General features: G+C 73.2%; 60 protein-coding genes and 1 pseudogene (1 of these 61 running past the window's edge). 39 read left to right on the top strand and 22 right to left on the bottom strand.

What is annotated here, in order from left to right; genetic code table 11:
- The 4 genes in view from ABZ193_RS18415 to ABZ193_RS18400 are tightly spaced (at most 23 nt apart) and all read right to left on the bottom strand, a layout consistent with a single transcriptional unit that may run on beyond the window.
- On the bottom strand, positions 1–78 hold the start of the coding sequence (locus ABZ193_RS18415) for a hypothetical protein (protein ID WP_354710747.1). 366 nt of this gene lie to the left of the window's left edge; the window shows 78 of its 444 coding nt (coding positions 1–78); it begins with the start codon at positions 76–78; its stop codon lies beyond the left edge, outside the window.
- 15 nt (positions 79–93) lie between these two features.
- Positions 94–1,278: an FAD-dependent monooxygenase gene (locus ABZ193_RS18410; protein ID WP_237334735.1), complete on the bottom strand. Its 1,185-nt coding sequence runs from the start codon at positions 1,276–1,278 to the stop codon at positions 94–96.
- Positions 1,278–2,636: an MFS transporter gene (locus ABZ193_RS18405; protein ID WP_354710746.1), complete on the bottom strand. Its 1,359-nt coding sequence runs from the start codon at positions 2,634–2,636 to the stop codon at positions 1,278–1,280. The genes ABZ193_RS18410 and ABZ193_RS18405 overlap by 1 nt, the downstream gene beginning before the upstream one ends.
- Before the next feature lie 23 nt (positions 2,637–2,659).
- The gene (locus tag ABZ193_RS18400; protein WP_237334737.1) at positions 2,660–4,141 is read right to left on the bottom strand and encodes an aldehyde dehydrogenase family protein; all 1,482 of its coding nucleotides are present in this window, start codon (positions 4,139–4,141) and stop codon (positions 2,660–2,662) included.
- A 119-nt stretch (positions 4,142–4,260) separates the two neighbouring features.
- Between ABZ193_RS18400 and ABZ193_RS18395 the strand changes: the two genes are divergently transcribed.
- From ABZ193_RS18395 to ABZ193_RS18385, 3 genes are all read left to right on the top strand, one after another.
- Positions 4,261–5,964, top strand: a complete 1,704-nt coding sequence (locus ABZ193_RS18395; RefSeq protein ID WP_354710745.1) for a helix-turn-helix domain-containing protein — start codon at positions 4,261–4,263, stop codon at positions 5,962–5,964.
- 88 nt (positions 5,965–6,052) lie between these two features.
- On the top strand, positions 6,053–6,619 hold the full coding sequence (locus ABZ193_RS18390; RefSeq protein WP_354710744.1) for a class F sortase: 567 nt from the start codon (positions 6,053–6,055) through the stop codon (positions 6,617–6,619).
- 18 nt (positions 6,620–6,637) lie between these two features.
- The gene (locus ABZ193_RS18385; protein WP_354710743.1) at positions 6,638–7,153 is read left to right on the top strand and encodes a hypothetical protein; all 516 of its coding nucleotides are present in this window, start codon (positions 6,638–6,640) and stop codon (positions 7,151–7,153) included.
- 34 nt (positions 7,154–7,187) lie between these two features.
- Here ABZ193_RS18385 and ABZ193_RS18380 read toward each other — a convergent pair whose 3' ends face one another.
- Positions 7,188–8,402, bottom strand: coding sequence for an amidohydrolase family protein (locus tag ABZ193_RS18380; protein WP_354710742.1), 1,215 nt, complete (start codon positions 8,400–8,402; stop codon positions 7,188–7,190).
- A complete protein-coding gene (locus ABZ193_RS18375; RefSeq protein WP_354710741.1) occupies positions 8,399–9,892 on the bottom strand; it encodes a peptide MFS transporter in 1,494 nt (497 codons plus the stop codon). The genes ABZ193_RS18380 and ABZ193_RS18375 overlap by 4 nt, the downstream gene beginning before the upstream one ends.
- 175 nt (positions 9,893–10,067) lie before the next feature.
- On the opposite strand from ABZ193_RS18375, the gene ABZ193_RS18370 reads away from it, so the two are divergent.
- From ABZ193_RS18370 to ABZ193_RS18350, 5 genes are all read left to right on the top strand, one after another.
- Positions 10,068–10,994 (top strand): Lrp/AsnC family transcriptional regulator, encoded by a 927-nt coding sequence (locus ABZ193_RS18370; RefSeq protein ID WP_354710740.1) that lies wholly within the window; start codon positions 10,068–10,070, stop codon positions 10,992–10,994.
- 56 nt (positions 10,995–11,050) lie between these two features.
- On the top strand, positions 11,051–11,368 hold the full coding sequence (locus tag ABZ193_RS18365) for a hypothetical protein (RefSeq protein WP_354710739.1): 318 nt from the start codon (positions 11,051–11,053) through the stop codon (positions 11,366–11,368).
- Positions 11,369–11,374: 6 nt separating this feature from the next.
- Positions 11,375–11,641, top strand: coding sequence for a hypothetical protein (locus tag ABZ193_RS18360; protein WP_354710738.1), 267 nt, complete (start codon positions 11,375–11,377; stop codon positions 11,639–11,641).
- A 10-nt stretch (positions 11,642–11,651) separates the two neighbouring features.
- Positions 11,652–11,888 carry a hypothetical protein gene (locus tag ABZ193_RS18355; protein ID WP_354710737.1) on the top strand — a complete coding sequence of 79 codons (237 nt, stop codon included), beginning with the start codon at positions 11,652–11,654 and terminating at the stop codon, positions 11,886–11,888.
- Positions 11,889–12,037: 149 nt separating this feature from the next.
- Positions 12,038–14,362 carry a galactose oxidase-like domain-containing protein gene (locus ABZ193_RS18350; RefSeq protein ID WP_354710736.1) on the top strand — a complete coding sequence of 775 codons (2,325 nt, stop codon included), beginning with the start codon at positions 12,038–12,040 and terminating at the stop codon, positions 14,360–14,362.
- A gap of 34 nt (positions 14,363–14,396) precedes the next feature.
- Here ABZ193_RS18350 and glpD read toward each other — a convergent pair whose 3' ends face one another.
- From glpD to ABZ193_RS18335, 3 genes are all read right to left on the bottom strand, one after another.
- On the bottom strand, positions 14,397–16,082 hold the full coding sequence (gene glpD, locus ABZ193_RS18345; protein ID WP_020422812.1) for a glycerol-3-phosphate dehydrogenase: 1,686 nt from the start codon (positions 16,080–16,082) through the stop codon (positions 14,397–14,399).
- Between the two features lie 98 nt (positions 16,083–16,180).
- Entirely contained in the window at positions 16,181–17,692 is a 1,512-nt protein-coding gene (gene glpK / locus ABZ193_RS18340) for a glycerol kinase GlpK (RefSeq protein WP_020422811.1), read from the bottom strand.
- Positions 17,693–17,710: 18 nt separating this feature from the next.
- Positions 17,711–18,526, bottom strand: a complete 816-nt coding sequence (locus ABZ193_RS18335) for an MIP/aquaporin family protein (RefSeq protein WP_020422810.1) — start codon at positions 18,524–18,526, stop codon at positions 17,711–17,713.
- A gap of 155 nt (positions 18,527–18,681) precedes the next feature.
- On the opposite strand from ABZ193_RS18335, the gene ABZ193_RS18330 reads away from it, so the two are divergent.
- On the top strand, positions 18,682–19,443 hold the full coding sequence (locus tag ABZ193_RS18330) for an IclR family transcriptional regulator (RefSeq protein WP_354710735.1): 762 nt from the start codon (positions 18,682–18,684) through the stop codon (positions 19,441–19,443).
- 30 nt (positions 19,444–19,473) lie between these two features.
- Positions 19,474–21,345 carry a glycerol kinase GlpK gene (glpK, locus tag ABZ193_RS18325; protein ID WP_354710774.1) on the top strand — a complete coding sequence of 624 codons (1,872 nt, stop codon included), beginning with the start codon at positions 19,474–19,476 and terminating at the stop codon, positions 21,343–21,345.
- 345 nt (positions 21,346–21,690) lie between these two features.
- On the opposite strand, the gene ABZ193_RS18320 is transcribed toward glpK (ABZ193_RS18325), so the two are convergent.
- Together ABZ193_RS18320 and ABZ193_RS18315 are read right to left on the bottom strand one after the other, a co-directional pair.
- Positions 21,691–22,293 (bottom strand): isochorismatase family protein, encoded by a 603-nt coding sequence (locus ABZ193_RS18320; RefSeq protein ID WP_354710734.1) that lies wholly within the window; start codon positions 22,291–22,293, stop codon positions 21,691–21,693.
- A gap of 66 nt (positions 22,294–22,359) precedes the next feature.
- The gene (locus ABZ193_RS18315; RefSeq protein WP_354710733.1) at positions 22,360–23,343 is read right to left on the bottom strand and encodes a GlxA family transcriptional regulator; all 984 of its coding nucleotides are present in this window, start codon (positions 23,341–23,343) and stop codon (positions 22,360–22,362) included.
- Positions 23,344–23,465: 122 nt separating this feature from the next.
- Between ABZ193_RS18315 and sigJ the strand changes: the two genes are divergently transcribed.
- Together sigJ and ABZ193_RS18305 are read left to right on the top strand one after the other, a co-directional pair.
- Positions 23,466–24,347 (top strand): RNA polymerase sigma factor SigJ, encoded by an 882-nt coding sequence (gene sigJ / locus ABZ193_RS18310; protein WP_354710732.1) that lies wholly within the window; start codon positions 23,466–23,468, stop codon positions 24,345–24,347.
- Positions 24,348–24,395: 48 nt separating this feature from the next.
- Complete coding sequence (locus ABZ193_RS18305) at positions 24,396–24,740, top strand: MmcQ/YjbR family DNA-binding protein (RefSeq protein ID WP_020422805.1); 345 nt, start codon at positions 24,396–24,398, stop codon at positions 24,738–24,740.
- Between the two features lie 241 nt (positions 24,741–24,981).
- On the opposite strand, the gene ABZ193_RS18300 is transcribed toward ABZ193_RS18305, so the two are convergent.
- Positions 24,982–25,989, bottom strand: coding sequence for an Lrp/AsnC ligand binding domain-containing protein (locus ABZ193_RS18300; protein WP_354710731.1), 1,008 nt, complete (start codon positions 25,987–25,989; stop codon positions 24,982–24,984).
- 113 nt (positions 25,990–26,102) lie between these two features.
- Between ABZ193_RS18300 and ABZ193_RS18295 the strand changes: the two genes are divergently transcribed.
- The 7 genes from ABZ193_RS18295 (at position 26,103) to ABZ193_RS18265 (ending at position 31,671) form a co-directional block, all read left to right on the top strand.
- The gene (locus ABZ193_RS18295; protein ID WP_354710730.1) at positions 26,103–27,302 is read left to right on the top strand and encodes a M20 family metallopeptidase; all 1,200 of its coding nucleotides are present in this window, start codon (positions 26,103–26,105) and stop codon (positions 27,300–27,302) included.
- The gene (locus ABZ193_RS18290; protein ID WP_354710729.1) at positions 27,299–28,582 is read left to right on the top strand and encodes an MFS transporter; all 1,284 of its coding nucleotides are present in this window, start codon (positions 27,299–27,301) and stop codon (positions 28,580–28,582) included. Before ABZ193_RS18295 ends, ABZ193_RS18290 begins: the two co-directional genes overlap by 4 nt.
- Positions 28,583–28,585: 3 nt before the next feature.
- Positions 28,586–29,374, top strand: coding sequence for a cyclase family protein (locus ABZ193_RS18285; protein WP_354710728.1), 789 nt, complete (start codon positions 28,586–28,588; stop codon positions 29,372–29,374).
- 3 nt (positions 29,375–29,377) lie between these two features.
- The gene (locus tag ABZ193_RS18280; RefSeq protein WP_354710727.1) at positions 29,378–29,914 is read left to right on the top strand and encodes a sugar O-acetyltransferase; all 537 of its coding nucleotides are present in this window, start codon (positions 29,378–29,380) and stop codon (positions 29,912–29,914) included.
- A 76-nt stretch (positions 29,915–29,990) separates the two neighbouring features.
- The gene (locus ABZ193_RS18275; protein ID WP_354710726.1) at positions 29,991–30,347 is read left to right on the top strand and encodes a hypothetical protein; all 357 of its coding nucleotides are present in this window, start codon (positions 29,991–29,993) and stop codon (positions 30,345–30,347) included.
- 159 nt (positions 30,348–30,506) lie between these two features.
- The gene (locus ABZ193_RS18270; protein WP_354710725.1) at positions 30,507–31,004 is read left to right on the top strand and encodes a sigma-70 family RNA polymerase sigma factor; all 498 of its coding nucleotides are present in this window, start codon (positions 30,507–30,509) and stop codon (positions 31,002–31,004) included.
- Complete coding sequence (locus ABZ193_RS18265; RefSeq protein ID WP_354710724.1) at positions 30,997–31,671, top strand: sigma-70 family RNA polymerase sigma factor; 675 nt, start codon at positions 30,997–30,999, stop codon at positions 31,669–31,671. Before ABZ193_RS18270 ends, ABZ193_RS18265 begins: the two co-directional genes overlap by 8 nt.
- Here the strand turns inward: ABZ193_RS18265 and ABZ193_RS18260 are convergent.
- Positions 31,668–32,597, bottom strand: a complete 930-nt coding sequence (locus ABZ193_RS18260; protein ID WP_354710723.1) for a LysR family transcriptional regulator — start codon at positions 32,595–32,597, stop codon at positions 31,668–31,670. The two genes, ABZ193_RS18265 and ABZ193_RS18260, sit on opposite strands and share 4 nt — an antisense overlap.
- A gap of 83 nt (positions 32,598–32,680) precedes the next feature.
- On the opposite strand from ABZ193_RS18260, the gene ABZ193_RS18255 reads away from it, so the two are divergent.
- The 3 genes from ABZ193_RS18255 (at position 32,681) to ABZ193_RS18245 (ending at position 34,930) form a co-directional block, all read left to right on the top strand.
- The gene (locus tag ABZ193_RS18255; protein ID WP_354710722.1) at positions 32,681–33,472 is read left to right on the top strand and encodes a metalloregulator ArsR/SmtB family transcription factor; all 792 of its coding nucleotides are present in this window, start codon (positions 32,681–32,683) and stop codon (positions 33,470–33,472) included.
- Positions 33,473–33,575: 103 nt separating this feature from the next.
- Positions 33,576–33,782, top strand: a complete 207-nt coding sequence (locus tag ABZ193_RS18250) for a hypothetical protein (RefSeq protein WP_235716301.1) — start codon at positions 33,576–33,578, stop codon at positions 33,780–33,782.
- A gap of 92 nt (positions 33,783–33,874) precedes the next feature.
- Positions 33,875–34,930 (top strand): sulfite oxidase, encoded by a 1,056-nt coding sequence (locus ABZ193_RS18245; protein ID WP_354710721.1) that lies wholly within the window; start codon positions 33,875–33,877, stop codon positions 34,928–34,930.
- Between the two features lie 364 nt (positions 34,931–35,294).
- Here ABZ193_RS18245 and ABZ193_RS18240 read toward each other — a convergent pair whose 3' ends face one another.
- Positions 35,295–35,753, bottom strand: coding sequence for an XRE family transcriptional regulator (locus ABZ193_RS18240; protein ID WP_193354352.1), 459 nt, complete (start codon positions 35,751–35,753; stop codon positions 35,295–35,297).
- Positions 35,754–36,118: 365 nt separating this feature from the next.
- Here ABZ193_RS18240 and ABZ193_RS18235 point away from each other — a divergent pair, with 365 nt between their 5' ends.
- The 12 genes from ABZ193_RS18235 to ABZ193_RS18180 all read left to right on the top strand — a co-directional run bounded on the left by ABZ193_RS18235 (position 36,119) and on the right by ABZ193_RS18180 (position 42,301).
- Positions 36,119–36,700, top strand: a complete 582-nt coding sequence (locus ABZ193_RS18235; protein ID WP_354710719.1) for a hypothetical protein — start codon at positions 36,119–36,121, stop codon at positions 36,698–36,700.
- Positions 36,701–36,705: 5 nt separating this feature from the next.
- Positions 36,706–37,728: an SRPBCC family protein gene (locus tag ABZ193_RS18230; protein WP_354710718.1), complete on the top strand. Its 1,023-nt coding sequence runs from the start codon at positions 36,706–36,708 to the stop codon at positions 37,726–37,728.
- Positions 37,725–38,120: a gas vesicle protein GvpJ gene (gene gvpJ, locus ABZ193_RS18225; protein WP_020418066.1), complete on the top strand. Its 396-nt coding sequence runs from the start codon at positions 37,725–37,727 to the stop codon at positions 38,118–38,120. The genes ABZ193_RS18230 and gvpJ overlap by 4 nt, the downstream gene beginning before the upstream one ends.
- Positions 38,117–38,881, top strand: a complete 765-nt coding sequence (locus ABZ193_RS18220; RefSeq protein ID WP_020418065.1) for a GvpL/GvpF family gas vesicle protein — start codon at positions 38,117–38,119, stop codon at positions 38,879–38,881. Before gvpJ ends, ABZ193_RS18220 begins: the two co-directional genes overlap by 4 nt.
- Before the next feature lie 3 nt (positions 38,882–38,884).
- A complete protein-coding gene (locus tag ABZ193_RS18215; protein ID WP_020418064.1) occupies positions 38,885–39,130 on the top strand; it encodes a gas vesicle protein GvpG in 246 nt (81 codons plus the stop codon).
- A gap of 7 nt (positions 39,131–39,137) precedes the next feature.
- Positions 39,138–39,440 (top strand): gas vesicle protein, encoded by a 303-nt coding sequence (locus ABZ193_RS18210; protein ID WP_039791447.1) that lies wholly within the window; start codon positions 39,138–39,140, stop codon positions 39,438–39,440.
- Between the two features lies 1 nt (position 39,441).
- On the top strand, positions 39,442–39,807 hold the full coding sequence (locus ABZ193_RS18205; protein ID WP_020418062.1) for a gas vesicle protein: 366 nt from the start codon (positions 39,442–39,444) through the stop codon (positions 39,805–39,807).
- Positions 39,791–40,567: a GvpL/GvpF family gas vesicle protein gene (locus ABZ193_RS18200; RefSeq protein WP_020418061.1), complete on the top strand. Its 777-nt coding sequence runs from the start codon at positions 39,791–39,793 to the stop codon at positions 40,565–40,567. The genes ABZ193_RS18205 and ABZ193_RS18200 overlap by 17 nt, the downstream gene beginning before the upstream one ends.
- Complete coding sequence (locus ABZ193_RS18195) at positions 40,564–40,755, top strand: gas vesicle protein (RefSeq protein ID WP_020418060.1); 192 nt, start codon at positions 40,564–40,566, stop codon at positions 40,753–40,755. The genes ABZ193_RS18200 and ABZ193_RS18195 overlap by 4 nt, the downstream gene beginning before the upstream one ends.
- Positions 40,748–41,038 carry a gas vesicle protein K gene (locus ABZ193_RS18190; RefSeq protein WP_020418059.1) on the top strand — a complete coding sequence of 97 codons (291 nt, stop codon included), beginning with the start codon at positions 40,748–40,750 and terminating at the stop codon, positions 41,036–41,038. The genes ABZ193_RS18195 and ABZ193_RS18190 overlap by 8 nt, the downstream gene beginning before the upstream one ends.
- 65 nt (positions 41,039–41,103) lie before the next feature.
- Positions 41,104–41,385 (top strand): transglycosylase, encoded by a 282-nt coding sequence (locus ABZ193_RS18185; protein WP_027935867.1) that lies wholly within the window; start codon positions 41,104–41,106, stop codon positions 41,383–41,385.
- Positions 41,386–41,467: 82 nt separating this feature from the next.
- Positions 41,468–42,301, top strand: a complete 834-nt coding sequence (locus ABZ193_RS18180) for a hypothetical protein (RefSeq protein ID WP_020418058.1) — start codon at positions 41,468–41,470, stop codon at positions 42,299–42,301.
- A gap of 55 nt (positions 42,302–42,356) precedes the next feature.
- On the opposite strand, the gene ABZ193_RS18175 is transcribed toward ABZ193_RS18180, so the two are convergent.
- From ABZ193_RS18175 to ABZ193_RS18165, 3 genes and pseudogenes are all read right to left on the bottom strand, one after another.
- Positions 42,357–43,157 (bottom strand): tannase/feruloyl esterase family alpha/beta hydrolase, encoded by an 801-nt coding sequence (locus tag ABZ193_RS18175; protein ID WP_237334766.1) that lies wholly within the window; start codon positions 43,155–43,157, stop codon positions 42,357–42,359.
- Positions 43,158–43,224: 67 nt separating this feature from the next.
- Positions 43,225–43,941: pseudogene (locus ABZ193_RS18170) on the bottom strand (tannase/feruloyl esterase family alpha/beta hydrolase); the annotation flags it as partial.
- Between the two features lie 603 nt (positions 43,942–44,544).
- Entirely contained in the window at positions 44,545–45,219 is a 675-nt protein-coding gene (locus ABZ193_RS18165) for a response regulator transcription factor (RefSeq protein WP_237334768.1), read from the bottom strand.
- 186 nt (positions 45,220–45,405) lie between these two features.
- Here ABZ193_RS18165 and ABZ193_RS18160 point away from each other — a divergent pair, with 186 nt between their 5' ends.
- The gene (locus tag ABZ193_RS18160; RefSeq protein ID WP_020418054.1) at positions 45,406–46,230 is read left to right on the top strand and encodes a class I SAM-dependent methyltransferase; all 825 of its coding nucleotides are present in this window, start codon (positions 45,406–45,408) and stop codon (positions 46,228–46,230) included.
- A 3-nt stretch (positions 46,231–46,233) separates the two neighbouring features.
- Here ABZ193_RS18160 and ABZ193_RS18155 read toward each other — a convergent pair whose 3' ends face one another.
- A complete protein-coding gene (locus ABZ193_RS18155) occupies positions 46,234–46,764 on the bottom strand; it encodes a TetR/AcrR family transcriptional regulator (RefSeq protein WP_020418053.1) in 531 nt (176 codons plus the stop codon).
- Positions 46,765–46,853: 89 nt separating this feature from the next.
- On the opposite strand from ABZ193_RS18155, the gene ABZ193_RS18150 reads away from it, so the two are divergent.
- Positions 46,854–48,374 carry an MFS transporter gene (locus ABZ193_RS18150; RefSeq protein WP_354710715.1) on the top strand — a complete coding sequence of 507 codons (1,521 nt, stop codon included), beginning with the start codon at positions 46,854–46,856 and terminating at the stop codon, positions 48,372–48,374.
- Here the strand turns inward: ABZ193_RS18150 and ABZ193_RS18145 are convergent.
- Complete coding sequence (locus ABZ193_RS18145; RefSeq protein WP_354710714.1) at positions 48,313–49,623, bottom strand: hypothetical protein; 1,311 nt, start codon at positions 49,621–49,623, stop codon at positions 48,313–48,315. The genes ABZ193_RS18150 and ABZ193_RS18145 overlap by 62 nt on opposite strands.
- A 39-nt stretch (positions 49,624–49,662) precedes the next feature.
- Positions 49,663–50,382: an SDR family oxidoreductase gene (locus tag ABZ193_RS18140; RefSeq protein ID WP_354710713.1), complete on the bottom strand. Its 720-nt coding sequence runs from the start codon at positions 50,380–50,382 to the stop codon at positions 49,663–49,665.
- A 55-nt stretch (positions 50,383–50,437) separates the two neighbouring features.
- Between ABZ193_RS18140 and ABZ193_RS18135 the strand changes: the two genes are divergently transcribed.
- On the top strand, positions 50,438–50,980 hold the full coding sequence (locus ABZ193_RS18135) for a MarR family winged helix-turn-helix transcriptional regulator (protein WP_354710712.1): 543 nt from the start codon (positions 50,438–50,440) through the stop codon (positions 50,978–50,980).
- Here ABZ193_RS18135 and ABZ193_RS18130 read toward each other — a convergent pair.
- Positions 50,928–52,337, bottom strand: coding sequence for an MFS transporter (locus ABZ193_RS18130; RefSeq protein WP_354710710.1), 1,410 nt, complete (start codon positions 52,335–52,337; stop codon positions 50,928–50,930). The genes ABZ193_RS18135 and ABZ193_RS18130 overlap by 53 nt on opposite strands.
- 93 nt (positions 52,338–52,430) lie before the next feature.
- Between ABZ193_RS18130 and ABZ193_RS18125 the strand changes: the two genes are divergently transcribed.
- Positions 52,431–53,087: a helix-turn-helix domain-containing protein gene (locus ABZ193_RS18125; protein ID WP_354710709.1), complete on the top strand. Its 657-nt coding sequence runs from the start codon at positions 52,431–52,433 to the stop codon at positions 53,085–53,087.
- Positions 53,088–53,100: 13 nt separating this feature from the next.
- Here the strand turns inward: ABZ193_RS18125 and ABZ193_RS18120 are convergent, their stop codons facing one another.
- Complete coding sequence (locus ABZ193_RS18120; protein WP_020418046.1) at positions 53,101–53,439, bottom strand: hypothetical protein; 339 nt, start codon at positions 53,437–53,439, stop codon at positions 53,101–53,103.
- 369 nt (positions 53,440–53,808) lie between these two features.
- On the opposite strand from ABZ193_RS18120, the gene ABZ193_RS18115 reads away from it, so the two are divergent.
- Positions 53,809–55,109: DEAD/DEAH box helicase (locus tag ABZ193_RS18115; protein ID WP_354710708.1), on the top strand; the 1,301-nt coding region annotated here is incomplete at its 3' end.

Genomic DNA, 55,109 nt, shown 5'->3' with positions numbered 1-55,109 from the left:
CGGGCTCCAGCCGTCGAAACCGCTCGCGACGAGGGTGCCCGCCAGCGGCAGGTCGGACAGGAAACTGGTGTCGGACATGGTCTTCTCCTCGTTTCAGTGGCCGGGCCCGTAGAGGCCGAATCGCAGGTCCGGGTCCCCGGGTGTCCAGGTGTTGTGGAACTGGGAGCGCGCGCCCATCGCCTTGACGCGGTCGAGCAGCCGGGCGCTCAGCTCCAGCTGTGCCGGCTCCCACTTGCGCAGGGCGGCGGGGACGTCGCCGTCGGCGTCGGTCAGCGCGCCGGCCAGCGCCCAGGCGTCGGCGGCGGCCTTCGCGGTGCCGGCGGCGGCGTGCGGGCGGGCGGCGGCCGCGGCGTCGCCGATCAACGCGATCCGGCCCTGCGCCATCCGCGAGGCGCGCACGTCCGACACGACCTGGATGTAGGGCTGCGCGGTGCGGGTGACCACCTCGGCGGCGGCGGGCGCGAGCAGTTCCGCGGCCGTTTCCCGCATCTCGTCGACGTAGCGGTCCTGAACCTGTCCCGGGTGGATGGACACGGTGCCGGTGAAACCGCGCTTGTCGATGAGCATCTCCGCCAGCTCACTGCCGGCCGGCACGTTGCGGTACCAGACGTAGTTCATCAGCCGCTCCGACGGGCCGGTCTCGCCGGGGATCGGGTACACCGTGATGTGCGAGTGCGGGACCACGCTGTAGGAGATCGCGTTGCCGAGCAGTTCCCGCGTCCCCGGGGTGAGTTCGTGTTCGGGCACAGTGCCGCGCCAGCCGACGTAGCCGGAGTACTCCAGCTGCGCGCCGGGGTCGAGCAGGGACCGGCCGATCGAGGTGATGCCGTCGGCGAACACGACCAGATCGGCCTCGGCGCGGTGCCCGGACACGAACCGGACGGTCACGCGGTCCTCGTCCTGCGCGACACCGCAGGCGAACTGGCCGAGGTGGTAGTGCTCGCTGCCGAAGTCGGCGAGCAGCGCCCGGTAGAAGGTGCCCCAGGACGTGTAGGTCCAGCGGCGGCGGGCGCGGTGCACGACACCGTTGCCGCGGTCGAGGTACTGCACGTACTCGGTCGCGGTGGACAGCGCTTCCGGGTTCTGCGCGCTGCGCTCGGCGAACCAGCGCACGGTGTCCGGCTGCAGCACGATCCCGCCGCCCCGGCCGTCCAGCGGCGTCGGGGTGCGCTCGTACACCTCGACCTCGAACCCGAGGTCGCGCAGCAGCAGCGCGGTGGTGAGCCCGCCGATCGACCCGCCGATCACGGCGGCGCGGGCGCCTGCGTAGGCACTCATCAGTGGATCTCCTCCGAAGCGGGAACCGGGCCGGGCTGGACCGGATCGGCGGGCAGGGGCGCGCCGCGGGTCTCCGGCGCGAAGAACAGCCCGATGGCGCCGAGCATCCCGACCGCGACGACGCACGTGGTCGCCAGGCCGAGGTCGCCGCCGAACCAGGACGCGGCCACCACACCGGCCACCAGCGGCCCGGCCGCGGTGAGGTAGCGCCCGATGCCGTTGTAGAGCGCCATCCCGGTGGCGCGGACGCTCGGCGGGAACAGCTCCGGGCCGTAGACGAGGATCCCGGACAGCGCGCCGTAGAGGCCGAAGCCCGCGACCGGGATGACGGCGAGGAACACGCCCCAGCCGGGCGAGAACGGGAACAGGAACCCGACACTGACCGCCGAGACCGCGAAACTGGTCGCGAACGCCTTCCGGCGGCCGATCGCGTCGGCCAGGAAACCCCAGGTGGCGTAGCCGAGCACGCCGCCGGCGTTGAACAGCATCGAGGCCAGCGCGACGCGTTCGTTGGCCACCGCCGGCGCCAGCTGGGCCGCGGTCGCCGCCTGGCGAATCACCTGCGGGTACCAGGTGGACACGCTCCAGAAGGCGACCAGCGACCCGGTGGCCAGCGCGGTGCCGACCAGGGTGTGCTTGAGCAGCGGCCGGGACAGCAGGCGGCGCAGCACGAACCGGTCCTGCTCGGTGCGGTGGCCGCGGGCGCGGCGCTCCCGGCGGGCGGCGATGGAGCCCTTGATCTCCGGCGGCTCCGGCACGTGACGGCGGATGAAGTACACCAGCAGCGCGGGCAGCACGGCGATGCCCATCATCAGCCGCCAGCCGTGGCCGCCGAGCACCGCGTAGGCCAGCGAGGCGAGGAAGAAGCCGAACGCGTAGCCGGACATCATCACGCCGCAGGCCCGCGCCCGGTAGCGGTTGCGCCAGACCTCGGCGACGAGCGCGGCGCCGACCGGCGCCTCCACCCCGGACCCGAGGTCGGCGATGAACCGCAGGACGCCCAGCTGCCACCAGGTGTCGGCGAACGCGGCCAGCGCGGTGAACACCGCGTAGGTCACGATGCCCGCGGACAGCACGCGGACGCGGCCGAAGTAGTCGGCGAGGATGCCGAACAGGATCCCGCCGGTGCCCCAGCCGAACAGGAACAACGCGACGGTGATGCCGCCGTAGAGCCCGATGCTGCCGGTGGCCGGCGCGATCCCGCTGTGCGGCAGCAGTTCGGTCATCGCCGGGCCGAGGATCAGGGAGTACAGGCTGCCCGCGAACCCGTCGAGGGCCCAGCCCATCGTCGTGCCCAGCAGGACCAGCCACTGGGTGCGGGTGATCTCGGTGCGCCACGCCGGCGCGGATTCGGTCATGGAACGGCTCCTTTGCCGTGGGGTCAGTTGAGGCGGCCGGGGCTGTCGGCGCCGTACCAGTCGACGTCGTCGGCGGCGGTGCGGGCGACGACGGTCTTGATCCAGGTGAAGTCGTCGAAGGACTCGGATCCGGCGTCCCGCCCGGTGCCGGATTCCTTGATGCCGCCCCAGGGCAGCGACGGTTCGAGGCGGTGGTGGTCGTTGATCCAGACCATGCCCGCCGCGATCCGGTCCGCGACGCGGTGGCCGCGGGCCAGGTCGCGGGTCCAGACCCCGGCGCCGAGGCCGAAGCGGTTGTCGTTGGCCTTGGCGATCGCGTCGGCTTCGTCGTCGAACGGGACGACGACGGCGACCGGGCCGAAGATCTCCTCCCGCGCGACCCGCATCTCGCTGGTGGCGTCGGCGAGCACGGTGGGCCGCAGGAAGAACCCGCCGTCGAGCGGCGCGGGCAGGTCGGGCGCCCCGCCGCCCGCGGCGAGCCGGGCGCCTTCGGCGATCCCGGCGCCGATCAGGTTCAGCACCTTGTCCCGCTGCGCGGCGCTGACCAGCGGGCCGAGCTGGGTGCGCGGGTCGGACGGGTCGCCGATCCGGATCGCGTCCGCGCGGCGGGCCAGCGCGGCCACAAACCGCTCGTAGTTCCCGCGCTGCACCAGGAACCGGGAACCGGCCACACAGGACTGCCCGGCCGCGACGAAGGCGGCGAACGCCGCGCCCTCCGCGGCCGCCTCGGGGTCGATGTCGTCGAACACGACGATCGGGGTCTTGCCGCCCAGTTCGGCGGTGACGCGGGCGAACCGCTTCGCGGTGGCGACCGCGGCGGCCCGGCCGGCCTCGGTGCCGCCGGTGAGGGTGATCTTGGCGATGTCCGGGTGGCCGGTGAGGCGCTCGCCGACCTCCCGGCCGCCGGTCACCACGTTCACCACGCCGTCCGGGACACCGGCCTCGCGCACCAGATCGGCCAGCGCCACAGTGGACAGTGGCGTGATCTCGGAGGGCTTGACCACGACCGTGTTCCCCGTCGCCAGCGCGGCGGACAGGCTGCGGGCGAGGATGAGCAGCGGGTGGTTGAAGGGCGTGATGATGCCGCACACGCCGAGCGGCGCGCGCCGCTGGTAGGTCAGGTACGGGCCGTCGGAGGGCAGCACGGCGTCGCGCTGGGCGGCCAGCAGCCCGGCGTTGTAGCGGAACCACTCCGGCACCCGGGACAGCTGCGCGCGGGTCTCGGTCACCGGGCGGCCGTTGTTGCGGGTCTCCAGCCGGTACAGCGACTCGGCGGCGCCTTCGACGACGTCCGCGACGCGCAGCAGCAGCCGTCCGCGCTCGGTGCGGGTCAGCGACGGCCACGGCCCGCCGAGGAACGCCGCCCGGGCGCGGGCGACGGCGGCGTCGACCTCGTCGAGGGTGCTGTCCGGCACCGTGTCGAGCAACCGGCCGGTGGCCGGATCGAGGATCGGCCGCGCGTGTCCGGTCTCGGCGGTGGTGGGGGAGGTGGTCGTCGTCGACATCCCGGGCCCTTTCGGTCGTGGGTGGAGCGCTTCCCGAGTCTGATCGACGGCACCGCGCCGGGCGATGTCTGCGGCGACACAGAGTTGACTTGTGGAGTGTTCCCGCTGACACTTCCGGGGTGGATGAGGTTTCCGAGCTGCGCGAGTGGCTGGGCGCGATCGGCGCCCTGACCGCGGCGGTGAACGCCGGTCAGGGGCTGCGGGAGGTGCTCGACCTGGTCGCGGCGACCGCGCGGGAGCTGCTCGGGCTCGACTTCTGCGGTGTCCTGGTGCCGGACGCCGCGCGCGCGAACCTGGTGATCGCCGGGTGGAGCGGGCTGACCGAGGCCTACGTCGCCCGCGTCAACTCCGACCGGCCGGTGCGCATCGAGGCCACCGCCGACGTCGGGGCGCCGTCCAGCCAGGCGTTCCTGTCCGGCCGTCCGTGCGCGGTCTCGGACATCTCACGGGAGCCGGACTTCGTCTGGGGCGGTGTCGCCCGCGAGCAGGGTTACCTGTCGATGCTGTCGGTCCCGCTCGTGACGGCCTCCGGCGTGATCGGCACGCTCAACAGCTACCGCTCCACCGTGCACGAGTTCGGCGCCGAAGAGGTCGGCCGGCTCCAGCTGCTCGCCGAGCACGCCGCCATCGCGATCACCTCGGCGCGGGTGCTGGACGACCTGCGCCGCCAGCACGACCTGGTGACGCGGTCGGAGCGGATCCACGAACGGCTGCTGCGCGTCGCGGTGCAGGCGGGCGGGGTCGCCGGGATCGCGGCCGCGCTGCACGACCTGCTGGGCAGGCCGGTGCTCGTCCGCGACTCGCGGGGCGAGGAGCTCGCCGCCGCGGGCGGCCCGGTGGAGGCCGGTGACGCCGGGCCGTGGTCACCGCGTGCGGAGCTGGTGCGGGAGAGCGGTGCGCACGTCGTGGCCGACGTCGTGCTCACCGGCGAGGTCGCCGCCCGGGTGTGGCTGCCCGGCGGTCCGCTCGCGCCGCTGGACCGCCGGGCGCTGGAGCACGCGTCGGTGGTGCTGTCGCTGGAACTGCTGCGGCAGCGGACCGCGCTGGAGGTGGAGCAGAACCTGCGGGGCGAGCTGCTCGCCGACCTGCTGGCCGGGGCGGACCCGTCGGCCCCGTCGGTGCGGGACCGCGCCGGGCTGCTGGGCCACGACCTGACGCGCCCGCACCGCGCGCTCGTCGCCCAGGTGGTGGCGGGCGGGAAACCGGCGCCGCCGGGCGCGACCCAGCGGGCGATGGCCGAGGCGACCCGGCTCGCCGCCGGTGTCCGGCCGCGCCCGCTGGTGGCGCTGTACCGCGGGGACGTGGTGGCCTTGTGGCCCGACGGCGAGTCCGTCGACGGCTTTCGCCGGGCGCTGCTCACCGCGCGCGGGGTCGACGACGCCACCGTCGCGGTGTCCGCGCCTGCCGTCAACCACGCCGAGGCCTACCGGGTCGCCCGCGGAGCACTCGCCGTCGCCGCCCACGCCGGGCAGTCGGGCGCCACGATCACACTGGACCGGCTCGGCGTGGCCGGGTTGCTGCTCCAGCTCGGCGACCCGGCCCCGCTGTGCGAGTACGCCGACCGCACTCTGGGCGGGCTGGTCGCCTACGACCGCGACCACGGCACCGCCCTGCTGGAGACGCTGCGGGTGCACCTCGCCGCCGGGCTGGACCGGCAGGCCACCGCCGCGGCGCTCACCGTGCACCCCAACACCGTCAGCCAGCGTCTGCGCCGCATCGAGGCGCTGAGCGGTCTGGACCTGCGCTCGGCGCGCGACGTCGTGGACGCGCAGTCCGCGCTGGTGGTGCTCGACGTGGCGAACGGGACGCACGCCGAGGCGTGATCGGAAGTCCGAGGTGGACGGAAGTCCCCCGGACATCACGGTTCGGTTTCGGCGGCAACCGGATCGGCGCGGCGAGCGAGTTAGCGGCATGGTCGCCGTGCGGTTCCTGCTCGCCTTCACCCTGCTCCTGCTGGGCGGGTGCGCCACGCGGCCCGCGCCCGTGCAGCCGGTGCCGGTGCAGCCCGCACCGGAGCCGGAGGTCGTGGCGCCGGTGGAACCGGAAGCGCTCGACGTCCCGCGGATCGGCGCGCGCTCGACGCTCGTCCCGCTGGGCCTCAACGCCGACGAGACCATCGAGGTGCCGCCGGTGACCCAGCCGATGCAGGCCGGGTGGTACCGGCTCGGGCCGTCGCCGGGGGAGCCGGGGCCCGCGGTGGTCCTCGGGCACGTGGACGGTGGCGGCAGGCCGGGGATCTTCCACCGCCTCAAGGAACTCGTGCCGGGGGACGAGGTGGTGGTGTCGCGAAAGGACGGTTCCACCGTCACGTTCGCGGTGACCCGCGTTGAGCAGATCGACAAGGACGAGTTCCCCACCGAAGCGGTCTACGGCGACACCGCCGGGCCCGAGCTGCGGCTGATCACCTGCGGCGGCAGCTTCGACCGGGCCGCGCGCAGCTACCGCGACAACATCATCGTCTACGCCGCACTGCGGTGACGATTCTGGGAGGAAACCATGCAGCACAAGAAGATTCTCGGCGGCGCCGGGCTGCTCGCCTTCGCGGCCGGGGTGCTCGCCGCGCCGGCCGCCAGCGCCACCGCGCCGCCGCCGAAGCTCGGCGTGTCCCCGTCCTCGGTGTCCCCGGGGGAGACGCTCGAGTTCAGCGCGTACTGCGCGGGCTACCCCAGCACGGTGACCTCGCCCGGGCTCGCCGCCCCGGTGACGCTCACCCGTGTCCTGGACGGCTACACCGGCACCGGGAAGGCCGCGGCGAAACCCGGCAGCTACCAGGCCACCTTCACCTGCTCCGGCAGCGGCGGCCCTGCAGGCAACGGCACGGCGACCGCGACGTTCACGATCACCGGCCCGGCAGTGCCGACAGCGACGACGACCACCAAGCCGCGGCCGGGCACGTCGACGCGGCCACCCGCGCCGCCGAAGACCACGACGAAGGCCCCGTCGAAGGCGCCGCAGGTCAAGGTGCTGCCCAAGGGCGCCCCGGAGACCGGCGACGGCACCTACGCCGGGTAAAGGCGTCCGGACCGGGGCAGATCAACTGCCCCGGTCAGTCCGGCACGTCCCGGTCGGCCACGTGCACGGCACGGCCGTCCTGGTACACGGCGAGGATCCGCTTGCCCAGATCGCGCACGTCGAGCGGGTCCCCGTCCACGATGACCAGGTCCGCGCGCTTGCCCGGGGCGATCGAGCCGAGCGTGGACTCCAGCCCCATCAGCTCGGCGGCGGACAGCGTCGCGGCGTGCAGGGCTTCGGCCGGGGACAGGCCGTGCTCGACGAGCAGCTCCAGCTCCAGCAGGTTCTCGCCGTGCGGGTAGAGCGGCGCGTCGGTGCCCATCGCGATCCGCACGCCCGCGTCGACGGCGCGCCGCACGCTGTCGCCGGAGCTCTGGCGGATCTTCTCGGCGATGTGGTCCGGGTACGGCACACCCGCCTCGACGGCCTGCCGCAGCCCGACGCCCGCGCTGAGCGTCGGCACCAGCCACGTGCGCCGCGCGGCCATCATCTCCAGCGTCTCGTCGTCCAGGAAGTGACCGTGCTCGATCGAGCGGACCCCGTTGCGCACCGCCGCTTTCGCGCCCTCGCCGTGCGCGTGCGCCATGACGTGCAGGCCCGCCGCCGACGCCTCAGTCACCATCATGGCGATCTCGTCGTCGCGGAAGTGCGGGATCCGCGGCCCGGCGCCGCTGGACACCACGCCGCCGCTGGTCGCGACCTTGATGACGTCCGCGCCGGCACGCACGAGTTCGCGGATCTTGCGCCGGATCTCCTCCGGGCCGTCCACGATCACCGGCGGGCGGCCCGGGTGCGGCGGCAGCAGGTCCACCACGCACGTCGAGGGCCACCACGGGTCGCCGTGCCCGCCGGTCTGGCTCAGCATGTTCAGCGAGATCTGCATGCGCGGCCCCGGGATCAGGCCGCGTTCCTGCGCCACGCGCATCCCGAGGTCGGCGCCCGCCGCGTCGCGGACCGTGGTCACCCCGGCCGCGAGCGTCCTGACCATGTTCCGCGCGCCCTCGTAGAACTGCAGCGAGAACGGCTCCTGCGCGGCGGCGAACAGGTCCGCGCCGGTCATGGTGAGGTGGACGTGGCAGTCGATCAGCCCGGGCAGCACGCCGCGGCCTGCGCAATCGACCTCCTCGTCGCCGTCGAGGCCGATGCCGACGTCGGTGATCCAGCCGTTCTCGACCGCCACGTCTGCGGGACCGGCGGTGCGGGAGGCGGCGTCGAACACCGTGCCGCCGCGGAAGATGGTGCGGGTCATCGCTGCCCCTCCCGTGTGAGTTCCACTGTGGACAAGCCGCGTTCGGACTGCCGCCGGATGAGCGGCGCGAGCGCGAACAGCACCAGGGCGAGCACCACCGCGCCCATCCCGAGCAGGCCGAAGTAGGCGGCCGCCGACCCGGCGTCGTAGAACTTCACCAGCTGCGCCCCGATGCCTTGCCCGGCGGCGTTCGACGACAACCACAGGCCCATCGTCTGGGTGGCGAACGCGGCGGGCGCCAGCCGGGTCGTCGCGGACAACCCGATGGGGGACAGGCACATCTCGCCGATCGTGACCACGGCGAGGCTGCCGATCAGCCACAGCGGGCTGGTCTGGCCGGGACTCGTCGCGGGCAGCACGAGCATCAGGTAGGACAGCCCGGCGATCGCCAGGCCCGCCGCGAACTTGTGCGCGGTGCCGGGGGAGCGGGCGGACCGGTCGAGCCGCAGCCACATCAACGCGAACAGCGGCGTCAGGACGATCAGCACGAGCGATCCGACGGACTGGAACCACGACGCCGGGATGGTGAACCCGAACGCCCCCAGGTCGGTGCTCTCGTCGGCGTACTGCGCGATAACGGTCGCGCCCTGTTCCTGGATGCACCAAAACGCAACCGCGGAGACGAACATCGGGATGTAGCCGCGCACCCGCGCCCGCTCCGCCGCGGTGGTGCGCTTGCTGCGCAGCATGACCGTGAAGTAGCCGACCGGCAGCGCGATCGCGAGCACGCTGATCAGGTCGACGACCCCGCCCGGGCCGAGCGCGCCGGTGCCGATCGTCGCGGCGAGCACGGCGACGAGCACCGCGACCCCGGCCGCCACCGCGACCACACGCGAGCGGGGCACCTCGCCCAGCCGCAACGGGTTCTTCGGCGCGCTGCTGAGCGGGCTGAGGTGGCGTTGGCTGCGCACGTAGACCACAAGTCCGAGCGCCATGCCGATCGCCGCCAGACCGAATCCGAGGTGGTAGTCGTACCGTTCGCCGACGGTGCCCACGACCAGCGGCGCGGCGACCGCCCCGACGCTGATCCCCATGTAGTAGATGCTGAACCCCGAGTCGCGCCGCGGATCGTCGCGGGCGTAGAGGTCGCCGACCGACGAGGAGATCGTCGGTTTCAGCAGCCCGGTGCCGCTCGCGATGAAGATCATCGACGCGAACAGCGCGCCGGCCCCGGCGGGGATCGCGAGGCAGATGTGGCCGCACATGATCAGGACCCCGCCGGTGAGCGTCGCCCGCCGGTCCCCGAGCAGCCGGTCGCTGATCCAGCCGCCCAGGATCGCCGCCATGTACGTCGCCGAGCCGTAGACCGCGATCAGCGACTTCGCGCTGCCCGGGTCGATGCCGAGACCGCCGTCCAGGATCCGGTCGGTCATGTAGTACAGCAGCAGCGCGCGCATGCCGTAGTAGGAGAACCGTTCCCACGCCTCGGCGAAGAACAGCCCGACCAGCCCGCGCGGCTGGCCGAAGAACACCCGATCCGTACTCCCCACGCCCACCGCACCTCCGAGCCGACCGTGTCAGTGGGCGCAGACGTTACATCCGCGCGGGCCGGTGATCAATGCATGATTCGACTGTCGTGAGCGTTGACTGTCGCCGTTGCGACTTTCGATGGGCGATTTGCGTGAACAGATCGTCGGGGTGGCTGGTATGCGTTAGGTTGTCCCCGTGCACGGGAACCTGGACGAGATCGACGAGCGGCTCGTCCGCGCCCTGCACGAGGACGGCCGAGCCTCTTACGAGACGCTGGCCCGCCTGGTCGGGCTGGCCCGGTCCACCACGAAGGCCCGCGTGCAGCGCCTGCTCGGCGAGGGCGGGCTCCGGCTGGTCGGTACGATCCACCCGGCGGTGTTCGGGCTGCACCAGCTCGGCCACGTGACCATCGAGACCGACGGCCCCGCGGGCCCGGTCGCGCGGCAGGTCGCCGAACTCGGCGAGGTCTCCTTCGTCACCACCACCGCGGGCCGGTTCGCCGTCACCGCCGAGCTGCGCACGGCAGACCTGGAGTCCTTCGCCCGCGGCCTGGCGCGCGTGCAGGCCGTGCCCGGGGTGCGCGCGCTGCAGACCATGACCTACCTGCGCATCTGGAAGGACCCCTACTTCCCGCCCGGGCCGCTGGAGAGCCCCGGCCCGCTCGCGCACATCGAGCTCGACGCTCACGACCACGCGTTGCTGGCGCACCTGCGTGCCGACGGCCGGGCTTCCTTCGCCGAGCTGGCGAGCGTCACCGGCCTCTCCGCGGGCGCGGCGCGCGCCCGGGTGCTGCGGCTGCTGGAGACCGGGGTGGTCCACGTCGGCGCGCTGGTGCGGCTGACGCCGCTGAGCCGGGTCCACACGATGGGGTTCGCGCTGGACGTCAACGGTGACACCGAACCCGTGGCGCGCAAGATCGCCGCGCTCGACGAGATCGACTGCCTGGCCACCGGGATCGGCTGGTGCAGCGGAATCGGCACCATCCGGGCCGGCTCACTCGACGACGTGCTCGCCACGCTGGAGCGCGTGCGCGGCCTGCCGGGCGTGCGAACGGTCGAGGCGTGGACGCACCTGCGGGCCATCAAGGAGGAGAACGACCGGGCGCTTCCGCTGGCCGAATAGGTCTGGACCGGGAAATCGGTCGTGGCGCGGGGCTTGGCGGCCGTAGGGTGCGGGGCGTGCACACGATGATCGCCGAGGGCGTGGTGCTCGAGGTCGAGCTGGGCGGCGACGCTCCCGGATCGGTCGAGAACGCGGACGCGTGGGTCACGCTGGCCGATGGCACGAGGTGGACCGCGACCTTCCTGACGTACGCGGAGATCGGGCGGATCATGGGGCGGCACCGCCGGTCCGGTGAGTACCTGAGCGGCGGATACTTCACCTGCCCGGCGGATCTGGTGGTGCTGGCCGAACCGGGCGTGCGGGCGATGCTCGACGCGGTCGTGGACCTGGTGGCCACCGGCGGCCACGAGTCCGTGCTGCACCGGATTCCCTGAGGAGGGATGGCGTTGGCTCAGGCGCCGGACGGGACGGGCAGCACGCTCCGTTTCCGCGTGGCGGGCGAGGGCGGCGGGCAGGTGTGCTTCGAACCGGCGGGGATGTGCTACGACCTGGCCGACGGCGAACACGTGTGCGCACTGCTCGACGAGACACAGGTCCGCGCCCTCGAAGTGACGTACTGGCCCGGCGGGATCTCGGTGTGGGTGCGCGGCAGCTTCACGACATCGGACCACCAGGGCAACGAGCTGCACCACCTGTGGGGCGGGTGAGCCGGACACCGTGATCGAAATCCGCAACTTCCTCCGCCGCAAGGACGGCACCTTCGAACCACTCCTCGCGAGCTCGGATCCGCCGGAGGACCCCCTCTACGTCGAGGGCGCCATGGAGCTGGTGATCGACGGCGTCGAGCATGGGCTTGGCGCAGGCGGATCTCTCGGCGCTCAGGTCCTCCATCAGTTCCGTCCCCTACGGACGTCCGCCGCACCTCGTAGCCATGGCACGCGCTCGGCCTGTTGAGCGCGCTGCTGCCGGAGAACGCCGAGGACTACCGGCACGATCTGTCCCAGCTGCCTCCCGAGAGGTCCACATCAGACCGGGGCACGTACCCGGGGTAAGAGGCGTTCGGCCCTAGCCGGGGTGGTCGTGGACCGGGTGGGATCGGGCCGGTGCAGACCGATTTCACCGCCGTGCCGGACTGGTTTTCCTGGGAGAACAGCGGCGCGTCGATCGCCACCGCGGGCGGGGACCTCGTGCTCCTGATGGTCGACAACCCGCCCGGCCAGAACACCGCCTTCTACCGCCTCGGGCGGGGGCTCGACGACACCGGCGCCCTGACCGGCGGGTGGACCGCCTGGCAGCCGGTTCCCGACTGGTTCTCCTGGGAGAACGACGCCGCCGGGGTCGCCGTGGCCGACGTGAACGGCGACGGCGAACCCGACCTGATCGTCTACCTGGTCGACGCGCCGGAGGGCCCGAACCAGGCGTTCTACCGCGTCGGCTGGTCGCTCGACCGGGACACCGGCGCGGTCACCGGCGGCTGGACGCCCTGGCAGCCGGTGCCGGACTGGTTCGCCTGGCTCAACGCGGGCGGGGACATCACCGTGGCCCGCACCGCCGCCGGCCTGCAGCTCGTCGTGCTCATGGTCGACGCGCCCGAGGGCGCCAACGCCGGCTTCTACCGCAGCGGCACCCTGAACCCGGACGGCGTGGTGACGGACTGGCGACCGTGGCGAGCCGTGCCCGACTGGGGGTTCTGGGACAACCAGGGCGCGGCCGTCGCGGTCGCGGACCTGGACGGGGACGGCAACGACGAGCTGATCGTCCTGACCGTCGACAACCCGGCAGGCCAGAACCGCGCCCTGTGCACGATCGGCTGGCGGCTCGACGACGACGTGCGGCCCGCGGACGGCTGGGGACCGTGGATTCCCGTGCCGGACTGGGGGTTCTGGGAGAACCAGGGCTGCGGCCTCGCCGTCGCCGGGTTCGGCGGCGAACCGCACTTCGTCGTGCTGGCCGTGGACGACCCGGCCGGGCAGAACGCCGCGCTGCACCGGTTGCTGCACCCGCTCACCGACCTGCACATGGCGCCCGACATGGGGGTGTGGCGCCTGCTGGAACGCGACTCCGGCACCCTCGCCGTGCACGCCGCGCTGCTGCGCACCGGGGACGTGCTGTTCTTCGCCGGGTCGAGCAACGACCCCGAGCGGCACCACGCGCACCTCTACGGCACCACGGTCTGGCACTACCCCGGCGAGGAGGTCGAGCAGCCGCACACGCCCGTCGACCTGTTCTGCGTCGGCCACGCGTTCCTGCCCGACGGACGGCTCCTCGCCGCCGGCGGCACCGGGCAGTACGACCCGTTCCTCGGCCTGCGGCAGTCGATCGCGTTCGACCCCGACACCCTCACCTGGACGGCGCAACCGGACATGGCGGGCGGCCGGTGGTACCCGTCCCTGCTCGCGCTGGGGGACGGGCGGGTCCTCGCCGTCGCCGGGCTCGACGAGACCGGCATGCTCAACACCGTCCCCGAGGTCTACACCGAAGGCGCGGGCTGGACCACCCGGCCCGGGTCGGCGCACTGGCCCATGTACGGGCACCTGTTCCTGCTCGCCGACGGCCGCGTGTTCTACAGCGGCGGCCAGTACGGCAGCAACAACGGGGTGCGGCCGGGCGTGTGGGACCTCGCTGCCAACGCGGTGACCGACGTCCCGGGCCTGCCCGACGCGGGGCTGCGCAACCAGTCCGCGAGTGTGCTGCTGCCGCCGGCGCAGGACCAGCGGGTGATGATCGCCGGCGGCGGGCCGTGGGACATGCACGACCACTCCGGTGCGACCGCGTCGGCCGCGATCGCGGACCTGTCCGCCGCAGAGCCCCGCTACACGCCCGCGGCGGACCTGCACATGGCGCGGATGCACCTGTGCGCGACGCTGCTGCCGGACCGGACCGTGCTGGTCAACGGCGGTTCGATGACGGAGGAGCACGCGGACGCGGCGGCGCTGGAGGCCGAGATCTTCGACCCGGTGAGCGGGACGTGGACGATGGCCGCGGAGAGCCGGGTGCCGCGGCTGTACCACTCGGTGGCGCTGCTGGTGCCGGACGGCAAGGTCGTGACCGCGGGCTCCAACCCGGCGCGCAAGACCGAGGAGATGCGCATCGAGGTGTTCTGGCCGCCGTACCTGTTCGCTGGCCCGCGCCCGCTGGTCGTCGTGACCACGCCCGAGGTGCACTACGGCGGCACGCTGGAGGCCGACGTCCCGGACGCGGCGGACATCGCGAGCGCGTCGCTGATCCGCCCCGGCGCCACGACCCACTCCAGCGAGCTGGAACAGCGGCTGGTGGACCTGCCGGTGACCGTGGCCGGGACGGACCGGCTCCGGATGCGGCTGCCCGGCTCGCCGGAACTGGCGCCGCCGGGCTGGTACCTGCTGACGGTGGTGAACCACGCGGGTGTTCCGTCACCCGCGGTGTGGGTGCGGCTGAGCCCCGGGTGATCCCACCCCTCACGGAGATCACCCGGGGCGGGTCTCAGCCCAGTGCCGGCACCGCCAGGCGGCGTTCGTTCGCCGTCGCGTCGTCGGGCGCTTCCTGCGCGGTGCGTTCCGCCTCGACGCGCGCCCGGTAGTGCGCCACCTCGCGGTCGCGCCGGTCGGCGGTCCAGCCCAGCTCCGGGGCGATCAGGTCGGCCACCGCCGGGGCCGCCGCCAGCCCGCGGTCCCGCTGCTCGATCGAGATCCGCGTCCGCCGCGTGAGCACGTCCTCCAGGTGCAGCGCGCCTTCGTGCGTCACCGCGTACACCGCCTCGGCCTTCAGGTAGTCCGGCGCGCCCGGGATCTCCTCGCCCAGCTCCGGCCGCTCAGCGACCAGCGCGAGGACCTCCTCGACCGCCGTGCCGTACCGGCCCAGCAGGTGCTCGATCCGCGCCACCGGCAGACCCGCCCGCCGCGCGAGCGCGTACCGGCCCTCCCAGACCTCCGCGTACCCGCGCGCGCCCACGATCGGCAGCTTGTCCGTCCACGACGGCGGCGCCGGGCGGTCCACATCGGACATCGCCGCGTCGACGGCGTCGGCGGCCATCACCCGGTACGTCGTGTACTTCCCACCGGCCACGACCACCAGGCCCGGCACCGGGTGCGCCACCGCGTGCTCCCGCGACAGCTTCGTGGTCGCGGTCGCCTTCGCCGCCAGCAGCGGCCGCAGCCCGGCGTACACGCCCTCGATGTCGTCGTGCGTCAACGGCTTGCGCAGCACCGCGTTCACGTGGTCGAGCACGTAGTCCACGTCCGCGCGGCTGGCCGCCGGGTGCTCGCGGTCCAGGTCCCACTCGGTGTCCGTGGTGCCGACGATCCAGTGCGGGCCCCACGGGATCACGAACAGCACGCTCTTCTCGGTGCGCAGGATCAGCCCGGTGTCCAGGTCGATCTTCTCCCGCGGCACCACCAGGTGGATGCCCTTCGACGCGCGCACCGTGAACGGCTTCTCGATGCCGGCGGCCTCGGCGATGTCGTCGCTCCACACCCCGGTCGCGGCGATCACCACGCGCGCCCGCACGGTGATCTCCGCGCCGCTCTCCCGGTCGGTGACCCGCGCGCCCACGACCCGCTCGCCTTCACGGACCAGCGAGGTCACGCGCGTCCTGGTGACCACCGCCGCGCCCTGGTCGGCGGCCGTGCGCGCGATCATCATGGTGTGCCGGGCGTCGTCGACCTGCGCGTCGTAGTACTGGATCGCGCCGATCAGCGCGTCGTCGGCCAGGCCGGGCGCCACCTCGAACGCGCGCCGCCGGCTCAGGTGCCGGTGCCGCGGCAGCGCCCGCGCCCCGCCGAGCGTGTCGTACAACGTCACCCCGGCTCCGATGTAGCCGCGCTCCCAGACCCGGTGCTGGAGCGGCACCAGGAACTTCACCGGCCGCACCAGGTGCGGGGCCAGGGTGCGCAGCAGCAGCCCGCGTTCCCGCAGCGCTTCCCGCACCAGCTTGAAGTCCAGCTGCTCCAGGTAACGCAGCCCGCCGTGGATCAGCTTGCTCGACCGGCTGGACGTGCCCGCGGCCAGGTCGCGGGCCTCGACCAGGGCGACCGACAGCCCGCGCGAGGCCGCGTCCAGCGCGGCGCCCGCGCCGGTCACGCCGCCACCGACGACGAGCACGTCGAACTCTTCGTTCGCCAGCCGCCGCAGCGCGTCGCCGCGGTAGGCGGGGGACAGGGGTTGGGACACGGCTCTCTCCTCTTTTCCAAGCGTGGTGCCGGACCGGCGAGCCGCGTGTGGCGGCGCCTTGGGCGGGCGCCGCCACGCAGGCCGCTCCGGCACGGGATTCACTCGACGTCGACCCAGTCGAGGGTGCGGCCGACGGCCTTCTGCCAGCCGGCGTACCCCTCGGCGCGCTGGGCGTCGTTCCACGACGGCTCCCAGCGCCGGTCCTCGTTCCAGTTCTGTTCCAGCTCGTCGGTCGACTGCCAGAAACCGGCGGCCAGCCCGGCCGCGTAGGCGGCCCCGAGCGCGGTGGTCTCGGCGACGACCGGCCGGGACACCGGCACGCCGAGGATGTCCGCCTGCAGCTGCATGCACAGCTCGTTCGCGGTGACGCCGCCGTCGACGCGCAGCACGTCGAGCGTGACGCCGGAGTCGTTCTGCATGGCCTCCACGACGTCGCGCGTCTGGTAGCAGATCGATTCCAGGGTGGCGCGCGCCAGGTGGGCGTTGGTGGTGGCGCGGGTCAGGCCGACGATCGCGCCGCGGGCGTCGGACCGCCAGTACGGCGCGAACAGCCCGGAGAACGCCGGGACGAAGTAGATCCCGCCGTTGTCCTCGACCTGCCGGGCCAGCGTCTCGCTCTGCGAGGCGCCGCTGATGATGCCGAGCTGGTCACGCAGCCACTGCACGGCCGACCCGGTGACCGCGATGGAGCCTTCCAGCGCGTACACCGGCTTGTCGTCGCCGAACTGGTAGCACAGCGTGGTGAGCAGCCCGTGCTTCGACCGCACCAGCTCGTGGCCGGTGTTGAGCAGCAGGAAGTTGCCGGTGCCGTAGGTGTTCTTGGCTTCGCCGGGCCGGAAGCACACCTGACCGACGGTGGCCGCCTGCTGGTCGCCCAGCACGCCGGTGATCGCGATCTCGCCGCCCAGGGGGCCGTCGGCGCGGGTGGTGCCGAAGTGGCCGGACGACGGCTTGATCTCCGGCAGCATCCGCCGCGGGATGCCGAAGAACGACAGCAGCTCGTCGTCCCAGTCCAGCTTCTCCAGGTCCATCAGCATGGTGCGGGAGGCGTTGGTGACGTCGGTGACGTGCACGCCGCCGTCCACCCCGCCGGTGAGGTTCCAGATCAGCCAGCTGTCGGTGGTGCCGAACAGGGCGTCGCCGTTCTCCGCGTCGGCCCGGACCCCGTCGACGTTCTCCAGGATCCACTGCAGCTTGCCGCCGGAGAAGTACGTGGCGGGCGGCAGGCCGGCCTTGCGGCGGATCACCTCGCCCTGGCCGCCGCGCTCCAGCGCGGAGGCGATGCGGTCGGTGCGGGTGTCCTGCCAGACGATGGCGTTGGTGTAGGGGCGGCCGGTGCGCCGGTTCCACACCACGGTGGTCTCGCGCTGGTTGGTGATGCCGAGCGCGGCCAGGTCGGCGACCGTCAGGTTGGCCTTGGTCAGCGCGCTCGCGATCACCGCGCGGGTGCGCTCCCAGATCTCGGTGGGGTTGTGCTCGACCCAGCCCGGGCGGGGCAGGATCTGCTCGTGCTCCAGCTGGTGGCGGGCGATCTCGTTGCCGCCGTGGTCGAAGATCATGAACCGGGTGCTGGTGGTGCCCTGGTCGACGGCACCGACGAAATCGGGCATGGTCACTCCTTCGTGAACTCAGGCGGTGGGCTCGAGGGCCTTGGCGGGCCCGATGTCCTCGGTGCGGGGCAGGTGGCGGCTGATGAAGTACTTGTAGATCGCGCCGCCGATGACCGCGCCGACGATCGGCGCGACGATCGGGACCCACCAGTACGGGTTGCCGTACTGGTCGCTCCACGCGGTGTCGTAGCCGGTCAGCCAGGACGCCAGGCGCGGGCCGAAGTCGCGGGCCGGGTTGATGGCGTAGCCGGCGTTGGTGCCCCAGGCCATGCCGATCGCGACGACCAGGAAGCCGACGACGACCGGGCCGAGGTTGGCCGCGGGCGCGGTGTTGCGCAGGTCGGTGATGGCGAAGATGACCAGCGCCAGGATCGCGGTGCCGATCACCTGGTCGCGGAAGGCGCCCCAGTCGCCGACCGGCAGTGTGCCGTTGCCCGGCAGGGTGGAGAACACGCCCTGGGTCTTGATGGTCAGGCCCGGGTCGACGGCGTTCAGGACCTCGGTGTAGTTCCAGCGCACCAGCAGCGCGGCGACGAACGCGCCCGCGGTCTGGGCCAGCGCGTAGGGTGCGACCTTGCGCCAGGAGAAGCCCTGGAACACGGCGAGCGCGACGGTGATCGCGGGGTTGAGGTGGGCGCCGCTGATCCGCGAGGCGACGTAGACGCCCAGCGTGACGCCGATGCCCCAGGCCCAGGCGATGCTGTCGTGGTCCCCGATGCCGGCGGCCGACACCTGGGCCACCACCCCGCATCCGAACAGGATGAGGATCATCGTCCCCACGAACTCGGCGGCGAGTTCGCCGGCGAGTCCGCGGGCCTTGAGGCTTCGCGTCATTGCTTCCTCCACAAAGGACCGGTTCCCCCATTGGTGACGCCGAAGCTATGACCGGCGGTGAGACCGCGGCAACGCGCGGTGGTCGGCATTGTCGAACACTCGGAAGTGCGGTTCGACATTGTCGAACCCGGTGCGGGCGGGTTAGGGTCCCCGCTGTGCCGGGTCCCATCCAGTCCATCGAGCGCGCCGCCGCGATCCTCCGGCTGCTGGCGCGTGGTTCCGGGCGCCTCGGCGTCGTGGAGATCGCCGAGTCGCTGGAGCTGGCCAAGGGCACCGCGCACGGCATCCTGCGCACCCTGGCCGGCGTCGGGTTCGTCGAGCAGGACCGCGACACCGGCAAGTACCAGCTCGGCGCCGCCCTGCTGCACCTGGGCAGCAGCCACCTCGACGTGAACGAGCTGCGGTCGCGGGCGATCAACTGGGCCGACGCGCTGGCCGCCCGCAGCGGCGAGGCGGTGCGGATCGGCGCGCCGCTGGAGGGCCGGGTGCTGGTGGTGCACCACGTGTTCCGGCCGGACGACAGCCCGCAGACCCTGGACGTCGGCGCGATGCTGCCGCTGCACGCCACCGCGCTGGGCAAGGTGCTGCTCGCCTACGACGCCGCGCTGCTGGCGTCCTGGCGCGCGGCCGGGCCGGAGGCCTACACCCGCCGGACCCTCCCGCCGTCCGCGGTCGCCCGCGCGCTGGCCGAGGTGCGCCGGGCCGGATGGGCGGCCGAGCGCGGTGAGATGGTGCCGGGCGAGGCCGGGATCGCCGCGCCCATCCGCGGGCACGGTGGCATCGTGGTCGGCGCGATCGGCGTGTCCGGCGCCGAGGACCGGATCTGCGAGCCGAGCGGGCACCCGAAACCGCGGCTGCTGGAGCAGGTCCGCGACGCGGCCAGGGCGGTTTCGCGCGACCTCGTCGCGTCCCGGTGAGGAGGAGGTGATCCGGTGCAGCACTACGTGATGGCGGTCGACCAGGGCACCACGTCCACCCGGTGCATCCTGTTCGACGCCCGCGGGCGGCTGGTGTCCGTGGCGCAGCGCGAGCACCAGCAGCACTTCCCGCGCCCGGGCTGGGTCGAGCACGACGCGACCGAGATCTGGCGCAACCTCGGCCGGATCGTGCCGCAGGCGCTGGCCGACGCCGGCATCGGCGCGGAGCAGGTCGCCGCGCTCGGGATCGCCAACCAGCGCGAGACGACCGTGCTGTGGGACCGGCACACCGGAGCCCCCGTCGGGCGCGCGATCGTGTGGCAGGACACCCGCACCGACGCCATGGTCGAGGCGCTGGCGCGCGAACCGGGCGCGGACCGCGTCCGGCGGCTGTGCGGGCTGCCGCTGGCGACGTACTTCTCGGCGCCGCGCATCCGCTGGCAGCTGGAACACACGCCGGGCCTGCGTGAGCGGGCCGAGCGCGGGGACGTGCTGTTCGGCACGATCGAGAGCTGGCTGATCTGGAACCTCACCGGCGGGCCGGACGGCGGGGTGCACGTCACCGACGTCACCAACGCCTCGCGCACGATGCTGATGAACCTGCGCACGTTGTCCTGGGACGACGAGCTGCTGGAGTTCTTCGACGTGCCGCGGGCGATGCTGCCGGAGATCCGCTCGTCCACCGAGGTGTACGGCACGACGTCGCGGGTGGTGCCGGGGATCCGGATCGCCGCCGCGCTGGGTGACCAGCAGGCCGCGTTGTTCGGCCAGACCTGCTTCGCGCCCGGCGAGGCGAAGTGCACCTACGGCACCGGCAGTTTCCTCTTGCTCAACACCGGAACGACCCCGGTGCTGTCCACGCACGGCATGCTCACCACGGTCGGCTTCCGCATCGGCGAAGAGCCCGCGGTGTACGCGCTGGAAGGCTCGATCGCCGTCACCGGCTCGCTGGTCCAGTGGTTCCGCGACGGGCTCGGCCTGATCGGCAGCGCGCCGGAGATCGAGACGCTGGCGCGCACCGTCGAGGACAACGGCGGCTGCTACATCGTGCCGGCGTTCTCCGGGTTGTTCGCGCCGCACTGGCACAGCGAGGCACGCGGGGTGATCGCCGGGCTGACCTCCTACATCACCAAGGGGCACCTGGCGCGGGCCGTGCTGGAGGCCACCGGCTGGCAGACGCGCGAGGTGGTCGAGGCGATGAACGCCGACTCCGGGATCGCGTTGTCCACGCTGCGCGTCGACGGCGGGATGACCGCGGACAACCTGCTGATGCAGTTCGTCGCGGACGTCCTGGACGTGCCGGTGGTGCGCCCGATGGTGGCGGAGACGGTGTCGCTGGGCGCGGCCTACGCGGCGGGTTTGTCGGTGGGGTACTGGCCGGACCTGGAGGGGCTGCGGCGCAACTGGCACCGGGCGGGCCAGTGGCTGCCGGAGATGGACCCGTCCCGCCGCGAGCGGGAGTACGCGCACTGGCGGCAGGCGGTGGAGCTGACGTTCGGCTGGACGCGCCCGTCCCCGGCGGCGACGCCCGGCACCGACGTGACGGAGCTGGTGCAGGCCGACCACCGGCGGATGGAGGAGCTGTTCCGCGAACTGCGCGACGACGAGGCCGACCGGGCCGCGCTGGCGGGTGAGCTGGTGTCGCTGCTGACCGCCCACGCCACGGCGGCTTCGCGCGTCCTGCGCGCCGTCGTGCCGGACTTCGCGGCGGACGCGCGGGCCGCGCTGGACCCCGGCCCGGAGGGGGAGAAAGCGTTGCTGCGCCTGGAAAGCATCGTGGCCGAGCACATCCGCGCCGTCGAGCGCGGCCTGCTCAACGAGCTGCGGCGGACGGTCTCCCCGGCGGAGCGGATCGGGCTGGGCCGGGCGTTCGCGGCGGAACGCGCGCGCCGCCTGCGCTGAGCCCCCGGCGATCCGCGGCGACGGCTGCGGACGAGAGCGTGACCGCACTGCACGGTCTCACGCTTCGCACTGTCGACCGCCTACCGTCAGGGCTACCTGTCGGGCACGGGCGACGTTTTGGGTGCGCTGTTCAGTCAGTGTCGCGGAGCTGGATCGGAGCGTGGCGTTCGCTCCGATCCAGCCCCGAGAAGGGCGCCGGCGACACGCCGCAGCGCGACCACGACGGCGGCGATCCACTGCCGGTTCGGTTGCCCGCGGTCGTCTTGGCCGTCGGGCACCTCCAGTGTCCGTGCCCAGCTCGTCGAGAGCGCTACCAAGGGAGTCACGACCGCCGCGCCGGGGCGGTCAGCGCGTCAGGTCCGCCACCGTCGGCGCGATCGTGCCGAACAGGTCGCCGATCGTGGTCAGGGCCGCGGTCTGCAGCGTGCCCGCCGCCACCGCGGTGCCGTCCGGGGCGGGCAGGGCCCGGGTCGCGGTGGCCTCGGCGACGATCGTCGGGCGGTAGCCGCGGTTGAAGGCACCCTGGGCGGTGAACGTGACGCACATGTGGGTCATGAAACCGGCCAGCACCAGGTCCGTGCCGGAACCCAGCTCGCGCAGCACCTTCTCCAGCCCGGTCTCGTGGAAGGCGTCCGGGAAGCGCTTGACCACCACGGGCTCACCCTCGGCGGGCGACACCTCGGGGCTGATCGCGCCGATCTCGGCCCGGATGTCGTACGGGCTGCCCGGCCCGCCATCGTTGAGCACGTGCACCACCGGCGCGCCGGCCGTGCGGGCCGCGGCGAGCAGGCGGGCCCCCGCGGTGAGGGCGGGCTCCGCGCCCTCGAGGGTCATCACCCCGGTGCGGTAGGTGTTCTGGAAGTCGATCAGCACGACGGTGGTGTCGGCGAGCCGGGGCAGCTCGGCGCCGAGGCCGAGCACCTCCCGCAGGGTCGGGGAAACGGGCATGACGGAACTCCTTCTGGGCAGGGAAACGGCAGGCGCGGCGGGATTGCCGCGCCCGAAATCACAGGGTCAGACGGTGGTGCGGAACCGGCGCCGGTAGGCGGCCGGCGTGGTGCCGATCTGCTTGCGCATCGCCCGGTGCAGCGTCTCCACCGAGCCGAGCCCGCATGCCGCGGCGATCCGGTCCAGCGGCTCGTCGGTGCTCTCCAGGAGGCGGCGCGCGGCCTCGACCCGGGCGGCCTCGACGTAGGCGGCCGGCGTGCGGCCGGTCTCCTGCCGGAAGACGCGGGCGAAGTGCCGCTCGCTCAGGCACATCCGGTCCGCCAGCGCCGCGGTGGACAGGTCGCCGCCGAGGTTGTCGGCGATGAACATCCGCAGTTCGTCGATGTCCCGCCGCGCGGCGGGCGGCGAGCTCAGCGGGACCGAGAACTGGCTCTGCCCGCCCTGGCGCTTGAGGTACATGACCAGCTGCCGCGCCACGTCCAGGGCGACCTCCTCGCCCAGGTCCTCGGCCACCAGCGCCAGCGCGAGGTCCATGCAGGCGCTGATCCCGGCGCCGGTCCACACGTCCCCGCAGCGCACGAAGATCGGGTCGGGGTCCACCCGCACCGCCGGGTGGTCGGCGGCCAGCTGCGCGGCGGTCGACCAGTGGGTGGTGGCGGTCTTGCCGTCCAGCAGCCCGGCCGCGGCCAGCACGTGCGCTCCCACGCACACCGAGGCGACGCGGCGGGCCTGCGGCGCGGTCGCCTTCACCCAGGTCACCACCTCCTGGTCGATCCGGGCGACCGGCCCGTCCGGGCGCAGGTCGACCGCGCCGGGCACCAGGAGCGTGTCCAGCGCGCCGTCCACCTCGGCGAACGCGAGATCGGTCACCAGCCGCACCCCCGCCGACGTCGTGACGACGCCGCCGTCCGGTCCGGCGAGCTGGACGACGTAGCCGGCCGCGCCCCGGGTCGCCCGGTTGGCCAGCGTGAACACCTCGGCCGGGCCGGTGACGTCGAGGAGGTCGACGTCGGGGAAGACCGCGATCACGACACGGCGGGTGGTTGCCATGCACCCATCGTGACCGGCGGCGGCCATGGCGGCAATGACGGTGTTCTGTCACATCCGGACACGCCTCACAATCGGGGGCGCTGTCTCGTCAAGAGGGGGAGCACGAGACCGAGGGAGCCACCATGACCACCGATCCGGGCCTGAGCGCCGTCATCAGCGAGCGGCGCCAGCTGATCAACCTCGCCTACCGGCTGCTCGGCACCCTCGCCGACGCCGAGGACGTCGTGCAGGAGACCTACGCCCGGTGGTACTCCCTGTCCCGCGCCCAGCAGGAGGCGATCGAGTCCCCGGGCGCCTGGCTGACGACCGTGGCCAGCCGGATCTGCCTCGACCTGCTCGGCTCGGCCCGCGCCCGCCGCGAGCGGTACGTCGGCGAGTGGATCCCGGAACCGCTGCCCGACCGCGAGTCCGCCGCCGACCCGGCCGACCGCGTCACGCTCGACGAGTCGGTCAGCATGGCCTTCCTCGTCGTGCTCGACGCGATGACCCCGGCCGAGCGGGTGGCGTTCGTGCTGCACGACGTGTTCCGCTACCCGTTCGCCGAGGTCGCCGAGATCGTCGGCCGCACACCCGCGGCGTGCCGTCAGCTCGCCACGTCGGCGCGGCGCCGCGTCCGCGACGCGCGGGTGCCCGCCGCCTCCGGCGAGCAGCGGGCGGAGGTCGTCCGGAACTTCAAGCGGGCGTGGGAGAACCGGGACATCCGGGCGCTGGTCGGGCTGCTCGACCCCGGCGCGACGGTGGTCGCCGACGGCGGCGGTCTCGTCAGCGCCGCGCCGCACCCGATCGAAGGCGCGGAGGAGATCGCGCGCTACATGGCCGCGCTCGTCGAGCAGGCCCCCGGTCTCGGCCTGGAGGAACGCCCGGTCAACGGCCAGCCCGGCCTGGTGGTCCGGCACGCCGGCCGCACCGAGGCGGTGCTGGCGTTCGAGGTCGACGGCGACCGCGTGACCCGCATCTGGGCGGTGCGCAATCCGGAGAAACTGCGGCCTTGGACCGATTCCTGACCCCTGCCCGGTTTGTCTAGGCTGGGGGCCGGACGACGGGGGTGGGCGATGAGCGTGCGCAGTGCGGAGTTCCACGAGATGGTGGACGCGCTGGCGGAGGTCGAGCGCGGCAAGGGCAGCGAGTACACGTCCTACAGCGTGCGGGGCAAGCGGTTCGGCTACTACTGGCCGCGCACGGAGACCGTGGGGCTCAAGCAGACCCTGATCGAGCAGCAGGCGCTGGTCGCGGAGCGGCCGGAGGTGTTCGAGGAGCAGTTCACCGCGGGCGGGTTCGGCTGGGTGGTGGTCCACCTGGCCGGCATCGACGCCGACGAGCTGGCCGAACTGGTCTACGAGGCGTGGCGGCTGTCCGCGCCGGAGGAGCTCATCGCCGCGCAGCCGTTGCCGCGCTAGCTGTCGTGACCTGACAGGTGTGGATGGTCGGTGAGCAGGGTGCGGTTGAAGCATTCGCCCCTGCCGTTCGGTCTGCGCAGGCAGGCGGGTGGGGCTGTGCCGCGGGCGGTCGGCCAACCGCATGATCAACTGCCGGGCCTACTGGTAGTGGATGCGTCGCAACACCCACTCCGCCCGGAGGCCCTCCCCACGATCAACCCAACACGCCGTCCACAACCTCACGAGTCACAACAGCTGGCGATCACCACGTCACCGGCGGCACGACCTCGCCGGTCGCGCGCCCGTCCGGGGTGAGCAGCCAGCCCATCCGCTTCGGGGTGCGCAGGTTGATCCCGTTGTCGCGCACGGTGAGCCACGGCAGCTTCTCCCCGATGAGGCGCTCCAGCCGCAGCAGGTCGGCCAGCGACCGGGTCCACACGGTGAAGGCGATGTTGCTGTCGCCGGTGGTGGACAGGCACATCCGCAGTTCCGGCAGCGTCGTGATCGCCTCGATGGTGCGCTGCTGGTCGGCCGGGGCGACGCTGGCCAGCCAGGTGCTGCTGATCGGCCAGCGCGACACCGACTGGGCGACCTCGCACCGGAACGACAGCAGCCCCGAGGCGAGCAGCCGGGCGAGTTGCCGCCGCACGGTCGCCGGGTTGCGCCCGGTCAGCGACGCCAGCTCGGCGGCCGTGCGCCGCCCGTCGTGGGCCAGCGCGGAGATCAACGGGCCCGCGTTCGGCGGCGCGGTCACGCCCGGCGCCGGGCGGGTGGCCCGGGCCGCGGCCTCGAACGCCAGCTCCTGCGACCGGTTCAGCGCGTCCAGCCGCCACGAGCTGCCGTCGCGGTGGGTGGCGCTGACGACGTGCGTGCGCTGCCGCTGCACGCCGGGCATCCGCGGCAGGTCGTCGAGCACGAACGTGGTCAGCCCGGCCAGATCGGGGGTGATCACGGTGAGCAGCAGGTCGCGGCCACGCGTCGACTCCTCGACGGTGACCGCTCGCGGATCCGCGCACACCGCCCGCAGCACCTCGTCCCGCGCGGCGGGCTGACAGTCCACCTCGACCAGCGCCAGGACGACCCGCCGGTAGTCGCCGCCGGGGTGGGCCGTCACCCACGCCACCCCGGCCTCCCGCAGGCGGGCCCAGCGCGCCGCTACCGTCGCCGGGGTCGTGCCCAGGATCCTGGCCGCGTCCGCCCAGGTCACCCGCGGCGCGATCTGCAGCCCGTGCAGCAGCTCGAGGTCCCGCTCGTCCAGGTCCGGATGCACGAAAACCTCCCTGAGCCCGGAAACGGTGCGCGAATCATGCGATTTCAGCGGCGACAGGGTAGCCGCTGCGCAAACTCCTGGGAACAACGTGACCACGAGGAGGGCGAGAACGGATGTCGGTGGTGGCGGACGCCAGGGCGATGGCGGAGGACCTCGTCCGGCTGCGGCGGGACCTGCACCGCGAGCCGGAGGTCGGCCTGCACCTGCCCCGCACGCAGGAGCGCGTGCTCGCGGCGCTGGACGGCCTGCCGCTGGAGATCACCACCGGCCGCAGCTCCACCGCGGTCACCGCCGTGCTGCGGGGCGCCCGCTCCGGCCGGGCGGTGCTGCTGCGCGCCGACATGGACGGGCTGCCCGTGCAGGAGGCGACCGGGCTGGACTACGCCTCCCGCGCCGAGGGGACCATGCACGCCTGCGGGCACGACCTGCACACCGCGATGCTCGCCGGCGCCGCCCGGCTGCTGTCCGACCGCCGCGACCGGCTGGACGGGGACGTGGTGTTCATGTTCCAGCCGGGGGAGGAGGGCTGGGAGGGCGCCCGGGCGATGATCGACGAAGGCGTGCTCGACGCGGCAGGCCCGCGTGTGGAGGCCGCATACGGGCTGCACGTGTTCTCCACGTTCGAGCGCGGGTTCACCAGCAGGCCCGGTCCGATGATGGCCGCCTCCGCGTCGTTCGCGGTCACCGTGCGCGGCCGCGGCGGGCACGGCTCGGCCCCGCACCTGGCGCGCGACCCGGTGCCGGTGGCCGCCGAGATGATCACCGCGCTGCAGACGATGGTCACCCGCCGGTTCGACGTGTTCGACCCCGTGGTGCTCACCGTCGGGGTGGTGCGGGCGGGATCGCGCAGCAACATCATCCCGGAGACCGCCCGGTTCGAGGCCACCGTCCGGACCTTCTCCCGCGACGCCGGGCAGCGCGTGCGGGACGCCGCGGTCCGGCTGGTCCGGGGCATCGCGCAGGCCCACGACGTCGAGGCCGACGCCGAGTACCTGGAAGCCCGCCCCGCGACGGTCAACGACGACGGCGAGACCGCGTTCGCCCGCGACGTGGTGCGCGAGACGTTCGGCGACGACGGCTACGCCACCATGCCCAACCCCATCGCCGGCGCCGAGGACTTCTCCAGGGTCCTCGCCGAGGTGCCCGGCTGCTTCCTCGCGCTCGGCGCGCTGCCCGCCGGCGCCGACCCGCGCCGGGCGGCGTTCAACCACAGCCCCCACGCCGTGTTCGACGACTCCGTGCTCGCCGACGGCGCGGCCCTGTTCACCGAGCTGGCACGGCGCCGGCTCGCGTCCGAAGGAGACCGACCATGACCGAGACCGCGCAGCGCGGCACCCGGGCCCCGGCCACGAGCCGCACCACCACGCTCGTCGGCACCGGGCTCGGGCACGCGCTCGAGTGGTACGACTGGGGCATCTACGCGATCTTCGTGCCGTTCTTCGCCACGCAGTTCTTCGACCGCGGCAACCAGTTCTCCGCGGTGCTGTCCAGCCTGGCCGTGTTCGCCGTCGGGTTCGTCGCGCGGCCGCTGGGCGGGCTGCTGTTCGGCTGGTTCGCCGACCGCGCCGGGCGGCGAACCGCGATGACGGTCACGGTCGCGACCATCGCGGGCGCCAGCTTCGTCATCGGCATCGCCCCCACCTACGCCGCCGTCGGCGCGTGGGCGTCGCTGATCCTGCTGCTCGCCCGCGTGGTGCAGGGCCTGGCGTGCGGCGGGGAACTGCCGTCCGCGCAGACCTACCTGTCCGAAATGGCGCCCGCGGCGCAGCGCGGGCGCTGGTCCAGCCTGATCTACATCGCCAGCGTCTTCGGCAACACCGTCGGCGTCGTGCTCGGGCTCGTCCTCACGGTCGTGCTGACGCCGGAGCAGATGCAGTCCTTCGGCTGGCGCATCCCGTTCCTGCTCGGCGGCGTGTTCGGGCTGGTGGCCGTCTACATGCGACGGAACCTGACCGAGAGCGAGACCTTCACCGCGTCGCGGCGGCGGGAGAAGGTCCGGCTGTGGCCGGCGATCCTGGAGCACCGCAGGCAGGCACTGCAGGTGATCGGGCTGTCCATCGGGTTCACCGTCGTCTACTACTCGTGGGTGATCGCCGCCCCGGCGTACGCGATCAGCTCCCTGCACATCGGGTCGACCGCCGCGCTGTGGGCCGGGGTCGGGTCGGCGGTGATCCTCATGGTCACCATGCCGTTCTGGGGCATGCTGTCCGACCGGATCGGGCGGAAACCGGTGCTGCTGATCTCCACCCTCGGGTGCGCGGCGCTGCTGTTCCCGGTTCAGTTCATCGTGCGCACCAGCGCGTGGCAGCTGTTCCTGGGCATGAGCCTGGCGGCGGTGTTCATCTCCGCCGGGGTGTCGATCCTGCCCGCGGTGTACGCGGAGATGTTCCCGACCGCGATCCGCGCGCTGGGGCTCGCCGTGCCGTACTCGATCGCCGTCGCGGCCTTCGGCGGGACCGCGCCGTATCTTCAGGCGTGGGTGGGCGCCGAGTTCGGCCGCTCCGCCTTCACCGGATACCTCGTCCTGCTGATGCTGGTGTCCAGTGCCGCCATCGCCACCCTGCCCGAGACCCGAGCCAAGGAACTGAGCTGAACCATGTCCCTGCTGGACGCGCTGACCGACGGCCACCGCATCGCCGATCTCTCGCAGCCGCTGGAGAACGGCATGCCGTCCTCGCCGACGCACCCGCCGTTCCGGTTCGCGCTCGCCCAGCGGCACGGTGACGTCGTCCGCGAGGACGGCCTGACCGGGTCGCACGAGCTGATCACCATGGGCGGGCACGTCGGCACCCACATGGACGCGGTCAGCCACGTCGCGGCCGACGGTGTCCTGCACGGCGGGGTGCCGGTGGCGCAGGCGCTGGAGCGGGGACGCTACCGGGTCGGCGGCATCGAGGCGGTGCCGCCGATCCTGTGCCGCGGGGTGCTGTTCGACATCCCGCGGCTGCGGGCCGTGCCGCGGCTCGGGCCCGGGGAGGCCGTCACGGCGGAGGATCTCGCCGCGACCGGCCTGGAAGTGCGCGCCGGGGACGTCGCGCTCGTCCGCACCGGGTGGGCGCAGCTGTGGGACCGGCCCGCGGATTATCTCGGCGGCGAGGGTGGTGTGCCGGGGCTGGACGCGAGCGGTGCGCGGTGGCTGGCCGAGCGCGGGGTGCGCGCGGTCGGCGGCGACACGATCGCGCTGGAGCAGATCAGCCCCGAGGCGGGGCTGGGGCGGTTGCCGGTGCACCGGATCCTGTTGCAGGAGAACGGGATCAACATCATCGAGGTGATGAACCTGGAGGAGCTGGCGGCGGCGGGACCAGCGGAGTTCCTGTTCGTGTGCGCGCCGCTGCCGGTCGTCGGGGCCACTGGCGCGCCCGTGCGGCCGCTGGCAGTGTGGTGACGCGTGACCGGTCAGAGGGAACGGATGCTCGCGGGGGAGCTGTACCGCGCGGACGACCCGGAGCTGCAGGCCGCGCTGCGGCGGGCGGCGGAGCTGCAGCGGCGGTTCAACGACGGTGGGGACCCGGCGGTGCTGCGTGAGCTGCTGGGGTCGGTGGGGGAGGACGCCGAGGTGCGGCCGCCGCTGTACGTCGACTACGGCTCGCACATCGGCATCGGGCCGCGCGCGTTCCTCAACTACGGCGCGGTGCTGCTGGACGTCGCCCCGATCACGATCGGCGCGGACGCGCAGATCGGCCCCGGCGTGCAGCTGCTGACCCCCACCCACCCGCTCGACGCGCGGCTGCGGCGGGAGAAGTGGGAGGCCGCGGAGCCGATCACCCTGCACGACAACGTGTGGCTCGGCGGTGGCGTGATCGTATGCCCCGGCGTGACGATCGGCGAGAACACCGTGGTGGGTGCGGGGTCGGTGGTGACGCGCGATCTGCCGCCGGACGTGGTGGCGGTCGGCAACCCGGCGCGCGTGGTGAAGAAACTCTGAATTCCCTCCCCGTCCTGTCGATCCGGCGCGTGGTGGCTCGACGTACCGGTAAGGACGAGGAGAAAGGACGAGAGCGATGACCACCACGACGCTGCTGACCCGGATCGCACTGGACGACGCGCTCGTCGCCGAGGACCACGCCGAGGAGTGCGGGTTCCTGGACCCGCTGGACCGGATCACCTGCCCGGTGCACCGCCGCTGGATCCACCAGTGCTGCCACAGCGACCTGCACGTCAGCCAGGTCAGCGGGCACCGGTGGTGCCGCCCGTGCAAACGGGCGCTGGAAGTGGCGGTCGACGAGGTGCTCGGCACGGTCGCCCTGAGGTGCCCCAAGTGCGCCCGCGGAAGCCACACCCGCGCCGACGCGCAACTGATCACCGCCTGCGAAGCGAGCCTCGCCGCGGCATCCCGCAGCGCGCGGCGCGCCGCCTGAAAATTCTTGGTCACCTCTGCCCGCCGTGCGTCACTTACTGGTGGAGCCGAGGGAGGACGACATGAGCAGACGGACCGGCAGGACGCGCGGACGGGCAGGCAGGCGATCCCGGCCGGCTCCGACGTGACGGGCGGGCCGGACGATGTCGCCGAGCGCGCCATGACGCTCCGCAAGCTCTACTACGCCGACCTCGCCGGGTACGCGGTCAAGCTCGGGTGCCCGGTCTCCGAGGCGCGCACGATCGCCGAGGACGCGGTGACGGAGCTCGTCCTAGGCGAGCACCGGGGGACAGTGGGGCCGATCGAGCAGGAGCGGGCCTGGCTGTTCGCGACCGTGCGCAACATGGCGCTCGCCGCGCGGCGCAAAGCCCGCTGGAACGCCGACGCGGACGCCCACCTGATCGCCGACCGGACGCGGCAGCGCACCTGGGCCTCGCCGGAGGCTCACCTGGAAACCGTGGAGACCCTGCGCGCGCTCCGCTCCCTGCCGGGCAGCCATCGCGACGCGGTGGTGCTCGCCGCGGAGGGGTTCTCCCTCCGGGAGATCGCCGATGCCCTCGGGATTTCGGTGCCCGCGGCCAAGAAGCGCGTCTCGCGGGGGCGGCGGGCGCTGCGGGACCTTCTCGAACCGCCCGGCGGGAGGCACAGCGATGATTGACGACGACGTCCTGACCACCCGGCTGACCGCCGCGGGCGCGCACCTCGACCGCCTCTTCACGACCGATCTCGACGATCCGGCGCGGGTCCGGGCGTTCCGGGCGCGGGTGGCGCGCGAGGTCGCCGGCGACGGGCTCGCCGCCGCCGTGGCCGGGGATCCCGTCGCGGTCGAACGGCTTCTCGCGGAGATCCGGCCGCTGGTCGTCCGGTACTGCCGGGCCCGCGTCGGCAGGCACGGGTCCTTCGCCGCCGCCGACGACGTCGCCCAGGAGGTGTGCCTCGCGGTGCTCACCGCCCTGCCCGGCTACCGCGACCAGGGCCGGCCGTTCCTCGCGTTCGTCTACGGCATCGCCCAGCACAAGGTCGCCGACGCCCACCGCGCGGCGGGCCGGAACCGGGCGGAACCCGTCGCGGAGGTGCCGGACCAGGCCGACGGCGAGACCGGCCCCGAGGCGCGCCTGCTGCACCGCGAACTGAACGACCGCATGTCGCGCTTGCTGCGGGTGCTGCCGGACAAGCAGCGGGAAATCGTGGTGCTGCGGGTGGTCGCCGGGTTGTCCGCGGAGGAGACGGCCGAGGTGGTCGGGTCGACGCCGGGCGCCGTGCGCGTCGCGCAGCACCGGGCACTCGCGAGCCTGCGCAAGGCCCTCGCCGCGAGCGAGGTCTAGCGCGCCCACTCCGGCACCCACACGTCCCCGCCGGCGGTGGCCCGGTGGCGGCTGCGCAGGTAGTCGAGGAAGCTCGCCAGCACCGGGTGGGCGTTGTCGGCCCGCCAGATCACCGAGTGCGGGTACACCGGCGTCGGACCGACGACCGGGATCCGGCGCAGGTCGTAGCTCTCCGGCCACAGGTACCGCGAGCCCTCGCCGACGAAGGTCGCCAGCCGGGCCGAGTCGGCGATCTCCGCGAGCAGCGCTTCCACCCCGAAACTCGGCCCGATCGTGTCGATGGTGAGCCCGAACGCGGCCGCGAGGTCCTCGTAGTAGCCCTTCGCCTCGGTGTCGACGAGGCCGGGCATCCAGATCGGGTGCCCGGCGAGCTCGGCGAGCGTCACCGCGGCCGCGCCGGCCAGCGGGTGCCGCGGACCGACCAGCACCTGGTGCCGGTCGTCGATCACCCGTGCCGCCCGCAGCCCGGCAGGCACCTTCCCCGCGGTCGCCCGCAGCGACCGGAAGGTGGCGTCGAGCGTGCCCGCCGCGACCTCGGCCAGCGCCGACGCCGCGTCCACGGTCAGCGTGACCACGTCCAGTTCGATGCCGGGATGCTGCCGGTAGAAGTCGTGCAGGATGCCGGCGGCCGCGACCCGCCGGTTCAGCACGTCGATCCGCAGCGCCCGCCGCCCCGGTGTGACCGCCGTCAGCGCGCGCTCCGCCGCGCGGAGCAGTTCGCGGGCGTGCGGCAGGAACGCCTGCCCGTCCACGGTGAGCCGCACACCGCCGGCCGTGCGCACGAACAGCCGCACGCCGAGCTGCCGCTCCAGGCCGGCCACCCGTTTCGACGCCGCCTGCTGCGTGACGCCCAGCTCGTCCGCGGCCGCCTGGAACCGGCCCGCCGCGGCGACCGCGGCGAAGGTCCGCACCGCCTCGAGATCCACGGCGCCGAACCTACTGCCACAACCAGCGGTTGTGCCGCCGCGTCGAAGCGGTTGTTGACAAAAGGCAGGTATTTACCTGCATAATGGTCGGCGTGAGCGCGGAAGCGATGGACGCGGTGTTCAAGGCGCTGGCCGACCCGACCCGGCGGCTGGTGCTCGACCGCCTGCGGGAGCAGAACGGGCAGACCCTGAGCCAGGTGTGCGAGCCGCTGGGGATGGCCCGTCAGTCGGCGACCCAGCACCTCGACGTCCTGGTGCGGGCCAATCTCGTGACCGTGGTGCGCCGCGGCCGGGAACGCCTGCACTACCTCAACCCCGGGCCCATTCACGAGATCGAGCAGCGCTGGATCGCCGAGTTCGACAAACCCCGGCTGCGTGTGCTCGCGGCCATCAAAGACCAGGCAGAGGAGTACGCCATGACCGTCCCGGACTACGTCTACGTCACCTACATCCGCGCGAGCGCCGACCAGGTGTGGCGGGCGCTCACCGACGCGGACCTGACCGCCCGCTACTGGGGGCACGCCAACATCTCCGACTGGCAGCCCGGTTCGGTGTGGGAGCACCGCCGCGTGGACGGGTCGGGCGCCGTGGACGTGGTGGGCAAGGTGCTCGAGTCCGAGCCGCCGACCCGGCTGGTGATCACGTTCGAGGATTCGCTGGGCGAGTCGCGGGACCCGTCGGTGGTCACCTTCCTCGTCGAGCCGCACGAACAGATCGTGCGCCTCACCGTGACCCACGAGAGGCTGCCCAACGAGGAGATGCGCAACGGCATCTCCAGCGGCTGGCCCGCGGTGCTGGCGAACCTGAAGTCGCTGCTGGAGACCGGGGACGTGCTGCCGCAGGCGCCGTGGGAGATGTCGGAGGCGCACGCCTGACCCGGCCGCGCTGAGCGGTTGCCCGCTCTGTGGGACGGCTACCGCGAATCCGCCGGAATCCTCCATGATCCGAGGGACTTCCACGGCTCAGGGGGTGGTGACGGTGGCCCGGATCCTCCGCGCGTTCGGTCGCGCGCTCGGCAGCATCGGCCACGCGATGGTGCCGGCCGGCGCGCCCTACGACGTCGGTTTCGCGTTGCCCCGTCCGGACTATCCGCCGCTGGGCCATCCGGCCGACCGTCTCGCCGTGCCGCTTTCGGCGCGGGAACGGGAAGCGTTCCACGTGCTGGCCGCGGACCTCGCGCTGTGAACGTGCGACGGCGAACCGTGCTCGGCGTGGCGGGAGTCGCCGCCGCCGGTCCGTTGTGGACAGCAGCGACCGTGGCGGCCGACACTCCCATCGTGAAACCCCTGCCGCCGGAGGACTTCACCGTGCTCGGCACGAACGCCGAGATGCGGTGGGACTCGCCGCACCCGGTCGGGGACATCGTGCCGGTGTCCCGGTTCTTCGTGCGCAACCACACCGCCACCCCGCTGCTCGACGCGCGGACCTGGCGCCTGGAGATCACCGGCGACGGGCTCCGGGGCGGGCCGGTCACCGTCACCTACGACGACCTGCTGCGCCTGCCGTCGGAGACGATCACCGCGGCCATCGAGTGCGCGGGCAACGGGCGCGGCTTCTTCACCTCGCAGCAGGGGCAGACCGTGTCCGGCACCGCGTGGCGGCTCGGCGCGATCGGGGTGGCGCGCTGGCGGGGCGTGCCGCTGGCGACGCTGCTGCACCGGGCCGGCCTCGCTCGCGACGCCGTCGACGTGCTGCCCGAAGGTCTCGACGCCGACTACGTCACCGGCGGCGTAAACCTGGGCCGGGTGCGGCGCCCGCTGCCGGTGGGCAAGGCGCTCGACGACGTCCTGGTCGCCTACGAGATGAACGGCGAACCGCTGCCGCCGGACCACGGCTTCCCGGCGCGGCTGGTGGTGCCGGGCTGGATCGGCATCGCGTCCATCAAGTGGCTCGGCCGCATCCAGGTGTCCCGCACTCCGCTGGATTCGCCGTGGGACACGCAGTACTACCGGCTGACCGGCCCGGACTACCCGCCGGAAGGGGTGCTGGTGACGCGGCAGAACACCAAGAGCGTGTTCGAACTGCCGTGGCGGGCGACCCTCGCCGCGGGCCGGGAGCACGTGCTGCGTGGCCGGTCCTGGTCCGGCACCGGCGGCATCCGCCGGGTCGACGTGAGCACGGACGACGGCCGCACGTGGCGGCGCGCCGAGTTCGTCGGCAGCGGCGGCGGGTGGCAGCGGTGGACGCTGCGGTGGCGGCCGGGCCTGGGCGAGCACACGCTGCGGGCGCGCGCGGTGGACCGGCACGGCGTGGCCCAGCCGGACATCGAATTGTACAACACGCAGGGCTACCTGTTCGGCGCGGTGGTGCGCCACCCGGTGGTGGCGGTCTGACGTGGCGGGCCGGTGCGGGTGGCGGCAGCGTCCGCTGGTGCGGGTGGCAGTGCCTCTCGGCAACGGTGTCCTGGCCGGCCGCCATGGCCGACGGGCGCTCGGCGCCACCCGGTGGTGGCGGTCTGACGTGGCGGGCCCGTGCCGGGTGGCGGCAGCTTCCGCTGGTGCGGGTGGCAGTGCCTCTCGGCAACGGCGGCGCTGTCCTGGCCGGCCGCCATGGCCAACGGGCGCTCGGCGCCACCCGGTGGTGGCAGTCTGACGTGGCGGGCCCGTGCCGGGTAGCAGCAGCTTCCGCGGTGCGCGGCAGCGTCCCTCGGCCTGGCGGCGTGTCCTGGCCCGCCGCCACGTCCAACGGGTGCCCGGTCTAAGCGCTGCGCGTGTAGAAGAAGTCCTCTCCACCGCCGGAATCGCCGGTCGTCACCTCGACCGGGCAGCCGAGCACACCGGACAGTTCCGCGCCCAGCCCGGCGATGTCGTCGGCCGTCGCGGCGGGGCGTAGCGCCACCGCCAGGTCGAGGCCGGAATCCGGGCGGTCCTCGCCGCGGGCGGCGGGGCCCGTCAGCCACGCCCGCGTCACCGGGTAGCGCGCGAGGACCTCGGTGGCGCTTCGCCGCTGGCGCTCCAGGAGCTCGCTCGGGCGCAACGCGTTCACGAGCTCCGTGGCGAGGTGGAAACCCGCCGCGCGCAGCAGGCGTTCCAGCATCGCGACCGACGGCTGGCGGCGCCCGGCCTCGATCGTCGCCACCGTCGACTGTGGCACGCCCGCCAGGCGCGCCAGTTCCCGTTGCGACAGTCGCCGCTGCCCGCGGGCGGCGGAAAGCAACTTCGCCGCGGTTCCGGTGACAGCGGATCCGCTCTCGATTCCCTCGCTATCGGTACTCGTTTCGTCACCCATTTCCGCGCGGAGAATTGTCCCGGCGATTTTCCGGAGTATAGGTCCACCCCGGACGCCGATGCCGGAAACCGTCCTGTTGAACCGTGTTTTGACGCCCCAGTAGGGAAATGGTGAGTAGATCTTGGACAAAGATCGTGTCGTGGAAATTGTTTTTCGGCCGCCGCTCGCAGTTTTTCCGCCGAGGCGGCGGGGTAGTTCTCGGCCGGTACATCCTGCTCGCCCCGATGAGTTCGGGGGGTGGCGCGTGGGTTGTCGGCAGGACTCGCCAATCGCCGGAGTCAGGAGGACTACGAATGAAGGCAGGATCGCGTGTCGCCCTCGGTGTCGGGCTCGGCTACCTACTGGGCCGCACGAAGAAGATGCGCCTGGCGCTGATGATCGCGGCCGCGGGAGCGACCGGCAAGACCGGCGTCACCCCGGGGAAGCTGCTGCAGAACGGCCTGAGCCAGCTCGGCTCGTCCGCGGAGCTGACGAAACTGACCGACGTCGCCCGCGACCAGCTGCTCAGCGCGGCGAAGGCGGCCGCCGTGACGGCGGCCTCGCAGCGCATCGAGTCGCTCAGCGAGCGCCTCCAGGACGGTGCGAAGCGCCCGTCCGCGGACGAGGGCGCCGAAGAGGAGCCGGAGGACACCGACGAGGAGACCGAGGACCGGGCCGAAGAAGCGCCCGAAGAGGACGAAGAGTCCCAGGAAGAGCCGGAGGAGGAGCCCGAAGAGGAGCCCGCGGCACCCGCGCGCGCCCGCCGCACCGCCACCCGACGCCGCCGGCCCGAGCCCGAGCCTGAGGACGAGGACGAAGAGCCCGCTCCCACCCGGGCGCGCCGCACCGGCCGGGCGGCCGCCGCCCGCACCCCGGTCCGCCGGGCGCGGAGGTGAGCGCCGTGGCCACCGACCAGATCAGGAAGACTCTCGAGAAGACCACCGACACGGCCTCCGGCGTGGCCGACGCCGCCCCAAAGCCGTCCAGCGAGCTGACCGAAGCGCTGCGCAAACTGGCCGGCGCGGTCACCACCCGCGCGTCGACCTCGCTGGCGAACCGGATCACCTCGACCTCCGGGCGCCTGCAGGACTACGCCTCCGGTGGCGGCGGTGGCGGCCTGATCGAAGCCGTCACCGGCGGCAAGCCCAGCGTCAAGGGCAAGGCGATGATGGGCGCGGTCAAGGGCGGGCTGTCCGGGCTCGCGGACAAGGTGAAGGACGCCGTTTCCGGCGGCGGTGGTGGCGGGGGCGGCAAGCTCAAGGTCACCAACATCGTCGAGCAGGCCGACATCGGCGCCCCGATCGACCTGGTGTACGACCAGTGGACCCGCTTCACCGAATTCCCGCGCTTCATGAAGAAGGTCGAGAACGTCGACCAGACCAGCGACGAGAAGCTGACCTGGAAGGCGCAGATCTTCTGGTCGCACCGCACGTGGGAGTCCACGATCCTCGAACAGGTCCCCAACGAGCGCATCGTGTGGCGCTCCAAGGGCGAGAAGGGGCACGTCGACGGCGCGGTCACCTTCCACGAGCTGACCCCGGACCTGACCCGCGTCGTGCTGGTGCTGGAGTACCACCCGCAGGGCCTGTTCGAGCGCACCGGCAACATCTGGCGGGCCCAGGGGCGGCGCGCGCGGCTGGAGCTCAAGCACTTCCAGCGGCACGTGATGACCGAAGCGATCCTGCACCCGGACGAGGTGGAGGGCTGGCGCGGCGAGATCCACGACGGCCAGGTCCAGGACAGCGACGAGGAACCGGAGGAGGAACCCGAGGAGCCGGAGCTCGACGAGGCCGAGGCGCCCGACGAGGAAGAACCGGACGAGGAAGAACCCGAAGACGAAGAGCCCGAAGAAGAGGCCGAGGAACCGCCGGCGCGCCGGACACGCGCCCGGGCGTCGGCGGGCAGAGGACGGAGCAGGCGATGACGACAGCGGTTCAGCCGTCGGGCGGCGGCGGGGGCCTGGACCGGCCCACCTCCAGCAGCCTCGCGGACGTGATCGACACGATCCTGGACAAGGGACTCGTCCTGGACGCCTACGTGCGCGTGTCGCTGGTCGGGATCGAACTGCTGACCATCGACGCCCGGGTCGTCATCGCGAGCGTGGACACCTACCTGCGGTTCGCCGAGGCGGTGAACCGGCTGGACATCTCCGACACCGAGCAGAAGGGCCTGCCGGACCTGCTGGAGGACGTGACCTCCGGCGGCTCGAAGGCGAAGACCCGGGGAGCGCTGGAAGCCGCGGGCGAGAAGCTGCAGGACCTCCTCGGCGGCGACGAGGAGCCGGAGCGCGCCCGCCGGAAGGGCGGTGGGCGATGAGCGAGGAGCGGGAGACGGTGGTCTACGTGTACGGCATCGTGCCGTCCGACGTCGAGACCGATCCGGAGGCCCGTGGCGTCGGCGACCCGCCTGCCGAGGTCCGCGCGGTCAAGCACGACCGGATCGCCGCGCTGGTGAGCGAGGTTCCGCGGGACAAGCCGCTCGGGCGGCCGGAGGACCTCACCGCGCACGCGGCGCTGCTCGACGCGGCCGCCGCCGAGGTGCCGGTGCTGCCGTTGCGCTTCGGCGCCGTGGTCACCGACGAGGACGCCGTGCGCACGGAACTGCTCGAAGCCAACCAGGACGACTTCGTCGCGGCACTGGACGAGCTGGAGGGCAAGGCGCAGTACGTCGTGAAGGCGCGCTACGTGGAGGAGACCATCCTGCGCGAGATCCTCGAGTCCGACGAGAAGCTCGCCCAGTTGCGGGAGGCGATCCGCGGGAAGTCCGAGGACGCCACGCGCAACGAGCGGATCGCGCTGGGTGAGGGGATCGGCAACGCGATCGCCGCCCGGCGCGAGGCCGACACGAAACGGGTCGCCGACGCGCTCGCCGAGATCGGCGCCCAGGTCGCCCCGCGCGAGCCGACGCACGAAGAGGACGCGGTGCACCTCGCGTGCCTCGTCGAGACGGCGAAGCAGTCCGATCTGGAGGAAGCCGTCGACCGCGTCGCGCGGGACTGGTCGGGCCGCGCCGAGGTGCGCCTGCTGGGCCCGCTCGCGGCGTACGACTTCGTCGTGACACAACGGCCGGAGGCGTAGCGCATGGGCCTGCTGTCCGGGATCCTCGGCCTCCCGCTGCTGCCGGTGCGCGGCGTGATCCAGCTCGGCGAGCTGATCCAGCGCCGGGTCAACGAGGAACTCGCCGCGCCCGCGTCGATCCGCCGTGAACTCGAAGCGGCGGAGGAGAAGCGCGCGGCGGGGGAGATCTCGGCGGAGGAGGAGGCCGAGGTCCAGCAGCAGGTCCTGCGGCGGCTGGACGTGACGGAGACCGACGAGAAGGAGAGGTGACCGCCAAGTGGCTGCACGCGATGAGGCCGGCGGAGACGGCGTGCTGTCCGCGCCGGAAGCGGCGTCGCGGGCGCTCGCCCACGCCGGCGAGCTGATCAGCCGGAACCCGGTGTCGGTCACCTCGGTCGAACCCACCGACGACGGCTGGCTCGTCGAGCTCGAAGTGCTGGAGGACCGGCGGATCCCGTCCTCGGCCGACATGCTCGCCCTGTACGAGCTGGAACTCGGCGCCGACGGGGAGCTGCTCGCCTACCGGCGCACCAAGCGGTACGTCCGCGGCCGGGCCGACAGCGGAAGCGGGGTGTCCTGACATGGCCGCCGGGCAGCCGGCCACCACCCCCGGCGGAGGCGGGTCGCCCGCGCTGGGCAACCACCAGCCCGCCAACCTGGGGGACATCCTGGAGAGAGTGCTCGACAAGGGGCTGGTGATCGCCGGGGACATCCGGGTCAACCTGCTCGACATCGAACTGCTGACCATCAAGCTGCGCCTGGTGATCGCGTCGCTGGAGACCGCGCGGGAGGTCGGGATCAACTGGTGGGAAAGCGATCCCTGGCTCTCCGGCGACACCACGCGGCTGCAGCGGGAGAACCGCGAGCTGCGTGCCCGCGTCGAGGAGCTGGAGGGCGCGGGCGACCACGCCGTGATCGAGGACCGGCACGGTGACCGAGGTGCTTGAGGACAGCGGGATCTGGCTCTACGCCGTGGCCCGGCGGGAGAACGCCGGTGCGGCGGGCGAACTGCGCGGCGTCGCCGGGGAGGCCCTGCGCGCAGTGGAGGCCGGCGAGCTGGCGGCCGTCGTCGGCGACGTGCCACTGGAGACGTTCGGCGAGGAGGCCCTGCACCGCAACCTGGAGGACCTGGACTGGCTCGGCGCCGTGGCCCGCGCGCACGACGCCGTGGTCGGCGCCCTCGCCGGCGCCGGTCCGGTCGTGCCGGTGCGGCTGGCCACGGTGTACCGCGACGAGCACGGCGTGCGCCGCGTCCTCGAACACCGCGGGCACGAGCTGGCGCGCACCCTGGATCGTGTGGCCGGGCGGACCGAGTGGGGCGTCAAGGTCTTCCTCGAGGAGCCGCCGCCGGCCGGGCGTGCGGAGACGCCGTCCCGCCGGGGGGCCGGGACGGCGTACCTCGCCCGGCGCCGCGCCGAACGCGACGCGCGCGCGGACGCCGAACGGCTCGCACGCGAACAGGCCGCGAAGGTCCACTCCAGACTCGCGGCGCTGGCCGCCGGCGCGCGCCTGCACCCGTTGCAGAGCAAGGCGTTGTCCGGTGACGACCAGCAGATGGTGCTCAACGCCGCCTACCTCGTCGGCGACGACGACGCGCGTGCCTTCGCCGAGGCGGTGGCGGCCTGCGACGACGACAGCCCGGCGATCCGGGTCCAGCTCACCGGGCCGTGGCCGCCGTACTCGTTCTCGTCCTTGGAGGAAACATGACCGAACCGCTTCCCGCGCCCGTCGCCGACCAGCCCGTGGCGCTGGTCGACCTCCTCGACCGGGTCCTCGCCGGCGGGGTCGTCGTGACGGGTGAGATCACCCTGTCCATCGCCGACGTCGACCTCGTGCACATCTCGCTGCGGACGCTGCTGTCCTCGGTGAGCGCACTGCAGCCCGCCGATGACTGACCCCGCGAAGCGCCGCATCGACACCGATCCGGACAGCGTCGAGCGCGGTCTGGCCAGTCTCGTGCTGACCGTGGTGGAACTGCTGCGGCAACTGATGGAAAAGCAGGCGCTGCGACGGGTGGACCGCGGCGACCTCACCGACGAGCAGGTCGAGGCGATCGGGCTGACGCTCATGCGGCTGGACGAGCGCATGGCGGAACTGTGCGAGCATTTCGGCGTGTCCCCGGAGGAATTGAACATCGATCTCGGCCCGCTCGGCCCGTTGCTGGCGGATCGGCGGTGATGTGAAATAGGTTTCATCGGGAATTGTCCGGGAATCCGGAACCATCGCCGAACAATGGAGTTGCGATGGCTATATCCGGAATCATCAGTGCCTTGGTCGTGGGGCTGGTCATCGGTGTTCTCGGCCGGCTGCTCGCGCCCGGCAAGCAGAACATCCCGATCTGGCTGACCATCGTCGTCGGTATCGTCGCGGCCTTCGCAGGCACCGCGATCGCCCGGGGTGTCGGGTACGCCGACACCGACGGTATCGACTGGCTCGAAGTGCTGACCCAGCTGGTGCTCGCCGTCCTCGGGGTCTCGCTGGCCACCGCCCTGCGGGGCGGCCGCCGGCGCAAGCTCATGCACTGACCCCCTTCCCGGCCCGGCCCGGTCCGGACACCGTTTCCGGCCCGGGCCGGGCGCCCGGTCCCCTCATTCACGGATGTGAAAGATGAACGTCACCCAATTCTGGAACGACGCGGTCGGGAAAGTGATCACTTTCCTGCCGAAGTTCGCGGTGTTCCTCGTCGTGCTGATCGTCGGCTGGCTGGTCGCGAAAGCGTTGCGCAAGGTCGTCAAAGTCGTGCTCGAACGGGTCGGTTTCGACCGGGCGGTGGAGCGCGGCGGAATCAAGCGTGCGCTGGAACAGTCCCGGTACGACGCGAGCGGGCTGCTGGCCGCGCTCGTCTACTACGCGGTCCTGCTGATCGCCCTGCAGCTGGCGTTCGGCGTGTTCGGGCCGAACCCGGTCAGCGCCATCCTGGCGGCGATCGTGGCCTGGCTGCCGCGCGCCATCGTCGCCATCGTCATCGTGATCGTCGCCGCGGCCGTCGGCAGCGCGCTGCACGACCTGATCCGCGGCGCGATGGGCGGGCTCAGCTACGGTCCGCTGGTCGCGAAGGTGGTGCAGGTCGTGGTGATCGCCTTCGGTGTCATCGCGGCGCTGAACCAGATCGGCGTGGCCACCACGGTCACCGGGCCGGTGCTGATCGCGCTGCTCGCGACCGTCGGCGGTGTGCTGGTCGTCGGCGCGGGCGGTGGCCTGATGCGGCCGATGCAGCAGCGCTGGGACCGCTGGCTCAACCGGGCCGAGGAGGAGATCCCGTCGGCCCGCACCAGGGCCGAGGCCTACCGGCGCGGCCGCGAGGACGCGGAACGGGAAGCCGGCGCGGGCGCCCCGCGGCACGCGGCCGAAACCGCCACGATGCCGCAGGAGCGGACCGCGGCGATGCCGCCGTCGTCGCAGGGCAGCGCGACGATGCCGCAGGACCGGCCCCCGGCCTGACGCGCTGAGCCGAACGGGGCGCCGCGGCTCGCGGCGCCCCGTTCGCTTGCCGTTCTCAGCGGATTTTCCGCGTCAGCCAGGTCTCCTCCGGACGGCAGGTGAGCGTGGTGCCGGCCGCCGCGCACCAGGTCTGGTACCCGTGGGAGTAGAGCCGCTGTCCGACCCAGCGGTAGTCCGCCGGCGCGGCACGGGGTGTGGACGGGACGAAGTTGGCCGCGTCGTCGGCGTTGCCGGTGCCGTCGTAGCGAGCGACCACCGGGTACGGGAACACCGGGCGGGTGCGGGTGGTCGCGCCGCCCGCGACCGTGGAGGCGACGATCCGGCCCGGCTGCCTGCCGCTTTCCACCCAGGCCATCACCGGAGTCAGGACGTCGGCGGTGCCGAGCCCGTCGCCGCCACCGCAGTGCGCCATGCCGGGGAACAGGTACAGGCGGGCGAACCCGTCCACCGCGCGCTCGCCCATGGTCCGCCGCATCGCGTCCCAGTAGGCCAATGTGGACTGTGGTGCGATGTGCTGGTCGTTCCAGCCGTGCCAGAGCAGCAGCTTGCCGCCGCCGCGGCGGAAGGCGGACAGGTCCGGGTCCATCGCGGCGAGGTAGCTCGACGACTGGACGGTCCGCCAGAACGAATCCACGGTGAACTGTAGGTCCGTCACCCGGAAGTCCGGGTCTTGCGCGTCCGGGAAGGCGAGGTGGCGCAGGTAGGACTCGGCGAACCTGGCGCTGGCCGGGATCTGCTGCGGGGTGGCCGGGACGAACAGCGTCCACTCCAGCTCCGAGCCCCACTCGTGGGCGATCGCCGGTTCCAGGCGGCGGCCCTGCGCGTCGGCGGCCCCCTCGTGCAGTTTGCGCACCACGGCCGATTCGGCGGGGGGAGAGACAGGTCGCGGAGTCCTGTCCGGGCCTGCAGATCAGCGTGTCCGGATCGAAGTCGCACAGCCGGGGATCGTCGAGGAGGCCGTCGCGCAGCCCGTCGAGATGATCGCAGGCGGCGAGCACGGCATCGTGGATCAGTGGGAGTTTGCCCGCGAAGAGGATGAAGCCGCCGTCGGCGTCGAGGTTGGCCACGACGTTCCACGCGTGGTGGAAGGTGTTCTGCACGGCCATGTTGCCGGCCGGGGCGCCCGCGGCGATGCCGTCGAAGTCGCCTGGGTAGCGCTGGGCCGCCATGAGCGCTTCGCGGCCGCCGTCGGAGCAGCCGGTGAAGTACGAGTAGGCGAGCCCGCGGCCGTAGAACCGGGCGATGATCGCCTTGGCGACCTCGGCGGTGACGTGCACGCCGCGGTAGGCGAAGTCGATCTGGGCCTGCGGGTTGTCCAGCGCCCACGATCCGTCGTCGCGGCCCTGGTGTCCCATGTCGGTGGTGGCGCTGGCGACGGTGCCGTCCCGGACCGGCGGGCAGGTGGCGGCCTGGCCGTAGTCGATCACCGCGCTGCCGCACAGGCCGCCGCACCCGGTCTGCACGTATCGCTGGGTCCAGCCGTGCACCGGGAGTCGCAGGACGACGGTGTTCGCCGGCGCGACGGTGCCGCGGACCTCGCAGTACGGCGCGGCACCGGGCACAACCCTCGCGGACTGGATGGTCACCGGTGCGTCGGTGACGCCCGTGAGGTCGAGGCCGGGCACGTCGGCGCAGTCCATCGCGGGCGGGACGGCGGGCAGGTTCGCGAGCCCGTCGGCGGTGACGCGCTGGGCCGCGGCGCCCGGCGCGGGCAGCACGCTCGCCGCGACGAGCAGACAGGCGGTGGCGGCGAGACGGCGGAGGGGTCTGGTGAGGACCATCGGCACTTCCCGGTGCGGCCGCGGGTGCACCACGATGCCTTCATCCCACAGGTCTCCAGGAGGGTCGCGATGAAGATCGACGAGCTGATCGAGAAGGCGAAGAGCTCGGCCGGTGCGAAGCTCGTGTACACCGAGCCCTACGAGAAGGACGGCATCACGGTGATCGCGGCGGCGAGCGTCGCCAGCGGGGCGGGCGGCGGTGACGGCGTCGACAAGGAGGGGCAGCACGGCGAGGGCGGCGGGTTCGGGGTGACCGCCAGGCCGACCGGCGCCTACGTCATCAAGGACGGCACGCTGCGGTGGGAGCCGGCCATCGACGTCAACCGGCTGGTCGGTGTCGTCGGCGCGGTCGTGGTGGCCGTGTTGCTCTTCAGCTCGCGCATCGCGAAGGTGCACGCCCGCCGGGCCATCGCGCGGGCCGCCGCGGTGCCCGCGCCCTGACCGCAGTTCGGCGTGGTGCCGTCAGCGCACCACGGGCGTCCGGGGCCGGGGCGCGTCCGCGTGCTCCCGGTTCTGGAGCCTGGCCGCGAGGACCGCGGCCTGGGTGCGGCGTTCCAGCCCGAGCTTGGCCAGCAGCCGGGAGACGTAGTTCTTGATGGTCTTCTCGGCGAGGAACATCCGCTGGGCGATCTGGGCGTTGGTGAGCCCTTCGCCGATGAGGTCGAGCAGGGTGCGCTCCCGGGCGGTGAGCCCGGCCAGCGGCCCGTCGCCGGCGGCGTTCGCGCGCAGTTTCGCCATCAGGGTCGAGGCGGCACGCGTGTCGAGCAGGGAGCGGCCGGACCCGACCTCGCGCACGGCCGAAACCAGGTGCAGCCCGGCGATGTCCTTGATGGCGTAGCCGCCCGCGCCGGCGAGGATGGCGTTGAGCATGGCCTCCTCGTCGGTGTAGGAGGTCAGGATGAGGACGTTGAGCTCGGGGATCCGGGACCGCAGTTCACGGCACAGCTCGATGCCGTTGCCGTCGGGCAGGCGCACGTCGAGCACCGCGACGTCGGGCTGGAGCGCCTGGATCCGGGCCATGGCCTGCGCGGCGGTGGCCGCCTCGCCGACGACCTCCAGCCCCGGGTCGGTGCCGAGCAGCTCGGCGACGCCACGGCGGACGACCTCGTGGTCGTCGACCAGGAACACGGTGATCACGGCAGGACCCTTTCGCAGGTGACCTCCTCAACCTAGAGCCCACCGGACGCCGGGCGGCGCGGCGGAAGTCACCTCCGGCAGGGACCAAGGTCACTTTCGGGATTCACCACCCGCCCCGGCGCGTTCCCGGCAGTTGTTAACGGGTCGTTTTCCCCGGTCTTCCCGCAGCGCCGCCAGACTGGGCGGATGAGCACCGGAACCGGCTACGTGCTGGGGCACCACGATCCCGAGGTCGAGCGGCTCCTGCTGCAGGGGCGCCTCTACCGCGGCCACACCGAGCACGCCTTGCGCCAGGCCGGGCTCGAACCCGGCATGCGCGTCCTCGACGTCGGCTGCGGCCCGGGCGACGTGTCGATCGCCGCGGCGCACCTGGTCGGGCCGGCGGGATCGGTGACCGGTGTCGACGCGCAGGCCTCGATCCTCGACCTCGCGGCGTTGCGGGCCGCCGAGGCCGGGCTGTCGAACGTCACGTTCCGCCACGCCGCGGTCGAGGAGCTCGACGCGCCCCGGCCGTTCGACGCGGTCATCGGCCGCCTGATCCTCATGCACCTGCCGGACCCGGTCGCCGCGCTGCGCCGGCTGGTGGGACTGGTCCGGCCGGGCGGCCTGGTGTCCTTCCAGGACTTCGAGGTCAGCGGCGCCCGCAGCGCCCCGGCGGTCCCGCTGTTCGAGCGGGTGCGGGACGTCATCGTGCAGGCGTTCCGGGGTGCGGGCGCGACCACCGAGACGGGCACCGCGCTGCCGGGGATCTTCCACGCGGCTGGCCTGCCCATGCCCGCCTTGACGATGGGCGCGTGCCTCGGCCCACTGTCCGATCCGGACATCCTGGGCTTCGTGATGGGCGTGTGGCGCGCCTTGTCGCCGGTGGCCGTCCAACTCGGACTGGACGTCGGCGACCTCGCCGACCTCGACCGCCTGCCCGCCCGGCTGGTCGCCGAGGCGGCGGAAGCGGGCGCGATCGCGATCCTGCCGCCGCTGGTCAGCGCCTGGGCGCGGGTGCCTGCCGGCTGAGCCTCAGGACAGGCCGAGCCGGCGCAGGGCCTCCGGCAGCCGGTCGAGCAACGGTTGCGGCGGCTGCCCGCCGAGGGTGGCGCGCAGGTACAGCCCGTCGCCCAGCAGTCCCACGATCTCGGCGGTGAGCGGATCGTCCACGTGCCCGGCCAGCAGCTCCGCCCACAGCCGGCCGCACTCGTTCATCGCTTCGGTGACCTTCGGCTCGCTGCCCAACAGCCGCAGCGCGGCGATCGAGGCGCGGTGCGCCGGCTTGGTCATGTCCGCGTCGGTCACCGAGGAGAGCAGGTAGTAGCGCACCACGCCTTCGGGAGCCGTGCGCGCGTACTCGACGTCCGCGGCCGTCAGCCGCAGCAGCCGGTCGAGGAGGCCGTCGAGCAGGGCTTCCTTCGACCCGAAGTGGTAGAGCAGCCCGCCCTTGGACACCTTCGCGCGCGCGGCGACGGCGTCGAGGGTGACCGCGGCCGAGCCGCTCTCGATGAGGATGTCCTGGTAGGCGTCGAGGATCTGTTCCCGCGCGGAGGGGCGTCCCATGGCCCTTGACTATACCGTCCGGACGGTTTAGTTTCGATTCTGGGGCAAACTGTACCGTCCAGACTGTTCAGAAAAGGATCGTGATCGTGATGGCCGGGGGACGCCGGGACTGGGCCGCACTGGGTGTGCTGGTCCTGCCCGTGCTGCTGATCAGCGTCGACATGACCGTGCTCGGTTTCGCGCTGCCGTACCTCAGCGAGGACCTCGGCCCGACCGGCGCCCAGCAGCTGTGGATCGTCGACATCTACTCGTTCGTGCTCGGCGGGCTGCTGGTGCTCATGGGCACGCTGGGGGACCGGATCGGGCGGCGCAAGCTGCTGCTGTCCGGCGCCGTCGCGTTCGGCGTCGCGTCCGTGGCCGCGGCGTTCGCGACCAGCCCGGGCATGCTCATCGCGGCGCGGGCGCTGCTCGGCGTCGGCGGGGCGACCCTGATGCCCTCGACGCTGGCGCTGATCCGCTCCATCTTCACCGACCCGGCGCGGCGCCGGACCGCGATCGCGGTGTGGGGCGCCGGGTTCTCCGGCGGGATGGCGCTCGGCCCGGTGCTGGGCGGCTGGCTGCTGGAGCACTTCTGGTGGGGCTCGGTGTTCCTGATCAACGTGCCGGTGATGGTGGTGCTGCTCGTCGCGGGGCCGCTCCTGCTGCCGGAGGCGCGCGACCCGCGACCGGGCCGCTTCGACCCGCTATCCGCCGTGCTGTCGCTGGCCGCGGTGCTGCCCGTGGTGTACGGCATCAAGCGGTTCGCCGAGCACGGCGCCGATCCGCTCGCGGCCGTGAGCGTGCTGATCGGCGCGGCGTTCGCGGTGGTGTTCGTGCGGCGTCAGCGCGCGCTGCCGGACCCGATGCTGGACCTGGCGCTGTTCCGGGACCGCCGGTTCAGCGCGTCGGTGCTGACCAACATGCTCGGCGTGTTCGCGCTCGTCGGGTTGCTGTTCCTGGTGCCGCAATACCTCCAGCTGGTGCTGGGGCTGCGGCCGATGACGGCGGCGCTGTGGCTGCTGCCGACGACGGGGGCCGGGATCGCGGGCTCGTTCGCCGCCGCCCGGCTCGCCCGGCGCGTTCCGGTCCCGCGGCTGATCGCCGGCGGGCTGCTGGCCGCGGCGGCGGGGTTCGCGGCGCTGGTCGCACTGGGAGTCCATGGTGGACTGGCGATCCTGGTGGCCGGGATGTCGCTGGTCGGGTTCGGGGTGGCGCTGTCCGAGACGCTCACCAACGACCTGATCATCACCGCGGCGCCGCCGTCCCGCGCCGGCGCGGCGTCGGCGATCTCGGAGACCGGGTTCGAGCTGGGCGGCGCGCTCGGCACGGCGGTGCTGGGCAGCATCGCGGCGGCGGCCTACCGGGCCGGCGTGCCGGGCGACGCGGGGGAGACGGCGCGCGAAACCCTCGGCGGCGCGGTCGCCACGGCCGCCGGGCTGCCGCCCGCGCAGGCCGAGGCCCTGCTGGCCGCGGCCAGGGCGGCGTTCGTGCACGGCCTGCAGGTGAGCGCCGTGGCCGGGGCCGCGCTGCTCGCCTACACCGGGGTGCAGGCGCTGGTCCTGCTGCGGTCTAGAGGAACAGGCGCAGCACCCGCGCACGAGCCTCGCCGAGCAGTGGCTCCGCGCGGCTGACGAGGTCACGCAGTTCGGCGGCCCGCTCGCCGCGCGGGGCGGTGTAGGTGGTCGCGGATCCGTGGGCGAACCAGTTGCTCAGGTCGGTGCGAGCGGTTTCCCGGAGCGGCTCGTCCGGGCCCAGCAGCAGGCGCAGGTCGAGGGCGAGACGGGTCCAGGTGTCGCGAGCGGACAGCAACTGGAACGCGTTGCGCCTGCGGTGCGCTGGCTGGCCGGGATCGAGCATGCTGTGCAACGCCGCCTCGTCGATCTCGGCGGCGCACCCGCGCAGCGCGAGCGCCACCTGCCGGGCGACGCGCGGGGACGGATCGGACAGCAACGGCGCCAGGCGGGCGGCCGGGACCACTCGCAGCCGCCGCAACGCACGGACGGTTTCGGCGCGCACCTTGGGCCGGGGATCCGCGAGCAGCGGCAGGAGCAGCGCCCCGTCGGCTTCGGTTCCGGTCTCGCCGAGGCCCGCGACCGCACCCGGGCTCGCCGCCGTGGCCACCAGCTCGCGATAGTGCGGCGCCGGGTCCTCGCCCGCGCGGCGCAGGACGAACTGCGCGTACGCGCGGACCAGCGAAGCGGGGTCGGCCAGTGCCGGCCGCGCGTCGGCGGGGTCGCGGATCGCCTGGGCGCGCAGGGCGGCCGTGCCGCTGCCGCGGAGCAGGCGCAGCACCTCGGGGTCGGTGCTGCCGGCCAAGGCCTGCGCGCAGGTGAGCCGGATCGTCAGGTCCGCGTCCCGCAGTCCGGCCGTCAGCTCGCCGACGTCGGCGCGCCCCGAGGCGTAGACGGCCCGGCGGGTGAGCACGTCGGGGGAGGCGAGCGCGGCCGAGCGGACTTCGGGCGTCCGCAGCATGCCTTCGAGCGTCACGGCCAGCCACTCGCCCTGCACGCGTGGCCGCAGCAGGCACGCGAACGGGAACAGGTCCACCGCGGTCATCGGATCCCGGAAGAGGTGGCGCAGGCACTCCCGCCGGGCGCGCTCGCGCACCTGCGGCACCCAGTCCGCCGCGCGGATCGCGAGCACCGGCAGGGCGATCCGCTCGTCGAGGCGCGTCAGCGCGGCTTCACGGAGGCGGCCGTCCCGGCCGAGCGCCCGTGCCAGGACGCCGCGATGCCCCTGCGGGTGGCGCCGCGCGCCGTCGTCGACGGCGAGCCACAGGCGCGGGCTCGCCCCCGCCATCGCCGCGACCTCGGCGTCGGCGTCCCGCGCGGCACGCACCGCCGCGAGTCGCTCCGCCACCTCGTCCTGGTTGATCCGCACCCGGCGATCGTCGCGGGTGCGGGCCCGTCAGCCAACCGGTTATCGCGTGGTGTGGGCTCCGCCGTTGACGTGCAGGGTCTGTCCGGTGATGTGGCGGGCGCCCTCGGAGGCCAGGAAGAACGTCGTCGCGGCGACGTCGTCCGGGTGGCCCGCCCGGCCGTTGTGCGTGGCGGCGATCAGCGCGCTGCGCCGGTCCTCGCTGAGTTTTCCGTGGAAGAAACCGGTTTCCGCGATGTAGCCGGGCGCGATCAGGTTGGCCGTCACGCCCTTCGGCCCGACCTCCGACGACAGCCCGGCCGTCCACGCCGCCAGCGCCGCCTTCGCCGCGCCGTAGGAGGACGCCGCGTACTCCGCGCCGATCGAGCCGATGTTGATGATCGAACCGCCCGGGCGCAGCCGGTCCCGCACCGCGGTCGTGGTGAGCACGGCGCTGAGCAGGTTGGCGTCCAGGTTCGCCCGCCACGCGCGCAGCACCTCGCCGAGGCCCTCGCCGGCGGGCGCGGTGAGGTCGGTGTTGCCGCCGGCCATGTTGACCAGCACGTCCAGCTCCGACCCGAGCTCCGCGGCCATCCGCGCCACCTGCTCCGGATCGGTGGCGTCGCAGGTGATGGCCCGCGCGCCGATCTCGGCCGCGGCGGCGGCGAGCCGTTCGCCGTTGCGGCCGGTGACGACCACGGTGTCCCCGGCCGCGCGGAACCGGGCGGCGACCGCCCTGCCGATGCCGTTCCCGCCGCCGGTGACCAGCACGATCCGACCCACTGAGCATCTCCTCTCTGATATGTTTAGCTCTAAACGTAGCGGAGGGAGGCAGGCCGTGTCGAACGACCCCGGCGCCGACGGCTACCCGATGGCGTCGATCCTGCGGTGGCCCGCGCACGACATCGCCGAGTCGTGGCGGCGCGAGCTGCCCGGCGTGCGCACGGAGTCCATCGAGATCATCACGCCGGTGTGGCGGGTGGCGAAGCTCCTCGCCGACGACCGGCGGCGCACCCTGGCCGAACTCGGCGTCGATCCGTCCACACTGGACCTGCTGAGCGTGATCCGCCGGGCGGGGCCGCCGTACGAGCTGACCACCCGCGAGATCACCCGGCGCACGCTGGTCACTCCCGGCGCGGTGTCCCAGCGCGTGGCCCGCGCCGAACGGGCCGGGCTCGTCGAACGGGCCCCTTCGTCGGCGTCGCGCCGCGCGGTCGCCGTCCGGCTCACCGACGCCGGGCACCACCTCGTCGAGACGACCGTGCGCCGGCTGCTCGAACACGAGGCGGATCTGGTCGGCGGGCTCACCCCGGACGAACGCCAAGCCCTCACCGGCCTGCTCGCCCGGCTGGAGCGGACCCTCGCGCCGGAACCAGGGTGAGCGCGATCAGCACGGCGACGGTCAGGAGCGCGGCGCCCAGCGCGAGGCCGAACGCGTACCCGTCGACGGCACTGCCGGCCGTGCCGGATCTGCTGTGCGCGGCCGTGCCGAGTGCGGCGAGCCCGAGTGACGCCCCGATCTGGCGTGAGCTGGTGAGCAGACCGGAGGCCGTGCCCGCCTCGCCCGGCACGACGCCGCCCGTGGCCACCGAAACCACCGGCCCGAGGCACAGTCCGAAGCCGACACTGGTCACGATCGACGGGCCGAGGACGTCGGCCAGGAACGACCCGTCGGCGCTCAGGAATCCGAACCAGGCGAACCCCGCCGCGGTCAGCACCCCGCCGCCGATCATCAGCGTGCGCGGGGCGGACCGGTGGCCGAGCTTGACGGCCACCACCGACCCGGCGACCACCCCGAGCGCGAACGGCAGGAACTGGACGCCCGCCAGTGCGGGCCCGGTTCCGAGCACCTGCTGCAGGTAGAGCGACACGAAGTAGAACGCCGACGCCATCGCCGCGCCGAGGAGCAGGTTGTAGAGGTTCGCCCCGGCGACCGCCCGGTCGGCCAGCAAGCCCAGGCGCATCAGCGGATCGCGCGCCGTCGTCCGTTCGATGTGGACGAACGCGACCAGCAGCGCGACGGCGATCGCCAGCGTGGCGAGCGTGACCGGCGAGGCCCACCCGTGCTGGTCGGTGCGCACGACGCCGAACACGAGCGTGGTCATGCCCGCGGTGGCCAGGACGGCGCCCAGCACGTCCGGCCTGCCGGTGCGGACCGGCTGGTCGGCGTTGACGCCGCGTCGCGCCAGCACCGCCGCGACGGCGGCCATCGGCGCGCTGACGAACATCACCCACCGCCAGCCCGCGTACTCGGTCAGCACGCCGCCGATGAGCACGCCCAGGGCGCCTCCGGCGGCGTTCATCGCGCTCCACACGCCGAAGGCGCGCACCCGCTCCGGTCCGGCGGGGAAGGTCGCGGTCAGCAGCGCCAGTGCGGCCGGGGCGGCCGCCGCCGCGCCGATGCCCTGCGCGGCGCGTGCCGCGACCAGCTGTCCGGGGTCCTGCGCGAAACCGCCGGCCAGGGAGGCGATCCCGAACACGGCGAGCCCGGCCAGCAGGACCCGCCTGCGGCCGTGCCGGTCGGCGAGCTTGCCGCCGAGCAGGAGCAGCCCGCCGAAGGTGAGCGCGTAGGCGTGGATCACCCAGGTCAGGCCGACCGCGGTGAACCCGAGCGCCGCCGCGATCCGCGGCAGCCCGACGTTGACCACCGACAGGTCCAGCGACACCGCGAACTGCACGACGGCCACCGCGGCGAGGGTGAGCCCCGCGCGCACAGCAGGCGGCTCCGTTGTGGTCATGCCTCGCTCCTCCCGAGTTTTCGAACGTGTTCCGAAAGTAGCACCGGTGGGGTCCGGCTGTCGAACGCGGAGGAGGGCAGCATGATGGGAGCCGTGCCCCGACCCGATGCAGCGCGCGCCCGGACCGGGCGGCCGCCGGTGACGTCCCGCGACGAGATCCTGGCGGCCGCGCGGCGGCTCATCGACCGCGACGGCTGGGAGAAGCTGAGCGTCCGCAAGCTGGCCGCGGAGCTGGGGATCGGGCCGACGACCCTGTACCACCACGTGCGGGACAAGGCGGACCTGCTGGTGCAGCTGCTCAACACCTACACCGGGCAGCTCGAGCGGCCGCGGTTGCCGGACGACCCGCGGGAGCGGATCGTCGTCGCGGCCACGGTGATGCACGAGGCTCTCGCGGCGTGGCCGTGGGCCGCGGAGGTCGTGACCGTCGACGGGTTCGTCGGCCTGCTCGACGAACCGGCGCTGTGGATGGTCGAAACCATCGTGGGCGGCGCCGTCGACAGCGGGTGCACCCACGCGCAGGCCGTCGGCGTCTTCCGCGACATCTGGTACTACACGGCGGGCGAGGTGCTCGTCCGCGCCCGCTCGGCACGCCGGGACGAACGCCCCCAGCGCGCCGCCTTCCGCTTCGACCCGGCGGAGACGCCGCATCTGGCGGCGATCGGGGACCGCTGGCCGGAGCTGGCGGCACGCGACACCTACGCCGACGGCCTGCGCGCGCTCGTCGGCGGACTGCTCGACCGGCGGTGACGAGAAGGGGCGCTCAGCCCCGTTCCTCCTGGATGGTCGTGTAGCGGTTGGGCAGGACCATGCAGTAGAGGCTGCCGGTTTCGTTGGTCAGGCAGTACACCGGTTGCGTCGCGTCGGAGTTGCCCGCCTCGCGCTGCTCGCCGACCTTCTGGATGCTGATGTGCCGCGGGTCGGCAGGCGCCGGAACGGGGGCCTTGTCCCACGGGTGCCAGGCCAGCAGCCCGCCGCCGAGGCCGGCGACGAGGATCGCGGTGGCCAGCAGGCCGTGCCGGGACCGGGATTCCGTGGCGGCCGGGCGCGGCTCCTGCGGCTGCTGCGGCTGCTGTGGCGCGGGGTTGTTCGGGTGCGACATGGCGAACAGTCAACATCATCGCGTCGGTGGCCCGAAGGCGGCCGGGGCCGGCGCGGAACCGGCCCCGCCGCGCCGAACAGGCCGTCGGAGCCGGGCAGGTTCCCGACGCCGGACAGTTGTAGAACAGCAGCTGCGGCGCGCGGCCGCCCCGGCGACGGTGGGTGAGCCCCGGCGATCGTCCGCCGGAAACGCAGGTGCCGGATCAGGGCGGGATCGAATCACGTCCGGTCGGCCGGTGCCGTGGTCTACACTGGTGATCGCGGCCCGCACAGTTCTGCCTCGGGCCGCGTTTCGTTGTCGGCCACCACGTGCCGCGACCGTGCCGGTCCGCGCCGGGCAGGACGACCCCCGACGTTCGGAGCTTTCCCCGTGACTTCTTCCCCCGCGCCCTCTTCTTCCGGGTCCACCTTCGCCGCGCTCGGCGTGCCCCCGGTGCTGGTCGCCGCGCTGGCCGAGCGGGGCATCGAGGCGCCGTTCCCGATCCAGGCGGCGACCCTGCCGCACTCGCTGGCTGGCCGGGACGTGCTCGGCCGGGGCCGCACCGGCTCCGGCAAGACCTACGCGTTCGCGCTCCCGGTCCTGACCCGGCTCGCCGCGAGCCGCACGCCGCGCGGGCCGGGCCGGCCCCGTGCGCTGATCCTCGCGCCGACCCGCGAACTCGCCACCCAGATCGACGCGGCGCTGGCGCCGCTGGCCGAGGCGCTGTCCCTGCGCACGATGACCGTGTTCGGCGGGGTCGGCGCCGCGCCGCAGATCGCCGGGCTGCGCGCCGGGGTGGACGTGCTGGTCGCGTGCCCCGGCCGGCTCGCCGACCACCTCGCGAGCGGGCACGCGCACCTCGACGCCGTCGAGATCACCGTCCTCGACGAGGCCGACCACATGGCCGACCTCGGGTTCCTGCCGCAGGTGAAGCGGCTGCTGGACCGCACGCCGCGCGACGGCCAGCGGCTGCTGTTCTCGGCCACCCTGGACGCCGGGGTCGACGTGCTGGTGAAGCGGTTCCTCACCGACCCGGTCACCCACAGCGTCGACTCCGCGCGCTCCCCGGTGGCGACGATGGAGCACCACGTGCTGCACGTCGAGCCGGACACGCGGCTGGACGTGCTGGTGGACCTGGCGGCCGCGCCCGGGCGGACGGTCGTGTTCACCCGCACCAAGCACCGGGCGAAGGCGCTGACGCGCAAGCTCGTCGCGGCGGGCGTGCCCGCGGTGGAGCTGCACGGCAACCTCGGGCAGACCGCGCGGACCCGCAACCTGGCCGCGTTCTCCGACGGCAGCGCGACCACGCTGGTGGCCACGGACATCGCCGCCCGCGGCATCCACGTGGACGACGTGGCGCGGGTCATCCACGCCGACCCGCCGGTCGAGCACAAGGCCTACCTGCACCGGTCCGGCCGCACCGCCCGCGCCGGCGCGGCGGGCGTGGTGATCACCCTGATGACCGACGACCAGATCTCGGACGTCCGAGACCTGACCAGGAAGGCCGGGATCAGCCCGGTGACGACCCGGCTGGCGCCCGGGCACGAGCTGCTGAGCGAGCTCGCGCCGGGCGACCGGGTGTTCCGCAAGCCCTCGGTTCGCAGCGGTGCGGGTGCGGCCGGGGGTGGTGGCGAGGTTTCGCGGGACCGCGGCGCGGGTGCGGCTGCGCGCCGGTCCGGCGGCGCCCGGCG

It is taken from the genome of Amycolatopsis sp. NPDC006125 (assembly GCF_040614195.1).
GTDB lineage: Bacteria > Actinomycetota > Actinomycetes > Mycobacteriales > Pseudonocardiaceae > Amycolatopsis_E > Amycolatopsis_E tucumanensis.
This window is presented reverse-complemented; position numbering and strand designations above follow the sequence as displayed.

Coding starts and splice junctions, on each gene's coding strand:
- ABZ193_RS18390 (WP_354710744.1), top strand. CDS start 6,053: ATGGTCGCCGTGCGGTTCCTGCTCGCCTTCACCCTGCTCCTGCTGGGC.
- ABZ193_RS18190 (WP_020418059.1), top strand. CDS start 40,748: ATGACTGACCCCGCGAAGCGCCGCATCGACACCGATCCGGACAGCGTC.
- ABZ193_RS18380 (WP_354710742.1), bottom strand. CDS start 8,402: ATGACCCGCACCATCTTCCGCGGCGGCACGGTGTTCGACGCCGCCTCC.
- ABZ193_RS18270 (WP_354710725.1), top strand. CDS start 30,507: ATGACGCTCCGCAAGCTCTACTACGCCGACCTCGCCGGGTACGCGGTC.
- ABZ193_RS18265 (WP_354710724.1), top strand. CDS start 30,997: ATGATTGACGACGACGTCCTGACCACCCGGCTGACCGCCGCGGGCGCG.
- ABZ193_RS18275 (WP_354710726.1), top strand. CDS start 29,991: ATGACCACCACGACGCTGCTGACCCGGATCGCACTGGACGACGCGCTC.
- ABZ193_RS18155 (WP_020418053.1), bottom strand. CDS start 46,764: ATGGGACGCCCCTCCGCGCGGGAACAGATCCTCGACGCCTACCAGGAC.
- ABZ193_RS18285 (WP_354710728.1), top strand. CDS start 28,586: ATGTCCCTGCTGGACGCGCTGACCGACGGCCACCGCATCGCCGATCTC.
- ABZ193_RS18195 (WP_020418060.1), top strand. CDS start 40,564: ATGACCGAACCGCTTCCCGCGCCCGTCGCCGACCAGCCCGTGGCGCTG.
- ABZ193_RS18185 (WP_027935867.1), top strand. CDS start 41,104: ATGGCTATATCCGGAATCATCAGTGCCTTGGTCGTGGGGCTGGTCATC.
- ABZ193_RS18150 (WP_354710715.1), top strand. CDS start 46,854: ATGGCCGGGGGACGCCGGGACTGGGCCGCACTGGGTGTGCTGGTCCTG.
- ABZ193_RS18130 (WP_354710710.1), bottom strand. CDS start 52,337: ATGACCACAACGGAGCCGCCTGCTGTGCGCGCGGGGCTCACCCTCGCC.
- glpK (WP_020422811.1), bottom strand. CDS start 17,692: ATGCCCGATTTCGTCGGTGCCGTCGACCAGGGCACCACCAGCACCCGG.
- ABZ193_RS18220 (WP_020418065.1), top strand. CDS start 38,117: ATGAGCGAGGAGCGGGAGACGGTGGTCTACGTGTACGGCATCGTGCCG.
- sigJ (WP_354710732.1), top strand. CDS start 23,466: ATGACCACCGATCCGGGCCTGAGCGCCGTCATCAGCGAGCGGCGCCAG.
- gvpJ (WP_020418066.1), top strand. CDS start 37,725: ATGACGACAGCGGTTCAGCCGTCGGGCGGCGGCGGGGGCCTGGACCGG.
- glpK (WP_354710774.1), top strand. CDS start 19,474: ATGGCGGTCGACCAGGGCACCACGTCCACCCGGTGCATCCTGTTCGAC.
- ABZ193_RS18290 (WP_354710729.1), top strand. CDS start 27,299: ATGACCGAGACCGCGCAGCGCGGCACCCGGGCCCCGGCCACGAGCCGC.
- ABZ193_RS18305 (WP_020422805.1), top strand. CDS start 24,396: ATGAGCGTGCGCAGTGCGGAGTTCCACGAGATGGTGGACGCGCTGGCG.
- ABZ193_RS18160 (WP_020418054.1), top strand. CDS start 45,406: ATGAGCACCGGAACCGGCTACGTGCTGGGGCACCACGATCCCGAGGTC.
- ABZ193_RS18360 (WP_354710738.1), top strand. CDS start 11,375: ATGGCGTTGGCTCAGGCGCCGGACGGGACGGGCAGCACGCTCCGTTTC.
- ABZ193_RS18180 (WP_020418058.1), top strand. CDS start 41,468: ATGAACGTCACCCAATTCTGGAACGACGCGGTCGGGAAAGTGATCACT.
- ABZ193_RS18215 (WP_020418064.1), top strand. CDS start 38,885: ATGGGCCTGCTGTCCGGGATCCTCGGCCTCCCGCTGCTGCCGGTGCGC.
- ABZ193_RS18235 (WP_354710719.1), top strand. CDS start 36,119: ATGAAGGCAGGATCGCGTGTCGCCCTCGGTGTCGGGCTCGGCTACCTA.
- ABZ193_RS18295 (WP_354710730.1), top strand. CDS start 26,103: ATGTCGGTGGTGGCGGACGCCAGGGCGATGGCGGAGGACCTCGTCCGG.
- ABZ193_RS18315 (WP_354710733.1), bottom strand. CDS start 23,343: ATGGCAACCACCCGCCGTGTCGTGATCGCGGTCTTCCCCGACGTCGAC.
- ABZ193_RS18255 (WP_354710722.1), top strand. CDS start 32,681: ATGGTCGGCGTGAGCGCGGAAGCGATGGACGCGGTGTTCAAGGCGCTG.
- ABZ193_RS18385 (WP_354710743.1), top strand. CDS start 6,638: ATGCAGCACAAGAAGATTCTCGGCGGCGCCGGGCTGCTCGCCTTCGCG.
- ABZ193_RS18410 (WP_237334735.1), bottom strand. CDS start 1,278: ATGAGTGCCTACGCAGGCGCCCGCGCCGCCGTGATCGGCGGGTCGATC.
- ABZ193_RS18320 (WP_354710734.1), bottom strand. CDS start 22,293: ATGCCCGTTTCCCCGACCCTGCGGGAGGTGCTCGGCCTCGGCGCCGAG.
- ABZ193_RS18335 (WP_020422810.1), bottom strand. CDS start 18,526: ATGACGCGAAGCCTCAAGGCCCGCGGACTCGCCGGCGAACTCGCCGCC.
- ABZ193_RS18405 (WP_354710746.1), bottom strand. CDS start 2,636: ATGACCGAATCCGCGCCGGCGTGGCGCACCGAGATCACCCGCACCCAG.
- ABZ193_RS18400 (WP_237334737.1), bottom strand. CDS start 4,141: ATGTCGACGACGACCACCTCCCCCACCACCGCCGAGACCGGACACGCG.
- ABZ193_RS18205 (WP_020418062.1), top strand. CDS start 39,442: ATGGCCGCCGGGCAGCCGGCCACCACCCCCGGCGGAGGCGGGTCGCCC.
- ABZ193_RS18120 (WP_020418046.1), bottom strand. CDS start 53,439: ATGTCGCACCCGAACAACCCCGCGCCACAGCAGCCGCAGCAGCCGCAG.